This window comes from Roseibium marinum, assembly GCF_002906165.1.
Lineage (GTDB): Bacteria > Pseudomonadota > Alphaproteobacteria > Rhizobiales > Stappiaceae > Roseibium > Roseibium marinum.
Genome location: NZ_PPCN01000002.1, coordinates 282,627 through 339,893, shown reverse-complemented (window position 1 = coordinate 339,893; position 57,267 = coordinate 282,627). Strand labels below are relative to the sequence as shown.

Sequence of the window (57,267 nt, the reverse complement as noted above, 5' to 3'; positions counted from 1 at the left end):
TCCTCGATCCTTTCCCAGGCGGGGGAAAACCTCAAGCTGATCGCCAACTTCGGCAACGGCGTCGACAATATTGACGTCGTGACCGCCAATAACCGGGGAATCAATGTCACCAACACACCCGGCGTACTGACCGAAGACACCGCCGACATGACCATGGCCCTGATGCTCGCCGTTCCGCGTCGTCTTGCCACAGGCATCAAGGCTCTGGAAGCCGGGGACTGGGCCGGCTGGTCGCCGACATGGATGCTCGGTCACCGGATCTGGGGAAAACGGCTCGGCATTATCGGCATGGGCCGGATCGGCCAGGCCGTGGCCCGCCGGGCAAAGGCCTTCGGCATGTCGATCCATTATCATAACCGCCGCCGCCTTTCCGAAAACATCGAGGAAGACCTGGAAGCGACCTACTGGGAAAGCCTCGACCAGATGCTGGCCCGCATGGATGTGGTTTCGATCCATTGTCCGCACACGCCGGGAACGTTCCATCTTCTGTCCGCCCGGCGTCTGAAACTCCTGAAAAAAGACGCCTATGTGGTCAACACGGCCCGCGGCGAGGTGATCGATGAAAACGCCCTGATCCGGATGCTGGAATCAGGCGATCTCGCCGGAGCGGGTCTGGATGTGTTCGAGCACGAACCGGCGGTCAATCCAAAACTGGCGAAGATGGAAAACGTCCTTCTGCTGCCGCATATGGGGTCGGCGACGATTGAAGGCCGGATCGAGATGGGCGAGAAGGTGATCATCAATATCAGAACCTTCATGGACGGCCACCGTCCGCCGGACCGGGTGCTGCCCTCCATGCTGTGAGGCATTCCCGGTCGTTCGCGCGAATTCCGTTTGCCCGCATCGGTCCATGCGCATGTCTTGAGGGGACATCCTCTTGCCTGATCCTGTTGTTTCGGCGCCAGAGAATCTTTCCTGGCTGAATCGGACGGAAGCGGGGCGCAACTGGCTGTCGTCGCTTCCCGATCTGGTCTCGGCAACATGCAATCGCTTCGGTCTCGAACTTGACGGACCGCCTTTTTCCGGCGGAAGCGTTTCCTATGTTGTCCCGGTCAGACAGGCCGGCAAGGCAGCGGTGCTGAAGCTCCAGTTCGCGGACCGTGAATCCCGCCATGAAGCGGACGCCCTCAAGGCCTGGAACGGTACGGGCGCTATCCGGCTGCTGCATTACGCGCCGGAAACCGGTGTTCTCCTGCTGGAACGCTGCCATCCAGGACACTTCCTGGCGGACGATCCGTCCGCCGACAAGCTCGCGGTCCTGGCGGATATCCTTCGAAAGCTGCTGGTGCCGGCCGGAAAACCCTTCAACGCCCTGACGGACGAAGCCGCTATCTGGGTTCAGTCGATGGAAAAGGATTGGCGGCGCGCCGGAAAACCCTGCGAGAAGCGCCTCGTGGATGCCGCCGTTGCAGCACTCACCGGCCTGTCATCGCAAGATACCGCTCAAGTCCTTCTCCATCAGGACCTTCACGGCCATAATGTGCTGGCGGGCGACCGCGAACCGTGGCTGGCGATCGACCCGAAACCTCTGGCCGGCGACCCGGCTTTCTGCCTCAGCCCAATTGTGAGGAGCTTCGAATTCGGCCATTCGAAGTCAGCGGCGCTCTACCGCCTGGACCGGTTGTCGGAGGAACTGGAAGCCGATCGGGAGCGGGCGAGGCTGTGGACCATCGGACAGACGATGGCCTGGGCGTTCAGCAGCTCGTGGTCTGAACGCCATTTCGAGACCACGCGCTGGCTGCTGGATTAAAGCGTGTTGCGTTCAAGCGGATTTATGGATTCAGGAAGACGCCCGAGGCAGCGTTTGCTTTGCAAATGCGTACGGGCGATCTCCTGAATTGAATTTAACGCAACAGACCCTAAAACCCGGCCACATCAGCCCCCGTATTTCGCCCAGATCGCGTCGTCACCCATACCTTCGATGAAGGCCTTGTGGGCTTCGTACTCTGTCTCGGACAGGAACGGGGGAAGCGGCGCGGGACGGCGGGTGGCGTTGAAGTTACCGAGTTCGCCCGGCTCCATGACCGCATTGGAGGAGGAGGACACTTCTTCTTCCGGCACAAGTCCGAGAGCCCTTTGACGTCCACCAATCAGTTCCAGATAGACTTCCGCGAGGATTTCCGCATCGAGCAACGCGCCATGCTTGACGCGTCTGGAGTTGTCGATGCCATAGCGCGAGCAAAGCGCGTCGAGCGAATTCGGTCCGCTTGGATGTTTGCGCCGGGCGATCTCCAGCGTGTCGATCACCTGGCTGTTGGGGATCTTTCTGCGGCCGACACGTTCCAGCTCCACATTGATGAAGCCCATATCGAAAGCCGCATTGTGAATGACCAGTGTGCCGTCGCCGACAAATTCCAGAAATTCATCGGCAATCTGGGCAAACAGCGGTTTGTCGGACAGAAACTCCGCCGACAGACCGTGCACGCGGAAGGCACCTTCGGGCATGTCCCGTTCCGGATTGATATAGACGTGATAGGCGTTGCCTGTCGGAACATGATTGATCAGCTCAACGCCGCCGATTTCCACCAGACGGTCGCCGTCTCGCGGATTAAGGCCTGTGGTTTCCGTATCGAAGGATATTTCGCGCATGGTTCTGCCTGCCTGTCTTTGAAAGCACTGTGCAGGTTGAACCCCTTTAAGCCAAGGACGCGGGCCGGTTTTCCCCGGTGTTCTGCCGGTCTCAGGCCAATTTCAAGGCGTGAGAATGAGCCAAGGACCGACATTCCAAGGAAGCCTAAAGCACCGCTTGGAAGAACGAGGCGGGATAACGGCCCCTGCTTCAGCCGCAGCCCGCCAAAGCCTTCAGGATTGCCCGAACGCCGCGGCGGGCCGGCTCCATGCCGAGGCCGGTATCGATCAGAAAATGCGCGCGCCGCCGTTTTTCCGCGTCCGGCATCTGTTTTGACAAAATTGACTGAAACCGGTCTTCGCTCATACCGGCGCGGGACAAGACCCGTTCCCGCTGAATTTGCGCGTCGGCAGTCACGACGACGGACACATCGACACGTCGATTGCCCTGCGTTTCGAACAACAACGGAATATCCATCATGACGATGCGCCGCCCGGCGGCCCTTGCCTTTTCCAGAAACAGGGCTTCTTCCTCGCGCACCAGCGGATGGACGATCGCTTCGAGCCGTTTCATGGCGTCCGGCTTGCCGAGCACGTGGGGTGACAGCAATGCGCGGTCGACCTTGCCGTCGATGACTGTGCCGGGAAAGGCGGACCCGATCAAAGGTGCGGCGCGGCCGCTGTAAAGGGCGTGAACGGCGGCGTCGGCGTCGTGAACCGGAACGCCCTGCGCGGCGAACATTTTCGCGGTGGTCGACTTTCCCATGCCGATCGAGCCGGTCAGGCCTATCCGGATCACGTCGTTCCTCCGAGATCCCTGACGATCAGCGCGCGCAGCTCATCATCCACTTCCGGCCGCACACCGAACCAGCGCTCGAAACCCGGCACCGCTTGATGGAGAAGCATGCCGAGGCCGTCAACCGTGGGATTGCCCCGCTCTTCGGCCTGTTTCAGCAGATCGGTTCGCAACGGTACATAGACCGCATCGGTTACCAGAGCGCTTTTCGGCAGGGGAGAAAGATCGATCTCGAGCGGTGGTTTGCCGGTCATTCCCAGGGAGGTGGTGTTCACAAGGAGACAGGCTTCTTCAAGCAATGTCCCCAGGTTGTCCCAGCTATGTCCGATTGTTTTGGAACCAAACTCGTCGGCTATCCTCGCAGCTTTTTCCAGTGTGCGGTTGACGATGTGCACAGCTGTGAATTTTCGTGAGAGGAGCGCGAATACAATAGCCCGGGCGGCGCCTCCCGCTCCCAGTACAACCGCCGTTCCGGGTGCGTCGTCCCAGCCGGGGGCTCGCTGGTCGAGGTTGCCCAAAAATCCAGTCCAGTCCGTATTCGCCCCGCACAGTTCGCCATCCTCATCCAGCCAGATCGTGTTGGCCGCTCCCATGACTTTCGCGGCTTCGTCCAACCGGTCACATGCCGCGGCCGCAATTTCCTTGTGCGGCACGGTGATATTCGCTCCGATCAGCCCGCTGTCGGAGAAGTTCCGGAAAAAGCGGCCAGCAGCATCGGGCGCAACATCGAGACATCCGTATTCGCCTTCTATGCCGAACTTTTTCAGCCAGTAGCCATGGATGAGCGGCGAGCGGGAATGGGCGACCGGGTGGCCGGTTACCGCAGCTCTTTTTACGGCCGCAGTCATGTTTCGATCACCCCGAGTGCGCGCAGGCGGTTCAGGAGGGGCAGCATCGGCAGGCCCAGAATGGTGAAATAGTCACCGTCAATCTTCTCGAAAAGCTGCACGCCAATGCCTTCGAGCTGATAGGCGCCGACGCTTGAAAGCACGTCATCGCCTGCGGCAGCCAGATAGCGGCCGATAAATTCCGGTGTCAGATCCCGCATGGTCAGACGGGCGGTTGACACGTGGCGCCAGACGGCTTCGCCGTTGCGGGAAATCACCACCGCGGACAACAGTTCGTGGGTCTTTCCGGAAAACGCCAGCAACTGGCGGCGGGCGGCTTCCATGTCTTCCGGTTTCGTGCGGCGTTCACCCTTGAAGGCAAGGATCTGATCGGCTCCGATCACGAGATCCCCGGAGCGCCGGCCGCTGACCTCGTTGGCCTTCGCCTCCGCAAGGATGGCCGCCAGGTCTTCAGGCGGAAAACCCGCTTCCAGAAGCGGGGCCTCGACCGCCCGTTCATCGATATCGGCCGGATCGACCTCGATCGCGAGCCCGGCGTTTTTGAGAAGCTCGGCGCGGATGCCGCTGCCGCTCGCAAGTACAAGTGTCATGGACGTCCTCTTCTATGTGTTCTGGAAGGTCAACTCCCGCGGCTGTCTTCCTGCTCGATCCGATGAGCCTTGAAAAGGGTCATGATTTCCGCGGCCGTTTCCTCGACCGAGCGCCGGGTGACGTCGATCAGCGGCCAGTCATTCTCGGTGCATAGCCTGCGGGTCATGTTGATCTCCTGGGAGATTTCCTTCCGGTCGACATAAGTGTCGTTATAGCCATCCGAATTCAGCGACAAGACGCGATTGCGGCGAATCTGCTGGATGCGTTCGACGGACGCGATCAGACCGACGATCATTGGCGCTTTCAGCTTTTTCACGTGTTCCGGCAGGGGAATACCCGGGACAAGCGGAACATTAGCTGCCTTGATGCCGCGATTGGCCAGATAGATGCAGGTCGGTGTCTTGGAGGTTCTGGATATGCCGATCAGCACGATATCCGCGGATTCCAGATCGTCCCAGACCTGTCCGTCGTCGTGCAGCATTGTATAGTTGAGGGCCTCCATGCGCCGGAAATATTCCGCGTCGAGTTCATGCTGGCCGCCAATGCGGTGGGTTTGCGTGACGTTCAGATAAGACTGGAAGACGGCGAAGACAGGATCGAGAATATTGACGAAGGGAACGCCCAGTTCGCGGCATTTCAGTTCCAGGCGTTTTGCGATATCCACGTCAACGAGCGTGTAAAGCACGATACCGGGCGCTTTCTCGATTTCGCTGATGGCCCTGTCGAGCTGTTTCTGCGAGCGGACGAGCGGATAGACATGCTCGATTTCCTGGACATTTTCATACTGGACGGTCGCCGCTCGGGCCACGGTCATGAGTGTTTCGCCGGTAGAGTCGGACACCAGATGCAGATGAAAGTAGTGTCTCGACTTGTTCACGCTGTCATCCCCAGGGCTGTTGATGAATTGGGACTAAGCCCACATGGCCCCTGCCTAACACGAAGTTTATGCCCGCATCACATGATTTGTTAACAAAACCTAAACGCCGGCAAACCGATCCCGAAACGGTTGTGCATGGGTGTGGATTCACAAGAGCGCTGTGACATATCGACAGATTGTCCACTACCGCCCAAATTCCTAACGAAAGGTTAACGCTCCAATAAGTATTTGTAATATTGAGGATAATCCTTTTATCGACTCCTGGGGAGAGATTCCGCTAAACAAGGGACCGGATTTGTCCCGGCGAGAAATTCAGGCGGGTGGATTGTGGATAGAAATTGATCCCTGTAATCCACGCTCAAACAAAAGAAACAGATTCAAATAAAGACTCTTTATTAGATTTGAAAAGTGGGAAAGGCGCCACCTCATGAAGTCTCAAGACAGATCCGTGATGAGGGTTCTCAAGGGAGAAAAAATCTGGCCTCCTCCCATCTGGATGATGCGTCAGGCCGGACGCTATCTCCCCGAATATCGTGAAGTGCGGGCCAAAGCCCCCAACTTCCTGGAATTCTGCTATTCACCGGACCTCGCCACCGAGGTTACGCTCCAGCCGATCCGCCGTTTTGGTTTTGATGCAAGCATCCTGTTCTCCGATATCTTCGTCGTTCCCGACGCAATCGGTTATCCGGTTCGTTTTGAAGAAGGACGTGGTCCGGTTCTGGAACTTCTGACATCCTATCTCGTTGACCAGCTCGAACAGGACCGTGCAGAGGATCATCTCAAACCGGTGATAGAGACGGTTTCCCGTCTTCGAGCGGAACTGCCTACGGAAACGACGCTCCTGGGCTTCTGCGGGGCGCCCTGGACGGTTGCCTGCTATTCTGTTGCCGGGCACACGACGCAGGATCAGGTTGCGGCGCGGGTGGGAGCCTATCGCGATCCGGAGCTGATGCAGCGGTTCGTTGATCAGCTGGTTACAGCTTCCATCCGCTATCTCATTCGCCAGTTCGATGCGGGCGCGGATGCGGTGCAGATCTTCGATACCTGGGCCGGGGTGCTGGACGACGCCGGGTTCCGGCGCTGGTCGATCGAACCGACAGGCAGGATCGTGTCGGGTGTGAAGGCGGCGCGGCCGGATGCGAAGATCATTGGTTTTCCAAAAGCCTCCTCGGCGCGGATGACGGCCTATATAGAGGGGACAGGTGTCGATGCGGTCGGACTGGACTGGACGGCTCCCGATCATCTTTCCCTGGATATCCAGAAACGGATTCCCATTCAGGGTAACCTCGATCCGATGCGGCTGGTTGCCGGCGGACAGGCTCTTGAGGAAGGCGTCGAACATATTCTCAGGACATTCGACAAGGGACCGCTGATTTTCAATCTCGGTCATGGCGTGACACCGGATGCCGATCCTGAAAACGTGGCGCGTATGGTCGAACTGGTGAGGAAGGGCTAAGGCGAATGGATCTGTTTCTCTGGATCAAATCCCTGCATGTCGTTGCGATCATCGCCTGGATGGCGGGAATGTTCTATCTGCCACGTTTGTTCGTCTATCACGCAGATGCCGAAGTGGGCTCCGTCCAGTCGGAGACCTTCAAGGTGATGGAACGCCGGCTGCTCAAGGCGATCATAAATCCGTCCATGATCGCGGCCTGGATATTCGGGCTCTGGATGGCCTACGAGCTGGACGTCTGGCGGGATGGCTGGTTCCACGCCAAACTGGCTTTGGTGATCGTCATGTCGGGTGTTCACGGCTATTTGAGCCGCTGCGTCAAAACATTTGCCAGAGATGAAAACACCCGGCCCGCCCGCTTCTACCGTATTTTGAACGAGGTGCCGACGGTGCTGATGATCGGGATCGTCATCCTTGTGATCGGCAAACCTTTTTAAGCAAAGCCTATCTGGCGAAACGGAGCAGCCGCCTTTCCGCGGCTGTTCCCGGCATGTTTGAACGAGGCGTAACACTGCCTGTGAAATCGGCAGAAATCCGGGCTTGCGATTCGGCGGAAAAGAACGTATCTTCCGCCCACTTCCAAGCGGCGCTGTGTTTGTTTTCAGTCACTCAGCAATCGCCGTGTAATCTGGACACGTCTAAAAGTCTTTCAGATACAATCTGGCCGAACCATCCCTTTTCGGCTCAGAACGACCTTCCAAACCATATCTCCATAACAACATTGAAGACCCCAATTCCATGCGGGAAATGAAACTTAAAGATCTAAAAGCAAAAACGCCGACAGAGCTGCTTCAAACTGCCGAGGAGCTCGAAGTCGAAAACGCCAGCACCATGCGCAAGCAGGAGCTGATGTTCGCCATCCTGAAAAATCTGGCTGCCCAGGACGTGGAAATCGTCGGCGAGGGTGTCGTCGAGGTTCTGCAGGACGGGTTCGCTTTCCTCAGGTCCCCCGATGCCAATTATCTGCCGGGACCGGACGATATATACGTCTCTCCCTCGCAGATCCGCCGCTTCTCATTGCGGACAGGCGATACTGTCGAAGGCCAGATCCGCAGTCCGAAAGAAGGTGAGCGGTATTTCGCCCTTCTCAAGGTCAGCACGATCAATTTCGAAGATCCGGACAAAGCCCGTCACAAGGTTCACTTCGACAACCTGACACCGCTTTATCCGGATGAGCGTTTCCGGATGGAAATCGAAGATCCGACCAACAAGGATCTGTCTTCGCGTATCATCGATCTGGTGGCACCGCTCGGCAAGGGCCAGCGTGCGCTGATCACCGCGCCACCGCGGACGGGTAAGACTGTTTTCCTGCAGAACATCGCGAAGTCCATCACGCGGAACCACCCGGAATGCTATCTGATCGTTCTTCTGATCGATGAGCGCCCGGAGGAAGTGACCGACATGCAGCGGACGGTCGACGGGGAAGTGGTGTCTTCCACTTTCGACGAGCCGGCCTCACGGCATGTGCAGGTTGCCGAGATGGTGATCGAAAAGGCCAAGCGCCTGACCGAACACGGACGGGACGTTGTCATTCTGCTCGATTCCATCACGCGTCTCGGCCGAGCCTACAACACGGTCGTGCCGTCGTCGGGCAAGGTCTTGACCGGTGGTGTGGACGCCAACGCCCTGCAGCGTCCGAAACGGTTCTTCGGTGCCGCCCGAAACATTGAAGAGGGCGGGTCGCTGACGATCATCGCAACAGCACTGATCGATACGGGCAGCCGTATGGACGAAGTCATCTTCGAGGAATTCAAAGGAACGGGTAACTCCGAAATCATCCTTGACCGGAAGATTTCCGACAAGCGTGTCTACCCGGCAATCGATATTCAGCGCTCCGGCACCCGTAAGGAAGAGCTGCTGGTTCCGCATGAACGTCTCAAGAAGACCTTTGTGTTGCGCCGTATTCTCAATCCGATGGGCACGGTGGATGCGATCGAGTTCCTGCTCGACAAGCTGAAGCAAACGAAGTCGAACGACGAGTTCTTCGACAGCATGAACACCTGATCGGCAGCGATCGGACTTCAAACGAAAGGCGCGGCCCGAAACGGTTCGCGCCTTTACTTTTTGGTGAGGTTTGTTTCACGTGAATCAGCCTGTTCGATTCGGAGCCGTACCCATGAAAGAGACCGTATTTCTGGAAACCGGGCGGTTGCTGTTGAGGGCCTGGCGGGAGGAGGATGTCGATCCTTTTGCCGAAATGTGCGCCGATCCATGTGTCATGCGTTATTTCCCGGAGCCTCTTTCTCGGGAAAAGAGCGTGTCTCTCATTGCAAGATGCCGCGAGAAGCAAAGAAAATACGGCTTCAGCATAGCGCCTGTCGAAGTGAAGGCGACCGGAGAGTTCCTGGGTTTCGTTGGCCTGAGCCGGCCGGACTATGCTACGCCGCTTCCTTTCGAGCCGTGTGTGGAAATTGGCTGGCGGCTAAAGCAGTCCGGCTGGGGTAAAGGCTATGCCAGCGAGGCTGCCAGAGCCTGGCTTCGATTCGGTTTTGAAACTATCGGGCTTCAGGAAATCGTTGCCTTTACGATCCCCGATAATACGCCTTCACAGAAAGTCATGCAGCGTATCGGCATGACGCGGGATCATGACGGCGACTTTCTTTTTCCGGGATTGCCGCCCGATCATCCAGTCGCTCCTCATGTTCTTTATCGGCTGGCCAGGAAGAATTGGCAGATCGGCACCGATGACGGCTAGAGTATGTTGCATTAAATTGAATTCAGGAAGACGCCCGAGGCAGCTTTTGCTTTGCAAATGCGTTCAGGCGATTTCCCGAATTCATGAATCCTCGTAAACGCAACAAGCTCCAATGCGGCGAAACGGGATTCACGTGAAACAGGGGTCAGCCGGAGTTCTTCCGGACGGCGCTGGAGGCTCGACCGCGTGATCGAATCGGCTACGGTCCGAAGAGCAGATAGATGTGTTGGCCGGTTTGCGCGTGTTCTTGGTTTCCTGATCTCTTCCCGGTCCAAAGTCGGAATAGAAGAGATCTATCCTGGAACGGGATCAGGGATAATCCTGCTGTTTTCTGCCAACCACTTAAATGGCTCGGAATGAATGTTGCGGGAGTAGTCCGATTTGGGACAGGGTTTGCCTGTCTGGCGTACGGGCCGACTGATTCACGTGAAACAGACTTGACCGCAAATGCCGCCTTCACGCCGGATCACTGTTACCAGGATTGATTCGCCGGCGGAACGGAACCTGCCGGTCCCTTTCAGTCGGCGGTCATAATTGATAAAGAGGCAGTCCGCATCCGGCTTGACCGGACCGGGTTCCATCAAGACCGGGCACTTCGAAAGGTATTCATGTCAGACACGATCTATGCGCTTTCCAGCGGGGCTGTGCCGTCCGGTGTCGCGGTCATCCGGGTGTCGGGGGCAAAGACCAGGGAAATCGTTCAGACCCTCTGCGGACGAGTGCCTGAGCCTCGCAAGGCGATGTTGGCCGGCCTCCGCGAACCCCTGACACAGGATGTCCTGGATGAAGCGCTGGTGCTCTATTTCGAAGGACCGGCGAGCTTTACCGGAGAGGATGTCGCCGAGTTCCAGTGCCATGGCGGCAGGGCGGTGGTGAGCAGTGTTCTCGGCGCTCTTGGATCCTTTGAGACCTGCCGGCCGGCGGAGCCGGGTGAATTTACCCGCAGGGCGTTCCATCAGGGCCGGATGGATCTGACGGAAGTGGAAGGCCTTGCCGATCTCATTGCCGCGGAAACGGAAGGCCAGCGCAAGCAGGCCCTGCGCCAGATGGGCGGCGCGCTCGGCGCGCTCTACGAGGGCTGGCGCAAGCGGCTCATCCATATGCGGGCGATGATCGAGGCCGACTTCGATTTCGCCGACGAGGAGGATGTCCCTGGCGGTGTCGCTGACGAGGTCTGGGCAGACGCCGCCGAGCTTCATGCGGAAATTGCCGAACACCTGGCGCGCTCCAGAAGCGGGGAACGTCTGCGCTCCGGTCTTCAGGTGGTCCTGATGGGTGCGCCCAATGCCGGCAAGTCCAGTCTCTTGAACGGGATCGCGGGACGGGACGTTGCCATCGTTACCGAGGAAGCGGGAACGACGCGGGATGTCATCGAGGTGCATCTGGATCTCGGAGGCTATCCTGTGACGCTGGCCGATACCGCGGGCTTGCGCGCGACGGACGGGATCGTCGAACGGGAGGGTATCCGCAGGGCGGAACAAAAGGGTCGGGAAGCCGACCTTATCCTCTGGGCGATGGAGCCGGGCGGTGTCCGTGCGGATGATCCCACAGCGGGATTGCCGGAAGATCTGCGTACAGGCATGCAGGTCTGGACTGTTCACACAAAGAGAGATCTTGAGACTCTTCCGAAACAAGACTCTTCCGGAATGATCGAGGAAATTGCTTGTTCCATCAAAGAACCGGACGGTCTTGTGCCTCTGTTGACCCGCTTAACCCGTTTTGCAGAGGAAACGATTTCCGTGGGTGAAGCGCCTCTCGCCACCCGGGACAGGCACAGGCATTTCCTCAAGGCTTGCCTTTCCGGACTTCAGACAGCCGTGGATGAGGTTCATCTTCCGTCGGAATTGCGGGCGGAAGACCTCCGCCGGGCGGCGGATGCCCTTGGACGCATCACCGGGCGCATCGACGTGGAAGATCTGCTCGATGTGATCTTCCGGGATTTCTGTATCGGCAAGTAACCTGTTTCACGTGAATCATTCAAGCGAACCGCGGGTCGGTTCAGACCCGGAACATGTTTCACGTGAATCCGATACGATTCCTGAATACGATTTCGGTCCACTGCGGAAAGTGGATGGTTCCTGGCGAGATTTCCGCTTTGACCTTGGATCGCTTGCGCCGTATAAGTCTCGCGAATATGTGCCGGATATCCGGTGTGTGATAGTCTGGCGCGAGACGCCGGAAACCGATCCCGAAAATCGATCTGGATATTGTGAGCGGCTTGACGTCGCCGAAGTGCCTTGCAGGCGGTAGAGATCATGAGTGAGCAGGACCTGAAATTTGATGTCGTCGTTATCGGCGGCGGGCATGCCGGATGCGAAGCGGCCGCAGTTGCCGCTCGGACGGGAGCGGCCACCGCCCTGGTCACTCACCGTTTCGATACGATCGGGGTGATGTCCTGTAACCCGGCGATCGGCGGTCTTGGGAAGGGGCATCTGGTCCGGGAGATCGATGCGCTGGACGGCTTGATGGGCCGTGTTGCCGATCAGGGGGGTATCCAGTTCCGGATGCTCAATGGCCGCAAGGGGCCCGCCGTGCGCGGCCCGCGGGCTCAGGCCGACCGAAAGCTCTACCGCGAAGCCATGCAGCGCGAAATCTCGGCAATCGATAATCTGACTGTGGTGGAGGGTGAGGCCGACAAGATACGATTTGACGGCGCGGGAGACGACCGGAAGGTTTCCGGTATCGACTTGAGCGATGGCCGGACCGTCGCTTGCAAGGCAATCGTCCTGACGAGCGGCACCTTTCTGCGCGGTCTGATCCATATTGGCGACAGGAAAATTCCGGCTGGCCGGTCCGGTGAAGCGCCCGCCATGGGGTTGTCGGGCTCGCTGGAGGAAATCGGCTTTGACCTCGGCCGTCTGAAAACCGGCACCCCGGCCCGTCTGGACGGGCGGACCATTCACTGGGACCGGCTGGAGGAACAGCCCGGCGATGACGATCCGGTACCGTTTTCCACGCTGACGGACAGGATCACGACGCCGCAGGTTCCCTGCCACATCACCCGCACGACCCCTGAGACCCATCGCATCATTCGGGAAAACCTGTCCCGTTCCGCGATGTATTCCGGCGAGATCAAAGGCCGTGGGCCGCGTTACTGTCCGTCGATAGAGGACAAGATCGTCCGTTTCGGGGACCGGGACGGACATCAGATCTTCCTCGAACCGGAAGGTCTCGACGATCACACGGTCTATCCGAACGGTATCTCGACCTCGCTGCCCGAGGATGCCCAAGTCGCCTTTTTGAAGACCATCCCGGGTCTTGAGGATGTGGTTGTTTTGCAGCCGGGCTATGCGATCGAATATGACCATGTTGATCCGCGCGAATTGCGGCCGACACTGGAAGCCAGGCGCTGTCCGGGTCTTTATCTTGCCGGCCAGATCAACGGCACCACCGGCTATGAAGAAGCCGGAGCTCAGGGTCTGGTGGCGGGTCTTAACGCCGCTCTCGGTGTTGCCGGAAAGCCGCCCTTCGTTGTGGATAGGTCACAGGGTTATATCGGCGTGATGATCGATGACCTGGTGACAAGGGGTATCACCGAGCCCTACAGGATGTTCACGTCCAGGGCTGAATACCGCCTTTCGCTTCGTGCCGACAACGCCGACCAGCGACTGACACCGCTCGGTATCGGGATAGGCTGTGTTTCAGCAACCCGCCGCAGCGCCTTCGAAGCAAAGCTGGCGCGGCTCGAGCAGGCGCGGAAACTTCTGATGCGTCTTTCCGTGACTCCGTCCGAGGCGCGGAAGAAGGGCCTTCCGGTAAATCAGGACGGTATCCGCCGATCCGCCTTCGATCTGCTCTCTTACCCGAACGTGACGTATGAGAGACTTACCGTCGTCTGGCCCGAGCTCAAGGAAGTCGATCCGGCTATCGCCGAGCAGGTGGCGACGGATGCGCTCTATGCGGTTTATCTCGACCGGCAGAAGGCGGATATCGATGCGCTCAAGCGCGATGAAGCCTTGCAGATCCCGGATGGTTTCGACTACGAAGCAATTTCCAGTCTCTCCAATGAAGTCCGGCAAAAGCTCCATGACGTCCGTCCGGCGACCCTCGGTCAGGCCTCGCGCATGGATGGCATGACACCGGTGGCGCTTACCCTGATCCTGTCGTATCTGAAGCGGAACGGTCAACGGGGAGCGGCGTGATGCGCCGTTCCGAGGTGTTGAATTCCTCTGGACAGGTTGTGCATAAATATGGGGATGTTTCACGTGAAACGCTGGAGCGTCTTCAGATCTATGTGGACCTCGTCCTCAAGTGGCAACCCGCACAAAACCTCATCGCGCCGTCGACCATTCCGGATATCTGGACCCGGCATGTTGTCGACAGCCTGCAGAGCGTGTGGAGTTATCCAGAGGCAAAGACCTGGGTGGATATCGGTAGCGGCGCGGGATTTCCCGGCGTGGTGACGGCGATCCTGCTGGCCGACGATCCCGAAGCCCATGTCCATATGATCGAGAGCAATCAGCGCAAAGCCGCCTTCCTGAGAACCGCACTTCGGGAAACGGGTTCGAAAGGCACGGTGCATCCGGGCAGAATCGAATCGGTTGCGAAAGACTGGTCGTCGGGGAGGGTCGATGCGGTCTCGGCGCGCGCTCTGGCGTCATTGGAAACGCTTTTTCAGCTATCCGAGCCTTTCACCCGGCAGGGTGCGAAAGCTGTTTTCCACAAAGGACAGGATTTTCAGAGAGAAGTTAACGAAGCCACTGCCCGTTGGGGCTTCGATCTGGTAGAAAAGATAAGTCTTGTAGATCCAACGAGCCGGATGCTTCTTTTTTCAAATATTTCAGCCCGGTCTGAGTAGCCCAGGAAGGTCTGGTGGCAATGAACATGCTTCCCGAAACGCCGCGCGTTCTCGCACTTGCAAACCAAAAGGGCGGAGTGGGTAAAACCACGACGGCCATCAATCTCGGGACGGCTCTGGCTGCCATCGGGGAAAAGGTTCTGGTGATCGATCTCGATCCTCAGGGCAACGCGTCAACCGGCCTCGGTATCGAGCGAAGGGATCGCGGTCTGTCGACCTATGAAGTCCTGAGCGGCGATTGCTCGCTGGCGGAGGCCGTGCGCGAAACGACCGTGCAGCGGCTGTGGGTCGCGCCTTCGACCATGGATCTGCTTGGTCTGGAGCTTGAAATCGCATCGACCAGCGACCGGGCGTTCCGGCTGCGGGCCGCCATCGAGGCTCTGAGCAAGTCGCGGCTGTTTCAGGAAATCGGCTTCACCTATGTTCTGGTCGATTGCCCACCGTCCCTTAACCTTCTGACCATCAACGCCCTGTCCGCGTCGCATTCCATTCTGGTCCCGCTGCAATGCGAATTCTTTGCGCTGGAAGGTCTCAGCCAGTTGCTCAGCACGGTCGAGCAGGTAAAGAATGCTCTCAATCCGGAGCTCAGCATTCACGGCATCGTGCTGACCATGTATGACAGCCGCAACAATCTCTCCAGCCAGGTGGTCGCCGATGTGCGCGAGACGATGGGGGATGCTGTCTATGACACTATCATCCCGCGTAATGTGCGTATTTCGGAAGCGCCGTCTTACGGCAAGCCGGTGCTGCTGTACGATCTGAAATGCGCAGGCAGCCAGGCCTATCTGCGCCTTGCCTCCGAGATCATTCAGCGTGAGCGGGAATTGCGGCGGGTTGCCGCCTGAACCGGTTCGAATCGGATCCGAACTGACGGAAAACGCGCGTGACAGCATTCCCGGCGCAGCTGTCACGCTCTAAAATATTGAAATATAAGAAGAAAAAGGTGCGGTATGGCGGAAAGAGACGTCAAGAGCAAGCGTTTGGGCCGTGGCCTGGCGGCCCTGATCGGCGATTCAGCTCCGGAAGCAGCGGCGGCGCCGGAAAAGTTCTTTCGTGACACGCGCAAGGTGCCGATCGAGCATATCGAACCCAATCCGCGTAATCCGCGCAAAACCTTTACTGAAAAAGATCTTGGCGATCTTGCCGAGTCGCTTAGGTCCAAGGGCATTGTCCAGCCGATCCTGGTCCGGCCGGCGGCGGGTAAAACCGACCGTTTCGAGATCATCGCCGGGGAACGCCGCTGGCGGGCGGCGCAGCGCGCCGGTCTTCACGAAGCTCCGATCATCATTCGGGATGTGACCGATCAGGAAGCGCTTGAGCTTGCGATCATCGAAAACGTTCAGCGCGCCGACCTCAACCCGATTGAAGAGGCGATGGGTTATGAGCAGCTTACCGCCGATTTCAGCTACAGTCAGGGTGAACTGGCGAAGGTCATCGGCAAGAGCCGCAGCCATGTCGCCAACACGATGCGTCTTCTCAAGCTTCCCAATTCCGTGAAAGACTATCTGGCCGAAGGGCTTCTGACAGCCGGACACGCGCGGGCGCTGATCACCGTGGAAGACCCCGCGGCGCTGGCCGAGCTGATCGTCGAAAAGGGCCTGACGGTTCGCGACGCGGAGAAGATCTCTCAGGACCCGGATGCGCTTGCCAGAATGAAGGGCGACAAGGCGCCAGGCGACAAGCGGCAAAAGGATGCCGATACCAAGGCCCTGGAGAAACGCCTCAGCGACACGCTGGGCCTCAAGGTCAGTGTGGGTCACAAACCGGGCAAGGAAACAGGCGACCTGAAGATCAAGTACACGTCTCTGGAGCAGCTTGATGAGCTGTGCCGGAAACTCGGGGTCGAAACGCGCTAAAGCGTGTCGTGTTAAATTGAATTCAGGAAATCGCCCGAACGCATTTGCAATGTAAACGTTGCCCCGGGCGTCTTCCTGAAACCATGAATCCGCTTAAACGCGACACGCTATAAAGCGCTTTTCGATTTCAAATGGTGCGGATTAAACGCAAAGTGCTTTAGAATATCCTTGGGTCAGCATAACACAGGATGCTCCGACAGCTTTGCATGTAAGATGATCGGTCTATCTTCGCCGAAGTTTTATTTGGCTCTGCACCAGGACTACCTGTATCTCATCATGTCCGGAAAAAAATTGTATATCAGAGAATCTTCAATAAGCCGCAAGGTCAGTTTTTTATTTGGAACATCGCTTTTCGATATTATTGCTTCTTCGATTTTTTCTCCCAGCTTGACCCAGCCTTTGTTTATCGCTGCTGCAATACGCTCAAGAGCGTCATTTATTTTCTTCGTTAGACCCAACTCGTTGGCGATATAGGCCAGCGCTCCTGAAATAATCAACGCGCCTACGATCAGGATGCCCGAGGCTACCAGTCCCGTGCCGATCACGATCCCTGTCGCCAGGCCGATACCCCACATGATGAGCTGGGTGATCACCGAGATGATTCCGGTGGTGGCAAAGACCCCGAGCAAATCCTTCCATTGCCGTTCGTCGTCGAGAAACATCGATAATATTTCTATGGGCACCGTGAAGATTATGTTGAGTTTAAGCCCATTTTTCAGGTGTTTAACCTGTTTAGGCAGACTCAGTCCCAGTTCCGCCACCTTCGGGTTGGATGGCAGGAATTTAATTCCAGGGAGGAGCGGTCTTAGTCCGGCTCTTCCGGTTATAACGACATACAGCTTGCCGTTGACCAGCTTGACTCTCGCTTTTTGGCCGACGCCCAGTTTGGCAAAGAAATCCTGCCTGCCTGCTTCACTCTCCAGGGCAGCGACGGCATCGGCAAGGCTGGGGAGCGGGCCTTGGCCCTGTACGCCGGACTTGAGTTTTTCCAGCGCCAGGATGCCGAATTCCTCAAGGCTGAAAATCCCTACTTCTTCTTTGGTCGCCGCGCCGTCGGCACCTCTGCCCCGGGTGGCCTGATTTTCTTTTTCAGCTTCCGCATCCAGAGAATATTGACGATGCAGATAATCAAACAGATCCTGGGGCAGCTCGATCGCCCAGAATTTGAATCCGATCTTGTTGGCGACACGCCTTACCAACTCTTTGGGATCGTCTTCCAGAACACATAATGCGCCATCTTCCAGCGTCGCGAGCTTGAACTTCTGGATCTCCGCTTCCGTCATCACGAGAAGATGTTTGTTGAAGCGCGCGAGAAAATCGTCCTCGTCTCTGATGACCAGACGGGCCGTACTTGGAAACTTCAATATATAGTCGAACTGATCCGGCCGCCCAATGATGAGAACGGATGCCGAGTTTCGGAAAACATAGGTAAAATCAAGCCAGGTACCAAGCATGCCGACCGCCTGTTCTTAGACACGGGGAGAATCTTATTCAGTCAGATTTCGATCCACAAGCGAGCAACGGTTTCTCTCCGGATCAACCTGCAGGCTATGGGTGTCGGCTGCGATAGCCGAAGCGGGTTTGCGTTGCCCGGAAATATCAGCGCCGCTGGTTGCGCGCTCTTGCGGCACGGCCCAGCGTCAGCAGGGCTTCGGACAGCACCGGTACACCCAGCGGATCGTTCAGACGTGAGATCCTGGTGGCTTCGCTGAGGATGCCCATCGCGCGCTCGAGATCCTTCAGCGACCAGATCCGTAGCTGCTGCGCGAAACTTGCCTTGCGGGTGAAGAATATCGGCGGCCGCTGACTGTCGACGACCTGCTGGGCATTCCTGCCCTGGTCGATATCGATTCGCATCCGGTGCAAATGCTGGAAATGCTTCAGCGCCTGATTGGCGATCACCGAGGCCTTTGAACCGGCTTCCGCGAGGCGTTCCAGACCGTGATCCAGCAGGCCAAGATTGCCGGAAGCGGCGGCGTCGATAAGCTCGGAGGTTTCAAACGCCGAAGCGTCGCCGATTATGGCTTCGATATCCTCGCTCTCGATCCGTCCCTTTCCGAGGGCATAGAGGCAGAGTTTCTTCAGTTCACCGCGGCTGGCCATGCGGTCGCCGCCCAGGAGGCTGTGAAGGGCGGACCTCGCCTCGCGGGTAATGGTCAGTCCGGCTTCCCTTGTCTCGTCGTCGATCAGCTGATCGATGCCGCGGTCATTGTCCGCGTAGCAGGGCAGCGCGACGGCGCGTTTATGAGATTCGACCAATTTGCGAAGACCGACACCTTTCTTGATGTCGCCGGCTTCCAGAACGACCAGGGTCTGCCAATCCTCCAGTTTGAGGACCGGTTCCAGGGCGGGATTGAGGTTTTTACCGCCTGCGTCCTTCACCCAGACGATCCGGCGTCCGCCGAAAAGCGGCACGGTCAGCACTTCGTCGATCAGCCGATCCGGATCGGAGCTGATGTCGGCTGCGTCGATCTTGATGAGGTTGAACGGATCGTCTTCGCCTTCCGACGCCTTTTTCACCAGACGCGCCGCCCGTTCGGAAACAAGGCCCGTATCGGGGCCGAAAATCAGAATGACTCCGCCATCTGCAGGCGGATTGGCGACGTACCGGTCAATTTCCCCGGCTTTCAGGACGGTCAAGGCCGATCGGCTCCCAAGATTAGCTGCTATTCAGAACATTCCGCGTTCGGACGATCGCCGGGGCACGCTCTGACACTTCCAGATCGATCAACATTCAGACCTGCAATCGTAACCGATTGAGGTCCACAGACCCTAGGACCGGCTGGCGAAATAGCCGGCAATCCGGGCGGAAATGTCGTCGGCAACGGCTTTCGCCACCCGTTCCTGCGCATTCCGGTAGGCGCGCTTGTTGGCAAAGCGCTGGGACGAAAAGTCGTAAGATGCGGATTTGAAGGCCCGGCCGGTCAGGAGTGTTTCATTGGTGTTGATATCACTGAGAACGAAGGTCGAGTTCATCGTGGTCGTGTAGGCGGAGGGAACATCCGCGAACCGTTCCACACCGACTTCCGAGCTGCCGACATCCATCAGGACCTTCAGGCGGTATCGTTTAGCCGGCGTACCTGCACCCCGTTCAAACCGGTAGATGAGCTCGTTGTAGAGAACCCGGGATGCATCGTCATTGGCGAACTGGCTGGGGATGGAGTCGAGATCGATTGCCGCCAGTTCAGCGGTGACGGGCGAGGAAGACGCGCCGAATTCGCCGGTACTGGTGCCGTAGAGAGGGCGTACCTGACATGCGCCCAGCGTCATGGCTGCCCCCAAGGCGGCGCAAAGGGCAGTGCGCCGGAGCGCGCTGCTGCTCTTGAAGATGTTGTCAAACAACGACATTCACGATCCTTTGCGGTACAACGATGAGCTTTTTCGGCGAACTTCCGGCCAGTGCCTTTTGAACGATGTCCAGCGCCAAGGTAGCCGCTTCGACCTCCTCTTTGGAAGCCTCTTTTGCAATGGTCAGTTCACCGCGCCGCTTGCCGTTGATCTGGATCGGGTAGGTGACGGAATCCTCGACAAGGAGCGCCTCGTCCGCTTGCGGCCATTTGGCTTCGGATATCAGGTTGTCGTGACCGATGGCGGACCAGCATTCTTCCGCCAGATGCGGCATCATCGGCGCCATCATATGCACCAGAAAATCAGCTGCCTCGCGGACCGCGTATTCCATCGCTGTGTCGTCCAGGCTTTCATTCAGAGCCTTGCCGATGGTGTTGACCAACTCATAGAGCCTTGCGACCGCACGGTTAAAGCCGAGGTTCTCCAGATCGCCGGAAACCGCCGCCAGGGTCTTGTGGCTGGCGCGGCGCAATTCCAGCGCTTTGCCGGAAACCTCGGGGGCCTTGCCGCCGCGCGGTTCGGTCCTTTCCGCGATATCGCCGATCAGGCGCCAGACGCGCTGCACAAAACGCCAAGCGCCCTGAACGCCGTCCTCGGTCCAGATAACGTCACGCTCCGGAGGGCTGTCGGACAACATGAACCAGCGCGCGGTATCCGCGCCGTAAGTGTCGATGATGTCTGTCGGATCGACAGTGTTCTTTTTCGACTTCGACATTTTTTCGATCGAGCCGATGGACACTTCGTCACCGGTTTCCAGCAGAACGGCCCGGCGGCTGCCGCCGTTATCCTCGATACGGATTTCGGCGGGGGAGATCCAGCGGCCGTTGCCGCCTTCACCCAGCCGGTAGGTTTCATGGGTCACCATGCCCTGCGTGAAGAGACCCTTGAAAGGTTCCTTCAGATCCAGGGCGCCGACCTTCTGCATCGCCCGTGTGAAAAAGCGGGAATAGAGCAGGTGCAGGATCGCGTGTTCGATGCCACCGATATACTGATCGACCGGCAGCCAACCATTGGCGGCCGCGGGATCCGTCGGCTGGTCGCAGTCCGGCGCGGTAAAGCGGGCGAAATACCAGGAGGAATCCACGAAGGTGTCCATGGTGTCGGTTTCGCGTTTCGCCGGCTTGCCGCATTTCGGGCAGGTGGTCTCGCGCCAGGTCGGATGGCGGTCGAGAGGATTGCCGGGCTTGTCGAAATTGATATCTTCCGGCAGTTCAACCGGCAGGTTTTCATCCTTTTCGGGAATGACGCCGCAGTCATCGCAGTGAATGACCGGGATCGGGCAGCCCCAATAGCGCTGGCGCGAAATGCCCCAGTCGCGCAAACGGTAATTCACCTGGCGCGCGGCCTGCGGAGCACCGTCAACCGTGATGGCTTCCAGCTTGCCGGCAATGGCTTCCTTCGCATCGGGAATGGACAGACCGTCCATGAAAGCGGAATTGAAGATGGCGCCCTCATCGGTGAAAGCGTCGTCGCCGATTTCAAAGCTTGCCGGATCGGCTCCGTTCGGCAGGACGACCGGCTTCACCGGCAGGCCGTATTTGCGGGCAAAGTCGAGGTCGCGCTGGTCATGGGCCGGACAACCGAAAATGGCGCCGGTTCCGTAGTCCATCAGGATGAAATTGGCGACATAGACCGGCAGCTCGACCGAGCTGTCGAGCGGGTGCTTGACGCGCAGTCCGGTATCGACACCTTTTTTCTCTGCCTTTTCAATAGCTTCCTCGGAGGTTCCAACCCTGCGGCATTCCTCGATGAAGGATTTGAGTTGCGGATTATCTTCCGCAAGCCTGACCGAGACCGGATGATCCGGGGAGAGACCCATGAAGGAAGCGCCGAACAGGGTGTCCGGACGCGTCGTGAAGATCTCCAGGGTCTCGTCGCCTGTCGGAGCGGCCTGCGTGAATTCAAAACGGATGCGCAGGCCTTCGGACCGGCCGATCCAGTTTTTCTGCATCAGACGGACTTTGTCCGGCCAACGGTCCAGATCGTCGATCGCCTCCAGCAGTTCCTCCGAATAATCGGAAATGCGGAAGAACCACTGGGTCAGTTCGCGTTGTTCGACCAACGCGCCCGACCGCCAGCCACGGCCGTCGATGACCTGTTCGTTCGCCAGCACGGTCATGTCGACAGGGTCCCAGTTGACCTTGGCGTTCTTGCGGTAGACCAGACCTGCGTCCAGGAATTTCAGGAAGAGGCGCTGCTGCTGGGTGTAATAGCCGACATCGCAGGTCGCGAATTCCCGGCTCCAGTCGAGCGACAGGCCCATGATCTTGAGCTGCTCGCGCATGGCGGCGATATTGTCGTAGGTCCAGTCCTTGGGATGAACCTTGTTCTGCATCGCGGCGTTTTCCGCCGGCATGCCGAAGGCGTCCCAGCCCATCGGGTGGAGGACGTTGAAGCCCCTGGCGCGCTTGTAGCGGGCGACGACATCGCCCATCGCATAGTTGCGCACATGGCCCATGTGAATGCGCCCGGACGGATAGGGGAACATTTCAAGGACATAATATTTATCGCGCGGATCGTCGTTATGGGTGACGAAAACGTCCTTGTCGTTCCAGATCTTCTGCCAGCGCGCTTCCACTTCGCGCGCGTTATACCGTTCCGTTGCCATCAAATGCGCCGTCTGTTCCTGCCGCCTGAACTGGCGGAATTCCTGAATGATTGACTGCCGGACTGTCACCAGAAATCAGGTCCGGGGTCAACATGTGAGAAGAGATTGATCTCGCAGTTGCCTGTTTATTTCGCAATGCCGCATTCGTAAAGCTATCGGATCGCCGGTCCGGCGGAAGAAATACGTGCCGGGTCCGCCTGCGCGTCCCAGATGTTCTTCATCCGTGCGCCGTCCGGGTGGGTCTTGCTGAAGAGAATATACAGCGGATAGACACGGATGGGTTCCGACATGGCGATGGACTCCGCCGCATCATCCAGGACGGCGCGACTGTGCGCCCGGCCGACACGGTCGATCTCGATATAAAGGTCCGCCCGGCCGCGCGCGAGCATATTCCACGCCTGTTCTTCCTCCGGTACCGCCTGAAAGAGGACACCGGCCTTTTCGAGTGGTGCCTGATACCAGTAGCCGGGAATGCCCACGACGGTCAGCCCGCGCGCTGCGACTTCCTCGAAGGACAGGGCCTGCAGGCCGGCCGGAAACCGGTCCTTGCGGTAGAAGTAGACGAAGCTGGCCAGAGCTATGGGCGTTTCCGGATAGATAAAATCCTCTGCTCTTTCCTTTTCGAAAATCCAGGAAAAAGTCGCGGGCAGGGTGCCGTGCCGGGTCATTTCGAACGACCGGAGCCAAGGGAGGAATTCGAAGCGGACGTCGTGTCCGGCGGCCCGGAAAGTCTCGGTAACCTTCTGTGCGTGCATCCCAAAGCCGGGAGCGTCGCGTGAAGTGAAGGGTGGCCAGTCGCCGACCGCGAAGGTGAAGGTCTCGGAATTCGCGGCAGCGCACTGGAAAACGAGCGCGACGACCACCGCAAATGCGCGGAATCCAACTGAGGTCATTCGCGATATCGGGAAATGTACTGGTTCATAGGCGCGGATCGTGGGCAAAAGAAATGAACAAAGGCGTAAGACCTTCCTGCAAACGCGAGGAATATCAAGAAGGGTTTGAAGGGATTTTCATGAATCTGCTAAGAGGTGCCAGGGCCGACACCGGCGGCGCGTCTCTTTGCCGGTGCCGGTGCCTGGTTCATCGCCGCTGTCCAACTGGAGCATTTCATGGTGTCTGCAACCGATCGTCTGGAAGAGGTAAGGGCCGAAATACGCAGCTCCGAGGCCGCGTATGGCCGCAAGGAGGGTTCCGTTTCCCTGATTGCGGTATCTAAGACGTATGACGCGGAGGTCATCCGTCCGGTTCTGGAGGCCGGACAGCGCGTGTTCGGTGAAAACCGGGTTCAGGAAGCCATGGGCAAATGGCCGGGTTTGCGTGAAGACTTTGAAGGGATCGAGCTGCATCTTATCGGCCCGCTGCAATCGAACAAGGCAAAGGAGGCCGTGGCGACCTTCGATGTCATTCACACGGTCGACCGGCCAAAGATCGCCAGGGCCCTGAAAGCGGAAATGGACCGACAGGAAAGGGATCTGCCCTGCTTCATCCAGGTCAATACGGGCGAGGAATCGCAAAAGGCCGGTATAGCTCCGAAAGACGTCGATGCCTTTGTAAAGGACTGCCGGGAAGAAGTTGGGCTGAATATCGTCGGTCTGATGTGCATTCCGCCCGTGGACGAAGCGCCGGGAGAGCATTTCGCGCTTTTGGAAAAGATCGCCGGGCGCAACGGCTTGAACCAGCTTTCCATGGGCATGTCTTCCGATTACAGGATCGCCATCGGCTTCGGTGCGACCTGTGTCCGCGTCGGTTCGGCGATCTTCGGTGAGCGTGATTATGCGTGACGATCCGGGCCAGAGCGGCAGGCCGGTTTGAAAAATAAACGCCTTGATTGAATTTTTCAGCCGTACATCCGCCGGAAATCGTCAAAAATGACATGATTTTGACCGGCCGGTGGCTGAATCGAATTGTCAGTCACAACAATGCCGTGACCTTTCCCAAGAGCAGCCATTGGGCAGTCGAGATCCCGCAGCACTGTCTGCCCGTTCCGGTTCAGCGGGTCGCAGGGGCTCGGTGAATGGACGGAATGGCAGGCTTTCCACGCGGAGTCGATTGAGGCTCATTGGCGCGGTTAAGCCTGAAAAACCAAACCCTTGGAGGTTAAATCATGTCCAAACGTCTTACAGCTGCTCTTCTTGTCGGTGCTTTCACAGCTTCCACCGCAGCGCTCGCACAGGGCATGTCGTTTGATGCCGTCGACAGCAACCAGGACGGGTTCGTCACCTTCGAAGAGATTTCGGCCGCCGTGCCGAGCCTGTCCGAAGACGTTTTCAATGCCGCCGACATGAACCAGGACAACCTTCTGGATCCGGACGAATTCGAAACCGTTCAGCCGTAATTCCGGCTTCAGGCAATTACCCCTCCGCTGTGCGCACAGCGGATTGTCTGATCACCGCCGGGACAGTTATCCCGGCGGTGGTTTTTTGGTCGTGTCAGTCGAGCCAGTAGTCAGGGGTCAGCAGAAGAATTGCAGCGATGATTTCAAGCCGGCCGATGATCATTTCCAGGGCCAGGAACCACTTGGCGGCATCCGGCAGTGTCTGAAAGGTCCCGGAGGGACCGATGATATTGCCGACGCCGGGGCCGACATTCGCAAGCGCCGTGATCGAGGCGCTCAAAGCGGTTTCCAGATCGAGATCCAGCATCATGTAAATCACGGAAAACGCCGCGAATGCACCCGTGTAAAGAACCGCGAAAATCAGAATTCCCTCAAGAACGTTGCCGGTGACGGCATGTCCCTGATATCGCGGTTCCGCCACCCGGTGCGGGCGCACGATCCTGCGTAACAATGACTGGATATAGCTGGTCAGGACCGCGATGCGGAACATCTTGAAACCGCCGGCCGTCGAGCCGCTGCAGCCGCCGAAGAAGGTCAGAACGAAAAAGATCGCGATCACGGCCGGTCCGAACTGGAGGTAGTCGTTCGCGGCGTAGCCGGTCGTGGTGATGACGGAGACAACATTGAACACCGCCAGCGTGAACATGTGGAACGGTGTGTCATGCACGATAAAGCGTTCGAAATAAAAGACGCCGAAGGATGCGGCGGTCACGAAGAAAAGCAGAAGACCGATTTGTGTGTCCCTGTCGAAACGTCTGCGTTCCAGGCTTCTTATCAGATACAGAAACGGTACGCTGGACAACAGCATGAACAGACTTGCGACCCAGTAGACCGCAGTACCGGAAAACTGGGAAAAGGACCGGTCGGAGGTGGAAAACCCGCCCGTGGAGACCGTCGTCATGGAATGGACGATGGCGTTGAAAAAGCTCATGCCGCAAAGCCGGTAGAGAAGCAGGCAGCCGAGGGTCAGGGTGCCGTAAAGCACAAGCAGCCGATAGACGAACGGTGCGATCTTGCCGTAAGGCTTGCTGGTTTTTTCCGACGATTCCAGTGCGAAGAGCTGGCTGCCGCCAACCCTCAGGCCCGGCAGCAGCCAGATCCCGAGCGCGACGACACCGATTCCCCCAACCCATTGCAGCAGGGCACGCCAGAGCAGGATGCCGGGCGGAAATCCGTCAAGGCCGGTCAACACGGTCGAACCGGTCGTGGTCAGTCCAGAGACCGCTTCGAAAAAGGCGTCCGTAAAGCTGATCCCCAGACCGCTGAAATAGAAGGGAACGGCTGCGGCAAGGGAAAAAGCGAACCAGGAAGCGTTCACGAACACGATCGCTTCGCGAAAATGGATCGGCGGCTTTTCGCCCCGAAAGGCTATTGTCGTCAGGATACCGGCCGTTCCCAGGAGCAGACCGGAGACGAGAAAGACGCGCCAATCCGGGTGCGCCGCAAATGCGTCGGCAATTGCTGGGATGATCATCAACAACGAAATCAGGATGAGCAAACGGCCGATCGGTAAGGCTATAGCTCGAAAATTCATTTACCGAGCATCCGGGATGGACGGCTGTCTGAACGGCAGTCGAAAGTATCAGATGACGCCCTTATCCACTTGTGCGGTGCCAAAAGCAAGGCAAGAGGGAAAACAGTCCCGTTGCGGACGCTGATTTGGCCCGAAAGAATGCGGAAGGGCTGGTTCGAGCGAAAAATACTGTGACAGGAGCCGCTACGTAAGAAAATTGTAATTTTTACCGAGGACCCTTGGCAGGGTCACACCCTTTTAAATCCAGATCGATTTAGCCGGACGAAGCGGTCCGCATTTCACGGTCCTGGTTCAGGGAAACGTTCAGCGCGGGGTGCATGATGCCGTCAGTTCTTTTCCGTCCGAATATCAACCGGCGCGCGTTTCTTGCAGGAACCGCGGGCACGCTTGTTCTGCCGGGACTGCTGACCGGCATGGCAAGGGCGGCAACCGAGCGGCCATCCCTGCCGATTCCTCAGCAGCTGTTTCCTGATTCAAAAGGCAATATTTCGCTTCGTACCGTTGCCGGCGAAATGAGTTTCATCGATGGGATGAAAACGCCGACTTATGGCATCAACGGCCCGTATCTCGGACCGGCGATAAGGGTTCGCAGGGGCGACACCGTCGCCATGAATGTCCGCAACGAGCTCGACGAGCCGATCACCATGCATTGGCATGGATTGAAAATTCCCGGCAAGGACGATGGCGGCCCTGCGGAGGCCATCGCTCCGGGGGCGTCCTGGGAGCCCCGGCTGAATATCGATCAGCCCGCGGCGACATGCTGGTTTCATCCGCATTATTATCCCACAACCGCCGAACAGGTGATCAAGGGCCTTGCTGGCCTGTTCCTGATCGACGACGACGAGGCCGATGCGCTGGGCCTGCCGTCCGAATGGGGGGTGGACGATATTCCGATCATCCTGCAGGACCGAAGGTTCAACAAGGACGGTTCGTTCTTTCACCGCTTCAACATGGCGGCCATCACGGTCGGCTATGTGGGGGACACCATGCTGGTGAACGGGGCCGTTTATCCGCAGGCCCGTACCGCCAAAGGCTGGTTGCGGCTGCGCATTCTGAACGGCTCGAACGCCCGGAGCTACAAGCTGGCCCTGTCAGGCGGCAAGTCGTTCTTCGTGGTCGGCAGCGATGGCGGTCTGCTGTCCGAGCCGGTCGAGCTGAAAGATCTGATGGTCAATGCGGGCGAGCGCTATGAGCTGCTGGTCGACGCCAGGGACGGCAACACCTTCGATCTCATGACGCTTCCCGTCGATCAGATGGCCATGAACCTGCCGCCGTTCGACAAGGCGTTGGCGGTCATGACCTTCCGGCCGGAGGACAAGGACGGGAAGGGCCGGTTGCCCGATGCCCTGGTGACCCTGCCGCCCCTCGCGAACCTCCCGGCTGACGCGAAGACCCAGAAACTGGTCTTCGGCATGAACATGGACAAGGAGGGCATGGGCATCTTCATGAAGGCCGGTCTTCCGAAACTGATGGAAAACGGCGAAGTCAATGCCGAAATCGCCGCTGCCGTGACCAGACTTCTGGTCGACGGGCCGAAACTGCCGGAAGATGTTCAGTTGTCGGCGAACACGATCAACGGAAAATCCTTCGCCCTGGACAAGGTCAATTTCGACGTTGCCATGAACCAGGAACAACGCTGGGTGTTTTCCGAGGGGACGGACGCCATGGAGCATCCGGTGCATGTTCACGGCTGCCAGTACCGGATCGTTTCCGTCAACGGAAAGGCGCCTCCGGCCTATATGGCGGGCTGGAAGGATACGGCGTCGATATCAAAAGGCGGAACCGTGGAGATCCAGGTGCGCTTCGACTATCCGGCGACCAGGGACAGGCCCTACATGGCGCATTGTCATATCCTGGAACATGAGGATTCCGGAATGATGGCCGCGTTTACCGTCTCGTGATGCCTGCCGCCGGAAAATCCGGCAGGTTTCCTTGACTCTCCGTATGCTTTCAGGCATAGACCCCCGAACTCCATATGAGTGAACGACAATTCGATCCGCCGACCGGGACCCGTAAAGAGATCCCGGAGGTCAACATCCGACAGCGCGACGCGCCCTCGGATGCGAAACTGCTTTGCGCGGGTTGATCGGCTTGGATTTAGGGCCCCGTTCGCCCATATGGTTCGGGAGATCTCCCGGAAATGACGACCTGAGGACCTGTTGATGTTTGAAAGCCTGTCCGATCGATTAAGCGGTATTTTCGACAAGCTCACCGGCCGCGGTGCTCTGTCGGAAAATGACGTCAATGAAGCGCTGCGCGAGATCCGCCGCGCGCTGATCGAGGCTGACGTCGCCCTTCCGATCGTAAGGTCCTTCACCGACAAGGTCCGCAACCGGGCCGTCGGCGCGGAAGTCGTCAAATCCGTGACGCCGGGCCAGATGGTCGTGAAAATCGTTCACGATCAGCTTGTCGAAATGCTCGGTGAAGAGGCCCATCCGATCGATCTGAACGCGCCGGCGCCGGTGGCGATCATGATGGTCGGCCTGCAGGGCTCGGGCAAGACGACGACAACCGCCAAGCTCGCGCGGCGCCTCACCCAGCGCGACAAGCGCAAGGTGCTGATGGCTTCGCTGGACACCCGCCGTCCGGCCGCCCAGGAACAGCTGAAGGTGCTGGGCGAACAGAACGGCATCGATACGCTGCCGATCATCGAGGGCCAGGGACCCGTCGAGATCGCCAAACGGTCGATGTCCGCCGCCAAGCTCGGCGGGTACGATGTGGTGATGCTGGATACCGCCGGCCGCATCCATATCGACGAGCCGCTGATGAAGGAAATGGCCGACGTCAAGGCCGCCGCCCAGCCTCATGAAATCCTGCTGGTCGCCGACTCCCTGACCGGCCAGGACGCGGTCAACCTTGCCAAGAGTTTCGACGAGCGGGTCGGCATCACCGGTATCGCGCTGACCCGAATGGATGGCGACGGCCGCGGCGGCGCCGCCCTTTCCATGCAGGCGGTGACGGGCAAGCCGGTCAAGCTGATCGGGACGGGTGAAAAATCCGACGCGCTGGAAGATTTTCATCCCAAGCGGATCGCCGACCGCATCCTGGGAATGGGCGATATCGTCTCGCTGGTTGAGAAGGCGGCCGAAGCCATCGATGCGGAGCAGGCCGCGAAGATGGCGAAAAAGATGCAGAAGGGTCAATTCGACCTGGACGATCTCGCCGAGCAGCTCAAGCAGATGGAAAAACTCGGCGGCATGGCCGGCATGATGGGCATGCTGCCGGGTGTCGGCAAAATGAAAAAGCAGATCGAGGCATCCAATATCGACGACAAGGTGTTCAAGCGCCAGGTCGCGATCATTCAGTCGATGACGTCCGTGGAGCGCCGCAAACCCGACATCCTGAAGGCAAGCCGCAAGAAACGCATTGCCGCTGGATCCGGCGTTCAGGTGGCCGAAGTCAACAAGCTTCTGAAGATGCATCGCCAGATGGCCGACATGATGAAGTCTATGGGCAAGAAAAAAGGCATGCTCGGCAAGCTGATGGGTGGCATGGGCGGCGGTATGCCGGATGTCGATCCGAAAGAGCTTGAGGAAATGGCCAAATCCGGCCAGTTGCCGGGCGGCATGGAGTTGCCGAAAGGCCTTCCGGGTGGAATGGCCGGAGGATTTCCCGGTGGACTGGGCGGTGCCGGGCTGCCGCCGGGCATGCCGGGTCTTCCGGGCCTCGGCGGACCGAGATTGCCCGGCCTGCCGGGTCTGGGCAAGGGCAAGAAGCGATGAGCATGAGCGAAGCCGAAACCCGGCTGGGTGAAAGCCAGGCCGTGGAAGAACTGAAAGCGCTCAGGGCGTCCATCGACAATATCGACGCGGCGCTGGTTCACATGCTGGCCGAACGGTTCAAATGCACCCAGAAAGTGGGTGTCCTGAAAGCAAACAACGACCTGCCGCCAGCCGATCCGGCGCGGGAAAAGATTCAGATCGAACGGCTGCGGCAGCTTGCCTGCGACGCCAATCTCGATCCTGATTTTGCCGAGAAATTCCTGAACTTCATCGTTCGCGAAGTGATCCGGCATCATGAAGCCATTGCCGCTGAAGCCGGCAACTGAAAAACTGGAGAAAATAAAATGGCTACTAAAATTCGCCTTGCACGCGGGGGTTCCAAGAAGCGCCCGTATTACCGTATCGTTATCGCGGACATCCGCGCTCCGCGCGACGGCCGCTTCATCGAAAAGGTCGGTTCCTACGACCCGATGCTGCCGAAGGATTCCGAAGACCGCGTCAAGCTTGATGTCGAGCGCATTCAGTATTGGCTCAATACCGGCGCCAAGCCGACCGACCGTGTTCACCGTTTCCTCGACGCCGCTGGCCTTCTGAAGCGCGATGCGCGCAACAATCCGAAGAAAGCCGAGCCGGGTGCAAAGGCAAAAGAGCGCGTGGAAGCCAAGCGTCTTGCCGATGAGGAAGCTGCCGCCGCTGCTGCCGCGCCTGCGGAAGAAGCCGCTGCCGAAGCACCCGCCGCTGAGGAAGCCGCCGCTGAATAAGTACCACGATCATGGCCGTAGCGGCCTGTTCACCAGAGCAACCGGTCCGCGCCCGTCAGGGCGCGGCAGGTTTCAGGACTTGCTGAGATGAGCGTATCGGACGATCAAAAAGTTCTGATGGCCCTGATCGGCGCGGCCCATGGCATTCGCGGCGAGGTACGGGTCAAACCGTTCGGCGGCGATCCGCTTTCCTTTTCCGATTACGGCACGCTGACCACGAAGGACGGTAAACGCTCCTTTGAAGTTGAACATGCGCGTGTGAAGAAAACGGTCGTGATCACCAAATTCAAGGGGATCGCCGACCGCAACCAGGCGGAGGAACTCAATGGCGTTGAGCTTTATATCCGCCGGGATCAGCTTCCCGAACCTGATGAAGATGAATTCTACTACTCGGACCTGAACGGTCTCACGGTCATCGATCAGTCCGGTAAGATGCTGGGGAAAGTCGTTTCCGTGCAGGATTTCGGCGCCGGGGATCTGCTGGAAATCCGTCCGAGGCGAGGCGGGACCTTCTACGTCCCGTTCACGAGAGAAATCGTGCCGGAAATCAGTCTTGCGGAAAAACGTGTGACTGTGGTCCTGCCGGACGACTATTTATCCGAGGGCGTGCCGGAACCGTCCGAGGGTTGACCGGAGAAATAGCGTCTTCGCACGGGTTCAAGTCCCATCTGACCCAGATTCAATTCTTCCTGTTCATCCTCAACAGCCTGCCTGCTCTCCGAGCGGATGAGGGCGATCAGCGCGACGATCAACGCCACCCCGACCCCATTGGCAAAGGTATCGGGCAATGACATTTCGTGATGCGGCAGAAGCCCCTGCACAATCTCGCCGGCGATCCCCATGCCGAAAGCCACGACAGCCGAAATGCGCAGGCGGCAGCAGAACAGGGCGTGGATGGCCAGGGTCAGCAGGGCAAAAAAGCCGATATGGATGACCTTGTCGTATGGGTGTCCGACGCCGGTGTTGAACACCAGTCCGACCAGGACACCAAAGACTATCAACACCGCCAGCGGTGCGACCCGGCTGAAGGAAATATCCAGATAATGCCGGTCGATCCGGTCCTGTAAAAAGGCGGGGAGCTTCACTCGCAATGAAGGGAATTTGACCACAGTGGTATATCCGGTTGAATCAGTCCTCAACGATCGCATGCCGACCCTTAATCAGAACTTTCTCTCCGGCAAATAACCTGTTGATCGGACGTTCTTTCCTCAGTCTGGTTAACAATTTCCTAGCGCGCGCCGCTTTCAATTGGACGCAGACAAGATGCTCTACCGCGTTTAAACCGGTCCAGGACCGGATTGAATTACCGGCGTGCGATTATCGGCAGGGACAATCATGACCTTCTCAGCATCAGTTCTGACGCTTTATCCGGACATGTTTCCGGGCCCCCTGGGACACAGTCTCTCCGGGCGGGCGCTTGAGAAGGACCTTTGGCGGCTGGAGGCCAGCCAGATACGTGATTTCACCACGGACAAACACCGCTCCGTGGACGATACTCCGGCCGGCGGCGGGGCCGGGATGGTTCTCAGGGCGGACATTCTGGCAAAGGCGATCGATGCCGCCTCGCCCGCCGGCGATCCGCGTCCGAGACTGCTGATGAGCCCGCGCGGCGTTCCGTTCACGCAGGCCCGGGCGCATGAGCTGGCGGAGGGACCGGGTGCGGTCATCATCTGCGGCCGGTTCGAGGGGGTGGACCAGCGCGTCATCGATACGCGCGGCCTGGAGGAGGTTTCCATCGGCGATTACATTCTTTCCGGAGGCGAAATCGCCGCGATCAGCCTTCTCGATGCGGTCGTCCGGTTGATTCCCGGGGTGATGGGCAATATGGAAAGTGCCGAAACGGAGAGCTTCGAGACAGGACTGCTGGAACATCCGCACTATACCCGCCCGGCGGAGTTCGAGGGCCTGTCCATTCCGCAGGTGCTGACCTCCGGCAATCATCGGAAGATCCACGAGTGGCGCATGGCGGAAGCCGAAAGCCTCACCCGCGAACGTCGCCCGGATCTGTGGGACGCCTATATGGCGGACGAGGACGACGTGGATTGAAGAATCCGCATGACATTTGCGGAAAATCCCTGTATACGCCCGCGGAAGCTGGGTGAAGGTATGTCTCTTTTCAGGGGACCTGCTTTTCGACAATGAGCCCCGGACGTTCCGGAAATCTCATGAAAATCCGGCGGATATGCAACATGGCCCAGAGCTGGTGAATTCGTTCCCTGACTTTCGGAGAACGCTCTGACCGCTTTGTAAATGAAAAGGGAAACATGCCATGAATATCATCGAGCAGCTGAATGCCGACGAAATGGCGAAAATCGAAGAGCAGCGCAAGCTGCCGGAATTTTCGCCGGGTGACACCGTTCGTGTCAACGTGAAGGTCACCGAAGGTACCCGTACCCGTACCCAGGCCTATGAAGGCGTGTGCATCGCTCGCTCCGGCGGCGGCATCAACGAAAGTTTCACGGTCCGCAAGATTTCCTACGGTGAAGGCGTGGAACGTGTGTTCCCGATTTTTTCGCCGATGCTGGAAGGCGTAGAGGTTGTCCGCCGCGGCAAGGTCCGCCGCGCGAAGCTCTATTACCTGCGTGACCGTCGCGGCAAATCGGCCCGTATTGTCGAAAACACCAATGTTCGCTCCAAGCGGCTTAACGATGAAGTCCGTGCGGAAGCCACCGCTGTAAAGACCGCCAAGGCCGAAGCGAAAAAGGCCGAGCAGGAAGCTGCGGAGACCGCAGCCGAATAAGCCCATGCGGCATTCCGGTTTCGAAAGGCGGTCCTTGAGGCCGCCTTTTTGATATCTGCCGGCATGACAGGCGCGGCCGGCCGGTCAATCCCAGTTGAATTCAACTCAACTCGCAATGCTTGACCTTCAAGCAGAGCTGGGTCATTCACTATCTAAATTCTACATAATGCCGCTCTGCCGTCTCAGATGACGCCAGGCGTGCAGGCCGATGCGATCGCTGTGACAAACGGCGCGGCCGAACCGGACGGAACGAGGAGAGACCCATGGTCAAGGCACGGACGCTTTACGACAAAATCTGGGACGACCACGTGGTCGACATGCAGCCGGACGGCACCGGTCTGCTCTATATCGATCGCCACCTGGTGCATGAAGTCACCAGTCCGCAGGCCTTTGAAGGCCTGCGCATGACCGGCCGGAAGGTGCGCCAGCCGCTGAAAACCCTGGCGGTCGTCGACCACAACGTGCCGACCACGGACCGCAGCCACGGCATTGACGATCCGGAGTCCGCGCTGCAGGTGGAAACACTGGCCAAAAACGCGGCTGAATTCGGTGTCGAATATTACTCCGAACTCGACATGCGCCAGGGTGTGGTTCATATCATCGGGCCCGAACAGGGGTTCACCCTGCCCGGCATGACCATCGTGTGCGGCGACAGCCATACCTCGACCCACGGTGCCTTCGGTTCCCTGGCCCACGGTATCGGCACGTCGGAAGTCGAACATGTGCTGGCCACGCAGACGCTGATCCAGAAAAAAGCCAAGAACATGCTGGTGAAGGTCGATGGACGGATTCCGGACGGCGTGACCGCCAAGGACATTGTTCTGGCGATCATCGGCAAGATCGGAACCGCCGGCGGGACCGGTTATGTCATCGAGTATGCCGGCGAGGCCATCCGGTCGCTGTCCATGGAAGGCCGGATGACGGTCTGCAACATGTCCATCGAAGCCGGTGCCCGCGCGGGCCTCATCGCTCCGGACGAGGTCACCTTCGACTATATCAAGGGCCGGCCGAAGGCTCCCAAGGGCGAGGCCCTGGACATGGCATTGGCCTACTGGAAGACCTTGCATACCGACCCCGAAGCTTATTTCGACAAGGTCGTGGAACTGGATGCGGCCAAGCTGCCGCCGATCGTGTCTTGGGGATCTTCGCCGGAAGATGTCGTTTCCGTGGAAGGCGTCGTGCCGGATCCGGCTGAAATCGAGGACGAGAACCGCCGCCAGTCCAAGAAACGCGCGCTGGAATATATGGGTCTCGAGCCGGGTACGAAAATCACGGATATCCGGATCGACCGGGCGTTTATCGGTTCGTGCACCAACGGACGTATCGAAGACCTGCGTGCGGCAGCGGCCGTGATCGGCAATCACAAGGTTGCGGAAGGTGTCAGTGCCATGGTGGTGCCTGGCTCCGGGCTGGTGAAGGAACAGGCCGAGGAGGAAGGCCTGGACGTCATCTTCAAGGAAGCGGGTTTTGAATGGCGCGAACCGGGCTGTTCCATGTGCCTGGCGATGAACGCCGACAAGCTGAAGCCGGGCGAGCGCTGCGCCTCGACCTCCAACCGGAATTTCGAGGGCCGGCAGGGCCACAAGGGTCGTACCCATCTCGTTTCTCCGGCCATGGCGGCGGCGGCCGCGATCGCGGGTCACTTCGTCGATATCCGCGACTGGACCGTCGACTGATTCGGGACAGGAACCGGAATTTTGAAGGGCGCCCGCGGGCGCCCTTTTACGTTGTTTGGGTAAAATCGCCGGCCTGAGACAGGGTTTGCGCGTTTTGATCAAGCGATTCAGAGGTTTACGACAGCCCCTTTGCCAGACTGCGCCTATCAACAGCCGACGCCAGAAATGATTCTGACCGGGCTTCACAAGACTGTCACCTCGGCACTACAATACTCCCGTCACAAAAGGACATATTCCGCTGTCCGATTGACCGGACGACGGAAAATCCGGCAAGATCAACCCGGCTTTCAGGTGGGACCACGGGAAAGCACGCGTTGATCGGGCATAAGATGTGAGAGCATCTCAATCGCGTTCATGCGAATGCGGGGTGCTCAGGGTTTGAGGAGCGGAAGGTGACGATAGCGGTTTCGTCGGGAGCCCATCCGGCGTTGGTGCTCAATGCGGATTACCGGCCTTTGAGTTACTATCCATTGTCTTTGTGGTCCTGGCAGGACACCATAAAGGCGGTGTTTCTGGATCGGGTGAACATCGTTTCTGAATATGACGTCGCGGTCCGAAGTCCGAGCTTCGAATTCCGATTGCCCAGCGTCGTTTCGCTCAAGACCTTCGTCAAGCCCAGCCGTTATCCCGCCTTCACCCGCTTCAACGTCTTTCTTCGCGACAAATTCCAGTGCCAGTATTGCAGCGCCAAAGACGAGCTGACATTTGACCACCTTATTCCGCGCTCAAAAGGCGGCTTGACCACCTGGGACAATGTCATTACGGCCTGCTCACCCTGCAATTTGCGCAAATCCAACAAGTCCTGCAAGCAGTTGAACATGTGGCCGATGCATATGCCGTTTCAGCCGACCATTCAGGACCTGCACAATAACGGTCGCGGCTTTCCGCCCAACTACCTTCACGACAGCTGGCTCGATTTTCTCTACTGGGATACCGAACTGGAGCCGTAAACATCGCTAACGATGTACGACGCTCCGGACTGGAGTGATGCCGCAGGCATAGAAATTTTATTCAAATGCCGCGATTATTCGACTTGTCGCTGTATTATTCTTGGTAGTTCTCAAGCTCCAGCGTGTAATTGTTTCATTAGTTAATGGTTGTTAATAATTTAGCTAAGGTTCGTTTAACAGAATAAGTACCTTTTTGTAATAAGTGTCTCGTCTCACCGTGAGGCAGATATGTTCAACCAGAAATTCAATTCGTGCCGGGGCCGCGTTAAGCGATTTTTCGCCGAACAGGACGGCGCCGTGTTACCGCTCTTCGGGATCATGGTCATTCTCATGGTCGTGATCATGGGCGCGGCCGTGGATGTCTCCCGAACGGTGAATGCCCGGGAGAAGCTGTCTTACGCTCTCGATTCGGCGGCGCTGTCCGTTGCCGCGGAGCTTTCCACGTCCCTGATGGACAACGAAGAGATACAGACTGCCCTGACCGACTCGTTCAGAGCCAACCTGGACGGTGAGGGTTTCCTGGAAGAGGCGATCGAAAATCTCGCGTTCACTGTCGATACGGAAAACGGACTGGTAACGGTTACTTCCTCAGCGACTCTGGACAACTATTTCGTCGACTTTGGCGGGTACATGAAGAAGACTATCGGACCGGCGTTCTTTGCCTTCGGCACCAGCGCACAGGTTACCTTTTCCAGATTCGACGTGGAACTGGCGCTGGTGGTGGATGTGACGGGCTCCATGCGATACGACATGGACACGCTTCGCACGGCATCCAGCAGCCTCGTCAATATTCTCATTCCCGAAAACCTCGACGAAGAAAACAGCAAGGTCCGCATTTCCCTGGTTCCCTACAGCCAGGGGGTCAATCTCGGAGACTATGCCGACAAGGTGAAGGGAGGTCCGTTCGGGTATTCGGACGGTAGCGTCTGTGTCACCGAGCGTCAGGACTACGATGACGGGTCCGAAGAATATGACGTGAGATTCACCGATGAATCCTACGACTATTACGACGAAGCCTCACCGCCGCCGAAAGACACATTTTATGGCGGTGGCAGCAACAGCTGCTCGAAGGACTCGGAAATGATTCCGCTCACCTCGAACCGCGATGCCCTCATGGATGCGATCGAGGATCTGGACGACAACGGCGGGACAGCCGGCCAGACGGGCATCACCTGGGGCTGGAACAGCCTGTCGCCGAATTATGGCGATGTCTGGCCGAGCGATAGCGTTGGCGAATCCTATGATAACGAGGATGTCCTCAAGTTCGCGGTCATCATGACAGACGGTGATAACAACCGGTATTACGACTTCATCGAGACGGAATGGCAATGCACGCGCTGGAAGTATGGCAGTTGCAAGAAATATGAAGAGGTCGACGTTTTTAAATGGGAGGAAAAAAGCGAAGGTCAGGGCTATGACAATGAATCCTCCACAGCTTCACGAGGACTTTGCGACGGAATGAAAGCGGCGGGGATCGAGATATTCGGTGTCTATTTCGGCAACAACAACAACTCCGCCGGGGCAAGGAACATGCAGTACTGCGCCAGTGAAGGAAACTATCATCAGGCGACGAGCGCGGAAGATCTCATCGATGATTTTTCGAACATCGCCCGAAAGATCCAGCAGATCTATCTTTCAAAATAATCCGCGCCAACTGAGCCGGCGAAGAAAAAGCCTGCCGATAGGGCAGGCTTTTTTGTCTTTCAACCGGCGCTGGTCTTAACGGTTCTGCCGATTGTCGATCAGTTCGTCGACGACGGCCGGGTCCGCAAGGGTGGAGGTGTCGCCGAGACTGTCGAAACTGTCTTCCGCGATCTTGCGCAGGATGCGGCGCATGATCTTGCCGGAACGGGTCTTGGGCAGCCCGGGGGCGAACTGGATGAGATCCGGCGAGGCGATCGGGCCGATTTCAGCGCGGACGTGTTTCACCAGTTCCTTTTTGAGTTCGTCCGACGGCTCTTCACCCTCCATCAGCGTGACATAGGCATAGATGCCCTGCCCCTTGATGTCGTGCGGATAACCGACCACCGCGGCTTCGGAAACTTTCGGATGCGCCACCAGCGCACTTTCGACTTCCGCCGTACCCATCCTGTGACCGGAGACGTTGATCACGTCATCCACGCGGCCGGTGATCCAGTAGTAGCCGTCTTCGTCGCGGCGGCAGCCATCCCCGGTGAAGTATAGGCCCTTGTAGGTGGCGAAATAGGTCTGAACGAACCGCTCGTGATCGCCGTAGACGGTACGCATCTGACCGGGCCAGCTGTCCTTGATCACCAGATTGCCTTCGACCGCGCCTTCAAGGAACTTGCCTTCCGCATCGACGATAGCCGGCTGCACGCCGAAGAACGGGCGGGTGGCGGATCCAGGTTTCAGGTCGGTCGCCCCCGGAAGCGGCGTGATCAGGATGCCACCGGTCTCGGTCTGCCACCAGGTGTCGACGATCGGACAGCGCTTTTCGCCGACGACATTGTAGTACCAGTTCCAGGCTTCCGGGTTGATCGGTTCGCCCACGGATCCCAGTAGGCGAAGCGACTTGCGCGATGTCCCGGTGACATGTTCGTTGCCCGCGCCCATCAGGGCGCGGATGGCGGTCGGCGCGGTGTAGAAAATGTTTACGTTATGCTTGTCGCAGACTTCCCAGAAGCGGCCCGGTCCCGGATAGGTCGGAACCCCCTCGAACATCAGGGTCGTCGCGCCATTGGCGAGCGGACCATAGACAATGTAGCTGTGTCCGGTGACCCAGCCCACATCCGCCGTGCACCAGTAAACATCGCCTTCATGGTAGTCGAAGACATATTCGTGGGTCATGGACGCATAGACGAGATACCCGCCGGAGGTGTGCACCACACCCTTGGGCTGGCCGGTGGAGCCGGAGGTATAAAGAATGAAGAGCGGATCCTCCGCATTCATCTCGACAGGGGCACAGTGGTCGGAAACCCGGTCGGCTTCCTCATGATACCAGACGTCGCGGCCAGCTTTCATGGCGACGTCGCCACCGGTGCGATTGACGACGATCACGCTTTTGACCGGAGCTTTTTCCACTGCCTTGTCGACATTGGCTTTCAGCGGCACCTTGCGTCCGCCACGCAGGCCTTCATCGGCTGTGATGACACATTCGGATTTGCAGCCCTCGATGCGCTGGGCGAGGCTGTCCGGGGAAAAGCCGCCGAATACGATGGAGTGAACGGCGCCGATCCGGGCACAGGCCAGCATGGCGTAGGCCGCTTCGGGGATCATCGGCAGATAGATGGTGACCCGGTCGCCTTTCTTGACGCCCTGGCCGTGCAGGACGTTGGCGAATTTGTTCACCTCGTGATGAAGCTGCTTGTAGGTGATGATCTTGCTTTCGCTCGGATCATCGCCTTCCCAGATAATGGCCGGTTGGTCGCCGCGTTTTTCCAGATGTCGGTCGACGCAATTGGCGGAAACGTTCAGCGTGCCGTCCTCGTACCATTTGATCGACACGTTGTGATAATCGTAGGAGGTGTTCTTTATCCTGCTGTAGGGTTTGATCCAGTCGATCCGCTTGCCGTGCTCGCCCCAGAAACCGTCCGGATCTTCCACCGAGCGCTGGTACATTTCCAGATATTTGGCATTGTCGACATGCGCCCGCGCGGCAACCTCCGCGGGAACGGGAAAAACTGAGTCTGACATGTGAAAACCTCCCAGAAACCACAATGGGATCAGCGTCGGGCGGATGCCTTCAGCGCTGATCTATTTGTCGGCGGCCATTATGCGTATGGCCCCATAAAGCGTCCAGAACCAAGATTTGGTACTTTAGTCGGCGAGTCTTTGGTCTAGACCGACCCGCAGGATCGATCTTAATCGGCGAAGACACCTTATCTGTATTCATCTGTATGCAAAATGCTGTAAATCAAATTACTGTCACTGCCGCCGAAAAAGCCCGGCCGGCACATCGGGCACCGCAGGCCTTTCAACGCCCGTTTCGACATGCCGGCAATAGAATGCCGCTTTGGAAAGCGCGTTGACTCAGTAGCTTAGCCAGCCGATCAGAATGCCCTGCACCAGAAACACGCCGAGCCAGTGGCCGCCGTCGATCAATGTAAGCGTCCATGGTTTTCCCTGGAAACGGTGATTGACGATCTGCGTGGTCATGACGATGCCGACCCAGACCAGCAACGCGGAAATGATGCCGTTGCGGATGCTGGTTTCGCCGCTATGGAAGATAATCCCGGCAAAGACGAAAGCCATGATCACCTGACAAAAGAAGGACGTGCCAAGGGTAGCCGAAGCCGGTCTGGTCTGTTCCTTGCCGATCCCGGCTGCCTTCATCCACGCCTTGCCGAGCAGGCCATACCAGATCGCGCCGAAAATAAAGGATGTAATCGCGGCGGCAGCGACCGCGACCAGATTGATACCGTCAAACATATCTGTCTCCTCCGCTTTTTTACGGATCAGGTTGAAAGCAAACCGGAGAAAGATCAAGCATCTGTCGTCGGTACCGGTCTGATTTTCACCCAGACGCCGAGAGACCCGCATTCAAGAAACCCGAGCTGGCGATAGACCTGCAGCAGATCGGTATTGCTTTCGTAGGTACACACAGGTCTGTGCGGAAAGGGTTCCAGAAGATCGTGCAAGGCGCTGTAGCGCCAGTTCTTGCGGCAGAAGATATTGGTGAGGCCCAGCAAGTCCTTGCCATTCAACCTGGGGCCGCTGTTGCAAACGGCTCCCGCACGGATGGCGCCGTCCTTCATGATCGCCGCGAAATCGACGGTCTTGTTCTCAAGCAGTGCCTGAGAAAAAACGCCATAAAGCGCTTCGTCCCCGTTCCACGACGCCTTCCACTTTTTCAGGCCTTCCGGCTGGGTGACCTTGTGCCAGTTGGGGCTGACAGGCGGTTTGCGGACAGGCCGCTCGGGGCGGAACAGCCATGTCGCGGTCTGGAGTTTGCGGAAACCGGCAGGTTCAAGATCGAGGCAATCGTAACTGTCCTTCACGGCTGCGTTCAAGGGAAGCGCTTCCAGGGCGGCATAGAAATCCCCGCTCTGCTTCGGTGCCAGGGTCACGATATTGGGATAGAGCGGCAGCACCGCGCCTTCCGCCTGCCAGAAGCCCGACTGGAACCGTGTCGCCGCGCCGGCGGATTTCAAAACCGCATCGCACCAGAGCGCGTTGTTGCGCGCGCAGGCGTCCTGTCTGTCAGTATTCATTCAGGTCAACTTGGGGTCCGGAACCTAGGGCCGTTCAGGCGTTGAGCCCGCCTTTTTCGATGATGAACCTTACCACGGTTCCCACACCGTCGCCGATCTTTGTGTTTGCGAACACGAAAGGCCGCTCCTTGCGCATTTTTTTCGCGTCCCGGTCCATCACATCCAGATTGGCGCCGACATAAGGCGCCAGGTCCGTTTTGTTGATGATGAGGAGGTCGGACCGGGTGATGCCGGGGCCGCCCTTGCGCGGGATTTCCTCGCCGGCGGCGACATCGATGACATAGAGCGTCAGGTCGGCAAGTTCGGGAGAAAAAGTCGCCGCCAGATTGTCCCCGCCGGATTCGATCAGGATCAGGTCCAGATCCGGAATGGAGGAGGTGAGATCATGCACGGCGGCGAGGTTGATCGAGGCGTCTTCACGGATGGCGGTATGCGGGCAGCCGCCCGTTTCGACACCCCGGATACGGTCGCTGGAAAGCGCCTGGGAGCGCATCAGCGCTTCGGCATCCTCGCTGGTGTAGATGTCGTTGGTGATGACCGCGAGCGAATATGTGTCGCGCATGGCCTTGCAAAGCCTGTCTGTCAGGGTGGTCTTGCCGGAACCGACCGGACCGCCGATGCCGACGCGCAAGGGACCGTTTTTTGAACTCATGACCGGAACAGCCTCGAATACTGGGTTTCATGCGCCATGGAGGCGATGTCCGCGAGAAAGGTGGACGAACCGAGATCGTCAAGGCCGCAAGCGGCGGCCTCGTTCGCAACCCCGGCAATGACCGGCTCGAGCGCGGCCAGAACCTTCTGGCCGTCGCTCTGGCCGAGGGGAACGACCCGCACGGCCACCGAAATGAGATTGGCTGTGAAGGTGTGCAGGAAGGATGTCAGGGCCGCTGCTTCCGGGATAGCATGGGCCGCGCAGACAAGGCCCAGAACCACCGGATAGGGCCATGGATCCCGGTTCTCTCCGGCAACACCTGTGGCAACGCCCGCGAACAGCCTGCCTGCGGGTGTGCCGCTTGGGGGCATCCAGCTGCCGGCGACCGCCGCCAGGAACGCTGTTCCCTGGGCGCTGGATTCCAGATGTCTTTCCTTCGACGGCTGTAGCGCGAGACCGAGTTCCCGCAGTTCCTCAACGGTATCCGCGTCGCCTCGGCCGGCTGCCTGAAAGGTTTCTTTCAACAGGATGGCGTCGCTGCGTCCGGCGCCGAAGCGCAGGATATCCTGCAGCCAGACCTGGAGGTCTCCGGCGCTGTTCACCCCGCCCTGGTCGATCACCTGTTCCAGTCCGTGGCTGTAGGTGAAGGCGCCGATGGGAAAGGCCGGCGAGAGAAAGGTCAGGAGCCGGTAAAGCGCCGGCAGGGTGACGGCCTCAGTCATGAGAGGGGCCGTGGTGGCGATGCCCGCCGGAATGGCTGTGGGAATGCCCATCATCCTGTTCGTGCCCGTGATCGCGCCCGTGCCCATGATCGTGACTGTGACCATGCGTCCGGCCGTGACCGTAAGCCCCGCCTTCCGGATCGAACGGAGCCGTGACCGGTGTCAGTCCGCCACCAAGCCTGGAAACCATGTCCTCGATCACATGATCCCGGCGGATCCTGAGCGTTTCGCCCATCAACTGCGTCGGCAGGTGCCTGTTGCCGAGATGCCACGCGATCTTGACGAGATGTGCCGTATCGCGCGCCGCGATCTCGACCAGATCCTCAGGTTCCGCCAGCACCTCGACGATCCTGCCGTCTTCCAGTTCCAGCCCGTCGCCATGATGCAGATGCACCGCATCGGGTTCATCGAGCAGAAAGGACAGGCCGTTTTCTCCGCTCATGACGGCGCGCCTGCGGTGGCGGTCCTCCCGGTCGAGGGTGATCCGGTCGGCGGGCCGGTTTGGCCGGCGGTCTTTGGGCCAATTGCCGGCGGCATGGATCTTGTGAACGCGGATCATGTGGCCTCTGCGAGTTTCGCCTTCATGGTCCGGTATGCCGGCCGGTCCCTGAGGCGTTTGAAATAGGCGTATAACGGCCCCTCCCCGGGCAGATCGAATTTCGCGGTGACGGCCCAGCCGGAACAATGGCCGATGATGATGTCGGGAACCGTGAAGGTATCGCCCATCACGAAAGGCCCGTCGCCCAGACGTGCTTCAAGCGTTTCCAGGCCGCGCGCGAACTCCATCCTGCAGACGTCCTTGATGGCCGGGACGCGTATATCCTCCGGATGAACGAAGGCGTTCTTGGCCGCGGTCCAGAGCGCGCCGTCCAGCACGTCCACGGCGAACTGGGTGAAGCTGTCCTGCCGGGCGCGTTCCAGGGTTCCTGCGGGAAAGGTACACTTGCCGTGCCTGTCGGCGAGATAGGTGCAGATCGCGACGGAATCCGGAATCGCCGTTTCTCCGTCGATCAGAACCGGCAGCTTGCCGTCCGGACTGACGGCGGTGACCGCTCCGGACCGCGGCGGTGCGAGGTCGAGCTCATAAGGCTCCCCAAGCTCCTCCAGCAGCCAGATCACCCGAATGGTGCGAGTGCGCGGAAATCCGATGACTTTATACATTTTTCCTCCCGGAACGGTTTCTCCGGGAACTTAGAACAGGAAATAACGCTGCGCCATCGGCAGGACCTCGGCCGGTTCGCAGGTGAGCAGTTCGCCATCGGCGCGCACTTCATAGGTCTCCGGGTTCACTTCGACATTTGGCATGGCGTCGTTGAGGACCATCGATTTCTTCGAAATGCCGCCACGGGTGTTTTTCACCGGCAGAACCAGGCTGTCGAGACCGGCTTTATCCTTGACGCCGTTGTCATAGGCGGCCTGCGAGACGAAGGTCACCCGGCTCCGGGTCATAGCCTTGCCGAAGGCGCCGAACATGGGCCGGTAGTGAACCGGTTCCGGCGTCGGAATGGAGGCGTTCGGGTCGCCCATGGGGGCGGCGGCGATCGTGCCGAGTTTCAGCACCAAGTCCGGTTTCACTCCGAAGAATTTCGGGTCCCAGAGCACCAGGTCGGCCAGCTTGCCGATCTCGACGGAGCCGATATGTTCATCGAGGCCCTGGGCGATCGCCGGATTGATGGTGATCTTGGACATGTAGCGCCTGACGCGGAAATTGTCGTTCTCGCCGGTTTCCTGGGACAGGCGGCCGCGCTGGACCTTCATCTTGTGAGCTGTCTGCAGCGTGCGGATGATCACCTCGCCGACCCGGCCCATGGCCTGACTGTCGGAGGCAATGATCGAAAAAGCGCCCATGTCGTGGAGAATGTCCTCCGCCGCGATGGTTTCCTTGCGGATGCGGCTTTCGGCGAAGGCGACGTCTTCGGGAATGGCGTTGTCCAGATGATGGCAGACCATGAGCATGTCGAGATGCTCTTCAAGCGTGTTGACCGTATAGGGCCGCGTCGGGTTGGTCGAGGACGGCAAGACGTTCAGTTCGCCGCAGACCTTGATGATGTCCGGCGCGTGGCCGCCCCCCGCGCCTTCCGTATGGAAGGCATGAATGGTGCGGTTCCTGAAGGCGTCGGTGGTGTTCTCGACAAAGCCGGATTCGTTCAGCGTGTCGGTATGGATCATCACCTGCACGTCATATTCATCGGCAACCGACAGGCAGTTGTCGATGGCGGCCGGTGTGGTGCCCCAATCCTCATGCAGTTTCAGCGCACAGGCGCCGGCCAGGATCTGTTCTTCAAGGGCGGCGGGCAGAGAGGCGTTGCCCTTGCCGGCGAAACCCAGGTTCATCGGAAAACTGTCGGCGGCCTGAAGCATCCGGGTGATGTGCCATGGGCCCGGAGTACAGGTCGTCGCGTTGGTGCCTGTGGCCGGACCGGTGCCGCCGCCAACCATGGTGGTGACACCCGACATCAGCGCTTCCTCGATCTGCTGCGGGCAGATGAAATGGATATGGACGTCGAGCGCGCCGGCGGTGAGGATCTTGCCCTCGCCGGCGATCGCCTCGGTTCCCGGACCCACGACAATGTCGACGCCGGGCTGGACATCCGGATTGCCGGCCTTGCCGATCCCGACAATACGGCCGTCCTTGAGACCCACATCGGCCTTGACGATGCCCCAGTGGTCGACGATCAGCGCGTTGGTGATGACCGTGTCGACGGCACCGGCGGTTCTGGGCGCCTGGGACTGGCCCATGCCGTCGCGGATGACCTTGCCGCCGCCGAACTTCACCTCTTCGCCGTAGGTGGTGAAATCCTTTTCAACCTCGATGACGAGATCGGTATCGGCAAGGCGCAGCCTGTCGCCGGTGGTCGGTCCGAACATGTCCGCATAGGCGGCGCGGGACATTTTGTAAGCCATTTTATCTCCAATCGGCGATCAGAAAGTCAGTTGTCGTAATCCTCGACGGTGGCATTGAGATCCTCCGTCCGCTTCAGGGTCAGGACGATCAAGCAGTTCCGGTAGAGTTCATTGCCGCGGGTTCCGCCGCGAAACGGAAAACTGTAGGCGGTGCAGTCCTTGTCGCTGTAGGTCTTCCAGGCCGCCTGCGCTTCTACCAGAGCATGAGGGCTTCCCTTCAGATGATCCGGCAGTTCAGCGTCCATTTCGACCAGCTTGGCGTGAAGCCGGTCATAGGCCTTCCGCATTTCCGCTTCGGTCTCGCTCAAGGCCTTCTCCGCGCAGTAGGTGCGTTCGGAATTGGTGAGCGGATAGCCGCAGTCGACGTTTTCCTGAGCCTGCGCAGTGACAGTCAGGAGCAGCATCGCCAGGAGCCCGGCTGAAAGCGTCAGTATGCGGCAAGGCACAAACATCAGTTCCCCAGCCCCTCCGCCAGCGTTTTGAGATCTTCGGTCCGGTCGGTGGTGATCTTGCGCAGACATTCATTGATCAGCAGTGGCGTGATCGAACCGCTGTCGGGATATTCGTAGACCAGACAGGCCTTGTCCCGGTAGCCGATCCAGGTGCGCTGGGCGCCGCGAAGCTTTTCCCGCGATCCGGGCGACCAGTCCTTCACCACGGCCATCGCGGCCTTGTAGGCCTCGTTCAGCGCTTCGTCGGCGGTCCGGTAGGCCCGGGCGGAACATTCGTTCAGCTCCAGCTGGGTCTGTGCGTCCTTGCATGGGTCCACAGGTGCCTGTTGCGCGGCGGCGATCGCCGGCGGCAGGACTGCAAAAGCAAGGATCAGGGCGGCGGAGCGCGAACGCATCATCTCTTTCCTCAAGCGGATCAAAGCGTTCCCATGATCTTCTGGTTGAAGCCGTAGACCGTGCGTTCGCCACCGTAAGGCACCAGTGTCACCGACCGGGTCTGGCCGGGCTCGAAGCGCACGGCGGTTCCGGCCGGAATATCGAGGCGCATGCCCCTGGCACTGTCCCGATCGAAGGCAAGACCTTCATTGGTCTCGAAGAAATGGTAGTGGCTGCCCACCTGGACCGGGCGGTCGCCGGTATTGGATACATCCAGCGTCACCGTCTCCAGCCCGGCATTCAGCTCGATCTCACCCTCGGCGGGGAAAAGTTCTCCGGGGATCATTTTTGTCTCCTTCAAAAGGCTCATCGGATGGGGTCGTGGACGGTTACGAGTTTGGTGCCATCCGGAAAGGTCGCTTCAACCTGAACGTGGTGGATCATGTCGGCAACACCGTCCATGACCTGATCCCGGGTCAGAACCTTGCCGCCGGCCGCCATGAGATCGGCCACGGTGCGGCCGTCCCTTGCACCTTCGACGATGAAATCGGTGATCAGCGCGATGGCTTCGGGATGATTCAGCTTGACGCCGCGTTCCAGGCGGCGGCGCGCGACCATCGCGGCCATGGAGATAAGCAGCTTGTCTTTTTCGCGCGGGGTCAGCTTCATCGGTGGATGTCCTCCATATATATCGCCTCAGGCTCTAACAATGCCAGACACGCGGCAGGTCCGCCGAGCGATATCCGGTCAAAAAGGTGATCAGGGCGTTGCGCAGGTCGCGGCTATCATCGGACACGAACCGGACCGTCAGCAAGCCGTTCCAGGCACTGGCCGCGGCACGCACCGTGCCTGCGGCAAGATTGTCGAGACAGGAGCGGGCCAGCGCCAGACGGTCCAGCGCATCGGGGGTGCAGTCGACAAGCGTTGCCACGGCCTGCCCCTCCCTCGCGGTCGCCGGTCCGGCCAGGATCTGCTCCGCATTGCCCTCCAGACGGAAATCATCGGCAAAGACAAGCTTGCCGTTGCGGCGGATACGCCAGCTGTCTCTAAAAAATACCGAATTGACCCGTTCTCCCATGGCCTTGCGGCCAAGAACGACCGTTTCCAGCATCAGGAACCGTGCGTTGGATTCAAGCTCGGCCCGCAGAGACCGGGAGAGGCCGGAACGATTGAAGAGAATCGTTTCCTGGGGCAGCCATTCGAGAACGGCGTCTTTGCCCGCGGTCAGAAGACTTGTCACTTTTGCCGAGCCGCTCACGCTCTGATAGGCGCGTTCAGCGGTCTGGCTGGTCACAATTGCGTGTGCGCCCTCCGCCAAATCGACTTCATAGGACAGGCGGTCGCCGCCCGTCAGGCCGCCCGCCGTATTGATGAGAACGGCTGTCCGTGGCAGATCGTAGACCTTCGGGAGACGAATTTTCGCGGCGCCGCTCTGATAGAGGTCGGTGAGCCGGGTCGTGCCGCCGGATACGGCAAACGCCACGCGCGCGGAACCGTTCACGCGCTGCATGGCAATGGTTTTCAAGCCTGAATCTGATGCCACCCCAGCATCATACATGAGTCTTTCGCTCCCCGGGTTCCCGGCACATCGTTTTTATCGGACGGCTCTCTCGAGCATGTTGCGGGCTTCGTCCGGGATGCAAGAAAGAAGTTGGTCGCGCCAATCTTAGCAAGAGCCGGGCCAAGGAAGAGAATGTGGGCGGAGGCAATGGAGCTGGGCAAAAATCGCAGGTTTTTCCGGAGCTTGCAGCCGCCAGTTCCGTGAATTTGCCTTAAAAATCAGCAAATGCTAAAAAAATTGGCATTTAAGAGTTGTGTGCAAGGGGTTGCTCTCAAGGGCGTGATCCGGTTCTTTAAGGATCAACATATTATATTGCTGCCTCGACCCGTCATGCGGGACCGTAGTCTGCGGGATGACTGAATGTTCTCTAGCCCTTTTGGCCGTCTGGCGTCTATTTGCCTGAACTTACTCGTTCCTGCCCTCTTCCTGAGTCTGGCGGTGCGGCCGGCACAGGCGGATATCGGCGCCTATATCCTTGTGGACGCGAGGACAGGCGCGGTGCTCGAACAGAAAAACGCCACCGGTAAATGGTACCCGGCGTCTCTGACCAAGATGATGACCGCCTATGTGACCTTCAAGGCGATCCGGGAAGGCCGTGCCTCCCTGAATTCCGCGGTGGTCCAGTCAAAAAACTCGATTTCCGAGCCGCCCAGCAAGATGGGCTTCAAGGTGGGCACGCGCTTCACCGTCGATACGGCGCTGAAGATTATTCTGATCAAATCCGCCAACGATGTTGCCGTCGCGCTGGGCGAAGCGATCGGCGGGTCGGAAGCGAATTTCATTGCGATGATGAATGCCGAAGCCCGGCGCCTCGGAATGACCAATACCCGGTTCACAAATCCGCACGGATTGCCTGACAACACTCAGGTGACGACCGCCCGGGACCTGGCGATCCTCGCCATGGCCCTGAGGAATGATTTTCCTGAGTCCCGCGACTATTACAAACATCCGGGCATCCGGTTCGGCAAGAAGACCCTGCGGTCCGCCAACCGGGAGTTCCTGTTGCGCGTACCCGGCGCGAACGGCATGAAAACCGGGTATATCTGCAATTCCGGCTACAATGTCGCCGCGTCCGTTACCCGGCGCGGACGGACGCTGATCGCCATCATCCTGGGCGCGGGGTCCGGTCTGGAGCGCACGGCTTTCGCGCGGCAGCTCTTCGACGAAGGCTTCCGCAAGAACGGGCGTGGCCAGAAGGTCACCAGCCTTTCCGGCCCTTCCGGCCCGCCGCCGGCCGACGGCTACTGCCGGCGCAACAGAAGCCCGGGTCCGAAAGCCTACATGGCCCGCTTCGACATGGAAAACAAAACCCGTGGGGGCTTTCTGTTCTTTGCCGATGCCGGCGGTGGCAAGAAAGAAGCCGAAGTCGACGAAAGCGGGTTCATGCTTGCAAACGGCAAGCCGGACTGGGCGAAAATCCTCGACCGGACTCTCGGTCCGCGCCAGGTTGCCTATCGTCCCCTTCAGGTCAGTCTCGGCAATCCGGCAGGAACACCCGCAGCGGGCGCTTCGGCATCCGGCGCTCCTTTGAGTCTGACAGCGGAAGAGATCCCGGTGCCGGTCGCCAATCCCATGCGCCGCGCGGAAATCGAAATCCGCAGCAAATTGCAGAAAACCGCAGCTGCGCCCGCCGCGGCCGCTGCCGCGGTCATGTCCGAGGAAACCACGGAAGTTCGCCCGGGAGCGGCGTCCGACATTTCAAAGGCCGCACCGGGATCGATCTTCCGAAAAGGTCTGGGCTTCTCGATACCCGTGCCCGATCCAAGTCCACGCAAGCCATAAATCATATGATTGTGCCGGGGATGCCCGGATCAATCTGGCTTCCCGCCGATTTTGATGAAGCAGCAAAGGTGTAGCCTCAGGGCGTATCCTTGCCGGGCCGAGTAGAATGAGGGATGTTTCATTAGGGGCTTTTGACAAGGTTAACCCTTTATTTACGCTGTTCCTTAAGACTGCGGTAAGCATTTCACTTCCATTGGACCGTCCTTGGCGATGAAATGCAGTCAGGCCCCCCGGGGATATTTGCGGCATAGAATATGCCGGCAAAACAGATCGAGAGATCGCATCATGATGGAACCGAAATCCAACGCCACCATCCGCGCCCTTGCGAGCCTGGCGGAGCTTTCCGCCAATCAGCTTGAAGAAGGGGTTTCGGTCGAAGAGGTCATCGCGACCCTGCGAAAGGCGGCGGAAGCGGTGCGGACCGTTGTCGATACCGCAAACAGTCCGGATCAGACTTTTGAAGAAACCGACATCGCCCAGGACCTGACGCCGATGGAACTTTCCGCCGAAGACGGCGAAGAGGAAAATTCCGCGAGCGAGACGGACCAGGAATCAGCGGATGTTACGGTTCTGAATGCGGGTTGATCCCGGTCGGCGCTTATCCTTTTGACCTTGCCCTGAAAAGAATGTTAGCGGTGCGGCTTACTGCGCCGCCGCTTTTCCGTTCCACTGTCGACTGTCAGAACGGACATTATCGCGTTACACGCGTCGGCCCGACCTGGAGACGAGCTTCATGGCTTCCCCGGCCCCGGCCTCTGAAGATGCGGTCCGCAAAGGGCCTAAGCCACCCATTCCGCTTTCCGTCCTGACCGGCTTCCTCGGGTCGGGCAAGACCACGCTGCTGAACCGGCTGCTGAAAGATCCGGCGATGGCGGACACCGCCGTCATCATCAACGAGTTCGGTGAAATCGGCCTCGATCACCTGTTCGTGGATCAGGCCGGCGACGGCATCGTGGAACTGTCCTCCGGCTGCCTGTGCTGCACGATCCGGGGCGATCTGGTGACGACGCTGGAGAATCTTCTGCGCCGGCTGGACAACGGTCGGATGGAGAAGCTGAACCGGGTGGTCATCGAAACCACCGGTCTTGCGGACCCGGCGCCGATCCTGCACACGGTCATGCTGCATCCCTATCTGGTGATGCGCTACCGGCTCGACAGCGTGATCACGCTCGTGGATGCGGTCAACGGCCTGTCGACACTGGAAAATCACGAAGAAGCGCGCAAGCAGGCGGCGGTCGCGGATCGGCTGGTCTTCACCAAGACCGATCTGCTGACGTCCGAAGCGGAGCGCTCGGCCTTCGCGGATCTCAAACAGCGCCTCGCGGAGCTGAACCCGGGCGCGCAGCGGCTCGATGCATCCGCCGGCGAGGCCGTTGCCGAAAAGCTGTTCAATGCCGGGCTCTACAATCCGAAATCAAAGATCCCCGACGTGGCGGCGTGGCTGAACGCGGAAGCCTATGAAACCCCCGGGCATCACGGACATGCACAGCATCATCATGATCACGGGCATGACCATGGGCACGGGCATGGGCACGGGCATGGGCATGGGCACGACGTGAACCGGCACAGCGACTCCATCCGCGCCTTCACCCTGTCAACGGACCGGCCGGTTTCCGCATCGGCGCTGGAAATGTTTCTCGACCTGCTGCGCTCGGCCCACGGCCCGAAGCTGCTCAGGGTCAAGGGGATTGTCAAACTGGCGGAGGACCCGGACAGGCCCGTGGTCATTCACGGCGTCCAGCACGTCTTCCACCCGCCCGCGACCCTGGAGGCCTGGCCGGACGACGATCACCGCACGCGCATGGTCTTCATCACCAAGGACCTGCCGGAAGGCTTCGTGCGCAAGATGTTCGAAGCCTTCTCCGGCGCGTTGCTGCCGGATACACCGGACTCCAAGGTAATGACGGACAATCCGCTGGCGATTTCGGGGTTTACCAGCCCGATCCGCTGAACCGGCGATTTGCTGATGTGAATCTGGGCGGTAAGCGAAGGTTGGTTGCGGTCTGGGGAATGGTCAGGCTGGGGCCCGGGAGGGGACTGGTGGGTTTCTGTTTTTTGTGGTTGGAAAGCTGCAGCACAGTGCTACTTGAATGTCGAGCCGTTCCCACCGGCAGGATCGCTACGGCGTAACTACCTGAAACAGCCCATTAAGAGCTGTCGTTCATTTATCTAGTCGCGGAACACGGCACATGGGTGTCTCAACCAAATCATCAATGAACTTTTGATGCGCTCGTTCATAGGACGCGGGGCGGCGGCCGTGCTCAGCCAGATCGAGCGTCATGGACCCGGCGCAGCTGGCACCTGTGGGCTGGCCGTAGGCCCTATGCGGTTCCAAGTGACCAAGGTTGAAAATCGGCGATTTGCTGCATCTCCCGGCAAGTTGAGTACACGCGATCGCGCAGCGTTTTCGAGCAACCGGTGAAACGATTTCTGGCCGGGGGTTGTCATGTTTTCCCCTTCCGTTGGAGAAGATGACCAGCGACGGGTTCACTGCGCTCATAATCTTATCCACGAACGCTGTCGTATCCGAAGAGGCGGGAAGACCTCCATGGTGGGGAAATACCAGTGTTTGTGCTGTCAGGTCTCGATCATAATTAAGCGCATCGTCGAGACCCACTTCATCGATATCACCGGCAAGCAGGATACCCGGTCTGTCTCCCTGCTTCAGCCGCAACAGCGCTGATATCGAATTCGAGGTGATATGCCTACCCTGCGTATCTACGGACCCCGATCCGGCGAGGGCAAATGAGGCTGAAGGCGCCTCGACGTGGATCACAACGTCGCCGACCGTCACCGTCCCCGGCATTGTCGTCGTCAATGTCGAGATCACTTCGCAACTACCCTGGCGTTCGGCTACGCTTACGGCCGCCAGAAGATCGCGCCATATTTTCGTTCGTTTCTGGGAGTCGGGATTGAGGTAAAGCTTCTTGAGCTGGATTGTCGCGCTCGAAAGCAAGCCTATGACCCCGGCGATATGATCTTTGTCGGCATGGGAGATGAACGCCACGTCGATGCACGATATTCCCATGTCTTCGAGCGTGTTGAGCAGCAGCGCCCCGAGCGGCGCGTCGACTACGCAATAAGCGCTTTGAGACCTCACAAGACTGCAATTACCGTGCGCGACATCGAAAACAACGACGTCGCTCATGATCCGGTTACCTCGTTGGCTTTCATGATTTCGTTCACGTTCTTGAAGAAAAGGTCATCCTCTTCCTTCGCCCCCACGTTCACATCGCCTAGGAGGTAGTCTCCGACCTCGAGCTGCGGAACGAGATCGCTAGCGATACATGCCACCGGAAGGATAATAGCATCATCGGGTCGCCAGTTTGGAATGGTCACATAGAGTTCAGTGTGATTGTAAGTGCGATTGATCCCCTTAATGCCGATAAGCGTGCGATGTGCTCGCCGCGCGTCCACAGGGTCATTTGCGAATTCTCTCCGGCAGATTTCGGCGTAGGTGCCCAGCTGGCTCACGTCAAAGTCGTGACGGCTCACAACAACTGGCACGTCGGCGCGCGCTTCTCGCAACTCCAGACGGTTAGTCGATTGGTACATGGTCAGAAGCATCGCAGGGTGTTTCGACAAGCCGAGCGCCTTGATAACACTTGATCCGTTGAATGATGCTAGGTTCTTGATCTGCAGCCGGTGATCGCAGATCACGAATGGGCTGCCGGTCGCGCGGACATCGGCGATCAACCGATCGATGTCACTGCCATACCGGCCGTCGACAGCTCTCGGTTCAATGTTGTGATCGCGAAGTTGGTCCATCAAATCTTCCCGATCCTCGGGATCATCGTCAACTATCGTGACAAACCGCGGTGGTTCGATATCTGGAAACTCAACGGTGCCTAGCATGTCACCTCCCAAATAATTCTCTCATCGGTCGCAATGAGATCGTAAAGCGGGCGCCTCCAAAATCCGTTATCGGATCGACACGGATGGTGCCGTTCAGGTCCTTAATTGAGTCCCTGACTATGGTCAGTCCAAAGCCCGTTCCATCGGCTACAGTGGTCACGCCGGGCAACCAGATATCCTCCACCGAGACGCCATCGATGCCCCCCGCGTTGTCCTCGATCCGGATGAGGATATTGGTAGTGTCAGACCATGTTTCGATCTTAATTCTGCGCTTGTCCTGCTCGAAATTGTCCCGCAGAAAGGCATTGAAAGAATTGAGGATTAAATTGATAATTATACCGTCGAGCAATGCCTCGGTGCCGTTTACGAAGAGCCCCGTTTCGCTTGGTTTGAAGGTTATCAACGTGTCATAATTAGCTGAGATCGGTTCCAGCATCTCGACCATGCTGCCGATGCATCTATTGACATCGATCCTGCCGGTGCGGCGCTTGTGCTTGCTCAGTAGCCGCAACGGGATGCTGACGAAGGAACTTAGGCGAGTCCTAGACGTCTGGATGCGTCCAACCCGAGCATTTGCCTTGCGCTGATCTTCGTCGGGAACGAGCCGGATCAGTCCTTTAATTGCATTATCGATGAGCCCAAGGGGCTTGCCGATCTCGTGCGCAAAAACGGCCGAAATCATCCCAGCAGTTGCCAGACTCCGATAAAGTTCGAGGTCCTCCCGAAGGGAATCCGCCTCCTTCTCTGTTGCCTTCACATAGCTCTGGATTGCCTTGTCAACCTTCTTGCGCTCGGTCGGTTTGAAATTCTTGCTCAAGACGCGTTCTAGGTCGCTCGTCGCTTTCGCGGCTTTTTCCTTCTTACTTTGCTTATCTGCTTCGCGCTTCCGTTCGCGCTCCTTCAGCAAGATGCGCGCTGCCCAGTCCAACGCTTCGCCGCAAGCTCTCTTGAGTTCGCCAAATGCGTAATTCTCGACGTAGCCAATCCTATCCGTCTTCTGGATCAGCGAGCCATCAGTGTTATTGATCTTTATTCGTCCCACCGAAGTATTGGTCGATGGCCGTACTTCGGGACTGCGTACTCGACGGAGGTTTAGGCCGAGAAAATCGTTTTCCTCTCCCCCGTAAGGCGGAACACGAATTCCATCCTCGTAGACATGCACGCCCCCAAGTTCAGCGAGCCAGTCGCGAACCTCGGATAGGGTCGATGATCGGGTCGAAAAGCTATCCTTGCTGAGGACAAAGACCCACAGATCGAATGTAAAGGGGGGAGCGTGGAATGTGTCGCCTGCCATGGCTTCATGGACTATCTCGCCCTTCCAATCCATGATCCGGAAGGTGGCGTTGCCGTTGGCGTGGAGTTCGGCTTGTATGCGGTACTCAGCATCTGAGAAGTACGATTTTCCAACCTTCGCTTGGAGATCCTTGAACTCCATAGTCAGAAGATTGGCGGAAAAGCCGGGATCGATTATTCTAGAGCGCTTTGTGGATTTCAGTCTGCCGTTTGACAGCTGGTCGTCGAAGCGTGCGAACGGATCTGAGAGCAATAGCAAGCTGCGCGCCAGCTTGTTCACCGTGGTGCGCGTTATCCTGGCTTCGATTCCCTCTATCCGAATCTCAGTCCCATGCGGGAGATCGGTCTCGGTTTCGGCTATCGCTAAGGCCACGTCCTCGACGACATCGGCCTTCTCGTATTCGAGCCAATCTAGGGAAGTCGAATATTGCTTGCCCGGCTCTGAGGCTGGCCGTGTGGTTAATATAACGCGGTTTCCCAGCCGGAGAGCAGCAAGCCGGCCCAGCCCCTTATCTCCGACTGGAACACGCTTGAATTTTGAAGTGAGAGCACCCTTCGCCTTGTCGGATCGACCGATGACCAGCCAGCCCTTCCGGATCTGGTTACCAGTCATCCCTATGCCATCATCAATAATCGCGATAGAGCCATTGCCAGACATTGGGTCTGCGAGTGTGATCTTGCATGTCGTAGCATCAGCATCATAGCCGTTCTTGACCAGCTCGACGATACCCTGGTCGATATCAGGTACAAGCTCTTCCCCGAGCCGTCGCAGTATGTCTGGGGAGAATTTGAGATGATCAGTCATCGGGCACGACCCATGGAATTTGCGCGACGATCCCGGTGGTCAAATGCCGGCACCGTATCTCAGCATTCAAAAACGTATTCGTCGCGTCCGAAGCCAGGACCTGCACTAACCGCCGACAGCTTTCAACGTTATCATCCATAGGCAACAGGACCAGTAGGTGATTTTCGACCGCTACCGTCCGGTCTCCGACTATGACGGTGGCGACTGCCCGGTTGCGGTCGCTAGGACTGGACGTGCGACGGACGACCGCGAAAGGCGGTTTGAAGACTGTCCCACTAAACCGCCGACTGACGCTTGGCTCGAATTCGTCGCTCCATTTCGGTGTCGTCTTGGCACAGATGTAGCGCTGCCACCCCCCTTTTTTCGGATGGCGATGCGGGACTACCGCACCCACATGTACACGGAACATATCACCGACACGAATGTCGTCCTGAGCTCCACACCTGTTGTCCCAAATCTTTCCCTTTTGAGATGGCACGATAAGGGTTGAAAACACATCGACATCCGTCCACGCGTCGAAGCGGCCCAGCGATTTGTAATTTCCCCAAACGCCCAGATTTTCGAGATGAGTTCGAAAGGCCGCGTAACGCGAACCGCACCGCAGCACTTCTGGCAAGATCGCGGAAATCGGAGCGGAAACTTTCTTGTGCTTGACCAATTCGGCGAGAAAAAGTGCCGCGGCATTTGTCGATCCGGCCGACCATGTGCATTCGTCGACGTCCTTCACGATACCGAAGGGAGGATTGAAGAGAAACCCATCTGGTTCTCCCACCTCGCGCTTTGCCTGCACCATGTCACCTACGCGGATCTGGGGGAAAATTCTGTCAATGTCATCAATCTTGCCGGTGAACCCGCCTCTAAGTCGCGCTAGAAGGACAAGTCTAGCCTTTGTCAGCCGCACGAAGTCGGCATCGAGATCAATTCCCGACAGCTGCTCGCCCCATGTAACTAGGGTCTGGTGCAAAGTGGCCTCTAGCGGGAGGTGCTCCGCATAAGCCAAAAGTAGGTCACCAATCCCACAGGTGGGATCCATGACTAAGCCTCCAGCGGGAAGCGCCTTATGTAACTGATACGCAATCTGCCTGGATTTCGCGCTTCCAGTGAAGAATGTACCTGCGGCCCGTCGATGCTCAACATCGTAACTTTGCCGGTGGATTTTGTAAGGTACTCCATTGAGCAGCGGTTCAGTTTCGACGGAGGCCCCCTCAAGCTCGTACTCACCGAAGACTAATTTTTCTGCTCCAGTGACGAAATCCCGAAATATCGGGGTTAATTCAACCATCATCCCGCCTCTGTAATCCACGGGTAACAGGAGGTTGCGTCCGGCTGATCAGTACCCCCGTTTCCAAAATCTCACTATTATTTGCATATAGCAACGCGCTTCAACTTAACGCAACAGCTTGGTGGATTCTCACCGAACACGTTAGGATATGCAATCGCCTAAAATTTTAAGCCAATTAGTAGGACAGGTTCAGTTTTACCTCCGGAGATCTGAGCGACCGACTTTGGGGCGCAAACCGGACACCCCGCCACAGTTCT

55 protein-coding genes (1 of these 55 cut by a window edge) are annotated in these 57,267 nt (G+C 58.4%); 26 read left to right on the top strand and 29 right to left on the bottom strand.

Annotated elements, in window-relative coordinates; all coding sequences use genetic code 11:
• Positions 1–804 carry the 3' portion of a 2-hydroxyacid dehydrogenase gene (locus CLV41_RS08535; RefSeq protein WP_103221884.1) on the top strand. Its footprint begins 183 nt before the window's first position, so only the last 804 of its 987 coding nucleotides appear in the window; its start codon lies off the left edge, out of view; it ends in the stop codon at positions 802–804.
• A gap of 73 nt (positions 805–877) precedes the next feature.
• A complete protein-coding gene (locus tag CLV41_RS08530) occupies positions 878–1,750 on the top strand; it encodes an aminoglycoside phosphotransferase family protein (RefSeq protein ID WP_103221883.1) in 873 nt (290 codons plus the stop codon).
• A gap of 125 nt (positions 1,751–1,875) precedes the next feature.
• Here CLV41_RS08530 and dnaQ read toward each other — a convergent pair whose 3' ends face one another.
• The 5 genes from dnaQ to CLV41_RS08505 form a co-directional block, all read right to left on the bottom strand.
• Positions 1,876–2,589: a DNA polymerase III subunit epsilon gene (gene dnaQ / locus CLV41_RS08525; RefSeq protein WP_103221882.1), complete on the bottom strand. Its 714-nt coding sequence runs from the start codon at positions 2,587–2,589 to the stop codon at positions 1,876–1,878.
• A 190-nt stretch (positions 2,590–2,779) separates the two neighbouring features.
• Positions 2,780–3,367 (bottom strand): dephospho-CoA kinase, encoded by a 588-nt coding sequence (gene coaE, locus CLV41_RS08520; protein WP_103221881.1) that lies wholly within the window; start codon positions 3,365–3,367, stop codon positions 2,780–2,782.
• Entirely contained in the window at positions 3,364–4,212 is an 849-nt protein-coding gene (locus CLV41_RS08515; protein ID WP_103221880.1) for a shikimate dehydrogenase, read from the bottom strand. The genes coaE and CLV41_RS08515 overlap by 4 nt, the downstream gene beginning before the upstream one ends.
• Positions 4,209–4,802 carry a Maf-like protein gene (locus CLV41_RS08510; RefSeq protein WP_103221879.1) on the bottom strand — a complete coding sequence of 198 codons (594 nt, stop codon included), beginning with the start codon at positions 4,800–4,802 and terminating at the stop codon, positions 4,209–4,211. Before CLV41_RS08510 ends, CLV41_RS08515 begins: the two co-directional genes overlap by 4 nt.
• Positions 4,803–4,831: 29 nt before the next feature.
• Positions 4,832–5,680 (bottom strand): pyruvate, water dikinase regulatory protein, encoded by an 849-nt coding sequence (locus CLV41_RS08505; RefSeq protein WP_170107149.1) that lies wholly within the window; start codon positions 5,678–5,680, stop codon positions 4,832–4,834.
• A 427-nt stretch (positions 5,681–6,107) separates the two neighbouring features.
• Between CLV41_RS08505 and hemE the strand changes: the two genes are divergently transcribed.
• The 9 genes from hemE (at position 6,108) to CLV41_RS08460 (ending at position 16,482) form a co-directional block, all read left to right on the top strand.
• Positions 6,108–7,136 carry a uroporphyrinogen decarboxylase gene (gene hemE / locus CLV41_RS08500; protein ID WP_103221878.1) on the top strand — a complete coding sequence of 343 codons (1,029 nt, stop codon included), beginning with the start codon at positions 6,108–6,110 and terminating at the stop codon, positions 7,134–7,136.
• 5 nt (positions 7,137–7,141) lie between these two features.
• A complete protein-coding gene (hemJ, locus tag CLV41_RS08495) occupies positions 7,142–7,570 on the top strand; it encodes a protoporphyrinogen oxidase HemJ (RefSeq protein ID WP_103221877.1) in 429 nt (142 codons plus the stop codon).
• A 301-nt stretch (positions 7,571–7,871) separates the two neighbouring features.
• The gene (gene rho, locus CLV41_RS08490) at positions 7,872–9,137 is read left to right on the top strand and encodes a transcription termination factor Rho (RefSeq protein ID WP_103221876.1); all 1,266 of its coding nucleotides are present in this window, start codon (positions 7,872–7,874) and stop codon (positions 9,135–9,137) included.
• A gap of 112 nt (positions 9,138–9,249) precedes the next feature.
• Positions 9,250–9,828: a GNAT family N-acetyltransferase gene (locus CLV41_RS08485; RefSeq protein WP_103221875.1), complete on the top strand. Its 579-nt coding sequence runs from the start codon at positions 9,250–9,252 to the stop codon at positions 9,826–9,828.
• 608 nt (positions 9,829–10,436) lie between these two features.
• The gene (gene mnmE, locus CLV41_RS08480) at positions 10,437–11,786 is read left to right on the top strand and encodes a tRNA uridine-5-carboxymethylaminomethyl(34) synthesis GTPase MnmE (RefSeq protein WP_103221874.1); all 1,350 of its coding nucleotides are present in this window, start codon (positions 10,437–10,439) and stop codon (positions 11,784–11,786) included.
• A gap of 297 nt (positions 11,787–12,083) precedes the next feature.
• Positions 12,084–13,970, top strand: coding sequence for a tRNA uridine-5-carboxymethylaminomethyl(34) synthesis enzyme MnmG (mnmG, locus tag CLV41_RS08475; protein WP_103221873.1), 1,887 nt, complete (start codon positions 12,084–12,086; stop codon positions 13,968–13,970).
• Positions 13,970–14,626, top strand: coding sequence for a 16S rRNA (guanine(527)-N(7))-methyltransferase RsmG (rsmG, locus tag CLV41_RS08470; protein ID WP_103221872.1), 657 nt, complete (start codon positions 13,970–13,972; stop codon positions 14,624–14,626). Before mnmG ends, rsmG begins: the two co-directional genes overlap by 1 nt.
• 20 nt (positions 14,627–14,646) lie before the next feature.
• Positions 14,647–15,471: a ParA family protein gene (locus CLV41_RS08465; RefSeq protein ID WP_103221871.1), complete on the top strand. Its 825-nt coding sequence runs from the start codon at positions 14,647–14,649 to the stop codon at positions 15,469–15,471.
• A 105-nt stretch (positions 15,472–15,576) separates the two neighbouring features.
• Positions 15,577–16,482, top strand: coding sequence for a ParB/RepB/Spo0J family partition protein (locus CLV41_RS08460; RefSeq protein ID WP_103221870.1), 906 nt, complete (start codon positions 15,577–15,579; stop codon positions 16,480–16,482).
• Between the two features lie 260 nt (positions 16,483–16,742).
• Here CLV41_RS08460 and CLV41_RS08455 read toward each other — a convergent pair whose 3' ends face one another.
• The 5 genes from CLV41_RS08455 to CLV41_RS08435 form a co-directional block, all read right to left on the bottom strand.
• Entirely contained in the window at positions 16,743–17,936 is a 1,194-nt protein-coding gene (locus CLV41_RS08455; RefSeq protein ID WP_103221869.1) for a hypothetical protein, read from the bottom strand.
• Positions 17,937–18,081: 145 nt separating this feature from the next.
• Entirely contained in the window at positions 18,082–19,122 is a 1,041-nt protein-coding gene (gene holA / locus CLV41_RS08450) for a DNA polymerase III subunit delta (RefSeq protein WP_103221868.1), read from the bottom strand.
• Positions 19,123–19,254: 132 nt separating this feature from the next.
• Positions 19,255–19,830 (bottom strand): hypothetical protein, encoded by a 576-nt coding sequence (locus CLV41_RS08445; RefSeq protein WP_208987377.1) that lies wholly within the window; start codon positions 19,828–19,830, stop codon positions 19,255–19,257.
• Entirely contained in the window at positions 19,817–22,438 is a 2,622-nt protein-coding gene (gene leuS, locus CLV41_RS08440; RefSeq protein ID WP_103222023.1) for a leucine--tRNA ligase, read from the bottom strand. The genes CLV41_RS08445 and leuS overlap by 14 nt, the downstream gene beginning before the upstream one ends.
• Positions 22,439–22,590: 152 nt before the next feature.
• A complete protein-coding gene (locus CLV41_RS08435; RefSeq protein ID WP_103221867.1) occupies positions 22,591–23,331 on the bottom strand; it encodes a substrate-binding periplasmic protein in 741 nt (246 codons plus the stop codon).
• A gap of 216 nt (positions 23,332–23,547) precedes the next feature.
• On the opposite strand from CLV41_RS08435, the gene CLV41_RS08430 reads away from it, so the two are divergent.
• Positions 23,548–24,219: a YggS family pyridoxal phosphate-dependent enzyme gene (locus CLV41_RS08430; RefSeq protein WP_103222022.1), complete on the top strand. Its 672-nt coding sequence runs from the start codon at positions 23,548–23,550 to the stop codon at positions 24,217–24,219.
• Between the two features lie 323 nt (positions 24,220–24,542).
• The gene (locus CLV41_RS08420; protein ID WP_103222021.1) at positions 24,543–24,773 is read left to right on the top strand and encodes an EF-hand domain-containing protein; all 231 of its coding nucleotides are present in this window, start codon (positions 24,543–24,545) and stop codon (positions 24,771–24,773) included.
• A gap of 94 nt (positions 24,774–24,867) precedes the next feature.
• Here CLV41_RS08420 and CLV41_RS08415 read toward each other — a convergent pair whose 3' ends face one another.
• Positions 24,868–26,247, bottom strand: coding sequence for a TrkH family potassium uptake protein (locus tag CLV41_RS08415; RefSeq protein WP_103222020.1), 1,380 nt, complete (start codon positions 26,245–26,247; stop codon positions 24,868–24,870).
• Positions 26,248–26,627: 380 nt separating this feature from the next.
• Between CLV41_RS08415 and cueO the strand changes: the two genes are divergently transcribed.
• The 5 genes from cueO to rimM all read left to right on the top strand — a co-directional run bounded on the left by cueO (position 26,628) and on the right by rimM (position 31,420).
• A complete protein-coding gene (gene cueO / locus CLV41_RS08410; protein ID WP_170107148.1) occupies positions 26,628–28,208 on the top strand; it encodes a multicopper oxidase CueO in 1,581 nt (526 codons plus the stop codon).
• A 261-nt stretch (positions 28,209–28,469) separates the two neighbouring features.
• Complete coding sequence (gene ffh / locus CLV41_RS08405; protein ID WP_103221864.1) at positions 28,470–30,029, top strand: signal recognition particle protein; 1,560 nt, start codon at positions 28,470–28,472, stop codon at positions 30,027–30,029.
• Between the two features lie 2 nt (positions 30,030–30,031).
• Positions 30,032–30,355 carry a chorismate mutase gene (locus tag CLV41_RS08400; protein ID WP_170107147.1) on the top strand — a complete coding sequence of 108 codons (324 nt, stop codon included), beginning with the start codon at positions 30,032–30,034 and terminating at the stop codon, positions 30,353–30,355.
• 18 nt (positions 30,356–30,373) lie between these two features.
• The gene (rpsP, locus tag CLV41_RS08395) at positions 30,374–30,790 is read left to right on the top strand and encodes a 30S ribosomal protein S16 (RefSeq protein ID WP_103221863.1); all 417 of its coding nucleotides are present in this window, start codon (positions 30,374–30,376) and stop codon (positions 30,788–30,790) included.
• Positions 30,791–30,877: 87 nt separating this feature from the next.
• On the top strand, positions 30,878–31,420 hold the full coding sequence (rimM, locus tag CLV41_RS08390; protein ID WP_103221862.1) for a ribosome maturation factor RimM: 543 nt from the start codon (positions 30,878–30,880) through the stop codon (positions 31,418–31,420).
• Here rimM and CLV41_RS08385 read toward each other — a convergent pair.
• Positions 31,381–31,899 (bottom strand): VanZ family protein, encoded by a 519-nt coding sequence (locus tag CLV41_RS08385; RefSeq protein ID WP_103221861.1) that lies wholly within the window; start codon positions 31,897–31,899, stop codon positions 31,381–31,383. The genes rimM and CLV41_RS08385 overlap by 40 nt on opposite strands.
• Before the next feature lie 226 nt (positions 31,900–32,125).
• Between CLV41_RS08385 and trmD the strand changes: the two genes are divergently transcribed.
• From trmD to CLV41_RS08360, 5 genes are all read left to right on the top strand, one after another.
• Positions 32,126–32,836, top strand: a complete 711-nt coding sequence (gene trmD, locus CLV41_RS08380) for a tRNA (guanosine(37)-N1)-methyltransferase TrmD (protein WP_103221860.1) — start codon at positions 32,126–32,128, stop codon at positions 32,834–32,836.
• 223 nt (positions 32,837–33,059) lie between these two features.
• Positions 33,060–33,530, top strand: coding sequence for a 50S ribosomal protein L19 (rplS, locus tag CLV41_RS08375; protein ID WP_103221859.1), 471 nt, complete (start codon positions 33,060–33,062; stop codon positions 33,528–33,530).
• A gap of 263 nt (positions 33,531–33,793) precedes the next feature.
• The gene (gene leuC, locus CLV41_RS08370) at positions 33,794–35,206 is read left to right on the top strand and encodes a 3-isopropylmalate dehydratase large subunit (RefSeq protein WP_103221858.1); all 1,413 of its coding nucleotides are present in this window, start codon (positions 33,794–33,796) and stop codon (positions 35,204–35,206) included.
• A gap of 392 nt (positions 35,207–35,598) precedes the next feature.
• Positions 35,599–36,156, top strand: coding sequence for an HNH endonuclease (locus CLV41_RS08365; RefSeq protein ID WP_103221857.1), 558 nt, complete (start codon positions 35,599–35,601; stop codon positions 36,154–36,156).
• Positions 36,157–36,453: 297 nt separating this feature from the next.
• Positions 36,454–37,800, top strand: a complete 1,347-nt coding sequence (locus tag CLV41_RS08360; RefSeq protein WP_208987376.1) for a TadE/TadG family type IV pilus assembly protein — start codon at positions 36,454–36,456, stop codon at positions 37,798–37,800.
• 75 nt (positions 37,801–37,875) lie between these two features.
• Here the strand turns inward: CLV41_RS08360 and acs are convergent, their stop codons facing one another.
• The 13 genes from acs to CLV41_RS08295 all read right to left on the bottom strand — a co-directional run bounded on the left by acs (position 37,876) and on the right by CLV41_RS08295 (position 47,975).
• A complete protein-coding gene (gene acs, locus CLV41_RS08355) occupies positions 37,876–39,810 on the bottom strand; it encodes an acetate--CoA ligase (RefSeq protein ID WP_103221855.1) in 1,935 nt (644 codons plus the stop codon).
• A 336-nt stretch (positions 39,811–40,146) separates the two neighbouring features.
• Complete coding sequence (locus CLV41_RS08350) at positions 40,147–40,545, bottom strand: DUF1761 domain-containing protein (protein ID WP_103222018.1); 399 nt, start codon at positions 40,543–40,545, stop codon at positions 40,147–40,149.
• Between the two features lie 53 nt (positions 40,546–40,598).
• Entirely contained in the window at positions 40,599–41,327 is a 729-nt protein-coding gene (locus tag CLV41_RS08345; RefSeq protein ID WP_103221854.1) for a hypothetical protein, read from the bottom strand.
• Between the two features lie 34 nt (positions 41,328–41,361).
• The gene (gene ureG, locus CLV41_RS08340) at positions 41,362–41,979 is read right to left on the bottom strand and encodes an urease accessory protein UreG (protein ID WP_103221853.1); all 618 of its coding nucleotides are present in this window, start codon (positions 41,977–41,979) and stop codon (positions 41,362–41,364) included.
• Positions 41,976–42,806, bottom strand: a complete 831-nt coding sequence (locus CLV41_RS08335; RefSeq protein ID WP_235867092.1) for an urease accessory protein UreF — start codon at positions 42,804–42,806, stop codon at positions 41,976–41,978. Before CLV41_RS08335 ends, ureG begins: the two co-directional genes overlap by 4 nt.
• A complete protein-coding gene (locus CLV41_RS08330; RefSeq protein WP_103221852.1) occupies positions 42,694–43,260 on the bottom strand; it encodes an urease accessory protein UreE in 567 nt (188 codons plus the stop codon). The genes CLV41_RS08335 and CLV41_RS08330 overlap by 113 nt, the downstream gene beginning before the upstream one ends.
• Positions 43,257–43,862 (bottom strand): glutathione S-transferase family protein, encoded by a 606-nt coding sequence (locus CLV41_RS08325; RefSeq protein WP_103221851.1) that lies wholly within the window; start codon positions 43,860–43,862, stop codon positions 43,257–43,259. Before CLV41_RS08325 ends, CLV41_RS08330 begins: the two co-directional genes overlap by 4 nt.
• A gap of 30 nt (positions 43,863–43,892) precedes the next feature.
• Positions 43,893–45,605 carry an urease subunit alpha gene (gene ureC / locus CLV41_RS08320; protein WP_103221850.1) on the bottom strand — a complete coding sequence of 571 codons (1,713 nt, stop codon included), beginning with the start codon at positions 45,603–45,605 and terminating at the stop codon, positions 43,893–43,895.
• A gap of 26 nt (positions 45,606–45,631) precedes the next feature.
• Complete coding sequence (locus tag CLV41_RS08315; RefSeq protein WP_103221849.1) at positions 45,632–46,057, bottom strand: lysozyme inhibitor LprI family protein; 426 nt, start codon at positions 46,055–46,057, stop codon at positions 45,632–45,634.
• Complete coding sequence (locus tag CLV41_RS08310) at positions 46,057–46,452, bottom strand: lysozyme inhibitor LprI family protein (RefSeq protein WP_170107146.1); 396 nt, start codon at positions 46,450–46,452, stop codon at positions 46,057–46,059. The genes CLV41_RS08315 and CLV41_RS08310 overlap by 1 nt, the downstream gene beginning before the upstream one ends.
• 20 nt (positions 46,453–46,472) lie before the next feature.
• Positions 46,473–46,778, bottom strand: coding sequence for an urease subunit beta (locus tag CLV41_RS08305; protein WP_103221847.1), 306 nt, complete (start codon positions 46,776–46,778; stop codon positions 46,473–46,475).
• 20 nt (positions 46,779–46,798) lie between these two features.
• Positions 46,799–47,101, bottom strand: coding sequence for an urease subunit gamma (locus CLV41_RS08300; protein WP_103221846.1), 303 nt, complete (start codon positions 47,099–47,101; stop codon positions 46,799–46,801).
• A 34-nt stretch (positions 47,102–47,135) separates the two neighbouring features.
• A complete protein-coding gene (locus tag CLV41_RS08295) occupies positions 47,136–47,975 on the bottom strand; it encodes an urease accessory protein UreD (RefSeq protein WP_208987375.1) in 840 nt (279 codons plus the stop codon).
• 378 nt (positions 47,976–48,353) lie between these two features.
• Here CLV41_RS08295 and CLV41_RS08290 point away from each other — a divergent pair, with 378 nt between their 5' ends.
• The 3 genes from CLV41_RS08290 (at position 48,354) to CLV41_RS08280 (ending at position 51,726) form a co-directional block, all read left to right on the top strand.
• Positions 48,354–49,775, top strand: coding sequence for a D-alanyl-D-alanine carboxypeptidase family protein (locus tag CLV41_RS08290; protein ID WP_103221844.1), 1,422 nt, complete (start codon positions 48,354–48,356; stop codon positions 49,773–49,775).
• A gap of 285 nt (positions 49,776–50,060) precedes the next feature.
• The gene (locus CLV41_RS08285) at positions 50,061–50,360 is read left to right on the top strand and encodes a hypothetical protein (RefSeq protein WP_103221843.1); all 300 of its coding nucleotides are present in this window, start codon (positions 50,061–50,063) and stop codon (positions 50,358–50,360) included.
• 148 nt (positions 50,361–50,508) lie between these two features.
• A complete protein-coding gene (locus CLV41_RS08280; protein WP_103221842.1) occupies positions 50,509–51,726 on the top strand; it encodes a CobW family GTP-binding protein in 1,218 nt (405 codons plus the stop codon).
• A gap of 210 nt (positions 51,727–51,936) precedes the next feature.
• Here the strand turns inward: CLV41_RS08280 and CLV41_RS08275 are convergent, their stop codons facing one another.
• From CLV41_RS08275 to CLV41_RS08260, 4 genes are read right to left on the bottom strand one after another with little or no spacing between them, the layout of a single operon-like run.
• Positions 51,937–52,923, bottom strand: coding sequence for a ComEC/Rec2 family competence protein (locus tag CLV41_RS08275; protein ID WP_103221841.1), 987 nt, complete (start codon positions 52,921–52,923; stop codon positions 51,937–51,939).
• Complete coding sequence (locus CLV41_RS08270) at positions 52,920–53,630, bottom strand: hypothetical protein (RefSeq protein ID WP_103221840.1); 711 nt, start codon at positions 53,628–53,630, stop codon at positions 52,920–52,922. Before CLV41_RS08270 ends, CLV41_RS08275 begins: the two co-directional genes overlap by 4 nt.
• Position 53,631: 1 nt before the next feature.
• Positions 53,632–55,728, bottom strand: coding sequence for a sensor histidine kinase (locus CLV41_RS08265; RefSeq protein WP_103221839.1), 2,097 nt, complete (start codon positions 55,726–55,728; stop codon positions 53,632–53,634).
• On the bottom strand, positions 55,721–57,013 hold the full coding sequence (locus tag CLV41_RS08260; RefSeq protein ID WP_103221838.1) for a DNA methyltransferase family protein: 1,293 nt from the start codon (positions 57,011–57,013) through the stop codon (positions 55,721–55,723). The genes CLV41_RS08265 and CLV41_RS08260 overlap by 8 nt, the downstream gene beginning before the upstream one ends.
• Positions 57,014–57,267: the final 254 nt, after the last annotated feature.

Coding starts and splice junctions, on each gene's coding strand:
- CLV41_RS08345 (WP_103221854.1), bottom strand. CDS start 41,327: ATGAATACTGACAGACAGGACGCCTGCGCGCGCAACAACGCGCTCTGG.
- rpsP (WP_103221863.1), top strand. CDS start 30,374: ATGGCTACTAAAATTCGCCTTGCACGCGGGGGTTCCAAGAAGCGCCCG.
- CLV41_RS08260 (WP_103221838.1), bottom strand. CDS start 57,013: ATGATGGTTGAATTAACCCCGATATTTCGGGATTTCGTCACTGGAGCA.
- acs (WP_103221855.1), bottom strand. CDS start 39,810: ATGTCAGACTCAGTTTTTCCCGTTCCCGCGGAGGTTGCCGCGCGGGCG.
- CLV41_RS08270 (WP_103221840.1), bottom strand. CDS start 53,630: ATGCTAGGCACCGTTGAGTTTCCAGATATCGAACCACCGCGGTTTGTC.
- hemE (WP_103221878.1), top strand. CDS start 6,108: ATGAAGTCTCAAGACAGATCCGTGATGAGGGTTCTCAAGGGAGAAAAA.
- CLV41_RS08455 (WP_103221869.1), bottom strand. CDS start 17,936: ATGCTTGGTACCTGGCTTGATTTTACCTATGTTTTCCGAAACTCGGCA.
- leuC (WP_103221858.1), top strand. CDS start 33,794: ATGGTCAAGGCACGGACGCTTTACGACAAAATCTGGGACGACCACGTG.
- CLV41_RS08300 (WP_103221846.1), bottom strand. CDS start 47,101: ATGAAGCTGACCCCGCGCGAAAAAGACAAGCTGCTTATCTCCATGGCC.
- CLV41_RS08350 (WP_103222018.1), bottom strand. CDS start 40,545: ATGTTTGACGGTATCAATCTGGTCGCGGTCGCTGCCGCCGCGATTACA.
- CLV41_RS08330 (WP_103221852.1), bottom strand. CDS start 43,260: ATGATCCGCGTTCACAAGATCCATGCCGCCGGCAATTGGCCCAAAGAC.
- CLV41_RS08275 (WP_103221841.1), bottom strand. CDS start 52,923: ATGAGCGACGTCGTTGTTTTCGATGTCGCGCACGGTAATTGCAGTCTT.
- CLV41_RS08485 (WP_103221875.1), top strand. CDS start 9,250: ATGAAAGAGACCGTATTTCTGGAAACCGGGCGGTTGCTGTTGAGGGCC.
- CLV41_RS08430 (WP_103222022.1), top strand. CDS start 23,548: ATGGTGTCTGCAACCGATCGTCTGGAAGAGGTAAGGGCCGAAATACGC.
- mnmE (WP_103221874.1), top strand. CDS start 10,437: ATGTCAGACACGATCTATGCGCTTTCCAGCGGGGCTGTGCCGTCCGGT.
- CLV41_RS08465 (WP_103221871.1), top strand. CDS start 14,647: ATGAACATGCTTCCCGAAACGCCGCGCGTTCTCGCACTTGCAAACCAA.
- dnaQ (WP_103221882.1), bottom strand. CDS start 2,589: ATGCGCGAAATATCCTTCGATACGGAAACCACAGGCCTTAATCCGCGA.
- rsmG (WP_103221872.1), top strand. CDS start 13,970: ATGCGCCGTTCCGAGGTGTTGAATTCCTCTGGACAGGTTGTGCATAAA.
- rho (WP_103221876.1), top strand. CDS start 7,872: ATGCGGGAAATGAAACTTAAAGATCTAAAAGCAAAAACGCCGACAGAG.
- ureC (WP_103221850.1), bottom strand. CDS start 45,605: ATGGCTTACAAAATGTCCCGCGCCGCCTATGCGGACATGTTCGGACCG.
- CLV41_RS08420 (WP_103222021.1), top strand. CDS start 24,543: ATGTCCAAACGTCTTACAGCTGCTCTTCTTGTCGGTGCTTTCACAGCT.
- CLV41_RS08415 (WP_103222020.1), bottom strand. CDS start 26,247: ATGATCATCCCAGCAATTGCCGACGCATTTGCGGCGCACCCGGATTGG.
- CLV41_RS08280 (WP_103221842.1), top strand. CDS start 50,509: ATGGCTTCCCCGGCCCCGGCCTCTGAAGATGCGGTCCGCAAAGGGCCT.
- CLV41_RS08445 (WP_208987377.1), bottom strand. CDS start 19,830: ATGTCGTTGTTTGACAACATCTTCAAGAGCAGCAGCGCGCTCCGGCGC.
- cueO (WP_170107148.1), top strand. CDS start 26,628: ATGCCGTCAGTTCTTTTCCGTCCGAATATCAACCGGCGCGCGTTTCTT.
- trmD (WP_103221860.1), top strand. CDS start 32,126: ATGACCTTCTCAGCATCAGTTCTGACGCTTTATCCGGACATGTTTCCG.
- CLV41_RS08310 (WP_170107146.1), bottom strand. CDS start 46,452: ATGCGTTCGCGCTCCGCCGCCCTGATCCTTGCTTTTGCAGTCCTGCCG.
- CLV41_RS08305 (WP_103221847.1), bottom strand. CDS start 46,778: ATGATCCCCGGAGAACTTTTCCCCGCCGAGGGTGAGATCGAGCTGAAT.
- CLV41_RS08510 (WP_103221879.1), bottom strand. CDS start 4,802: ATGACACTTGTACTTGCGAGCGGCAGCGGCATCCGCGCCGAGCTTCTC.
- CLV41_RS08435 (WP_103221867.1), bottom strand. CDS start 23,331: ATGACCTCAGTTGGATTCCGCGCATTTGCGGTGGTCGTCGCGCTCGTT.
- CLV41_RS08400 (WP_170107147.1), top strand. CDS start 30,032: ATGAGCGAAGCCGAAACCCGGCTGGGTGAAAGCCAGGCCGTGGAAGAA.
- leuS (WP_103222023.1), bottom strand. CDS start 22,438: ATGGCAACGGAACGGTATAACGCGCGCGAAGTGGAAGCGCGCTGGCAG.
- rplS (WP_103221859.1), top strand. CDS start 33,060: ATGAATATCATCGAGCAGCTGAATGCCGACGAAATGGCGAAAATCGAA.
- CLV41_RS08285 (WP_103221843.1), top strand. CDS start 50,061: ATGATGGAACCGAAATCCAACGCCACCATCCGCGCCCTTGCGAGCCTG.
- hemJ (WP_103221877.1), top strand. CDS start 7,142: ATGGATCTGTTTCTCTGGATCAAATCCCTGCATGTCGTTGCGATCATC.
- CLV41_RS08315 (WP_103221849.1), bottom strand. CDS start 46,057: ATGTTTGTGCCTTGCCGCATACTGACGCTTTCAGCCGGGCTCCTGGCG.
- CLV41_RS08335 (WP_235867092.1), bottom strand. CDS start 42,806: ATGGTCACAGTCACGATCATGGGCACGGGCGCGATCACGGGCACGAAC.
- ffh (WP_103221864.1), top strand. CDS start 28,470: ATGTTTGAAAGCCTGTCCGATCGATTAAGCGGTATTTTCGACAAGCTC.
- CLV41_RS08265 (WP_103221839.1), bottom strand. CDS start 55,728: ATGACTGATCATCTCAAATTCTCCCCAGACATACTGCGACGGCTCGGG.
- CLV41_RS08460 (WP_103221870.1), top strand. CDS start 15,577: ATGGCGGAAAGAGACGTCAAGAGCAAGCGTTTGGGCCGTGGCCTGGCG.
- ureG (WP_103221853.1), bottom strand. CDS start 41,979: ATGAGTTCAAAAAACGGTCCCTTGCGCGTCGGCATCGGCGGTCCGGTC.
- rimM (WP_103221862.1), top strand. CDS start 30,878: ATGAGCGTATCGGACGATCAAAAAGTTCTGATGGCCCTGATCGGCGCG.
- CLV41_RS08325 (WP_103221851.1), bottom strand. CDS start 43,862: ATGTATAAAGTCATCGGATTTCCGCGCACTCGCACCATTCGGGTGATC.
- CLV41_RS08515 (WP_103221880.1), bottom strand. CDS start 4,212: ATGACTGCGGCCGTAAAAAGAGCTGCGGTAACCGGCCACCCGGTCGCC.
- mnmG (WP_103221873.1), top strand. CDS start 12,084: ATGAGTGAGCAGGACCTGAAATTTGATGTCGTCGTTATCGGCGGCGGG.
- CLV41_RS08290 (WP_103221844.1), top strand. CDS start 48,354: ATGTTCTCTAGCCCTTTTGGCCGTCTGGCGTCTATTTGCCTGAACTTA.